The sequence below is a fragment of the Rhodanobacter sp. OR87 genome, assembly GCF_000473345.1.
Taxonomy (GTDB): Bacteria; Pseudomonadota; Gammaproteobacteria; order Xanthomonadales; family Rhodanobacteraceae; genus Rhodanobacter; species Rhodanobacter denitrificans.
The window spans coordinates 1-57671 of record NZ_AXBJ01000003.1 but is presented as its reverse complement, the minus strand read 5'-3'; the positions used below and the strand labels follow the sequence as shown (position 1 = coordinate 57671).

General features: G+C 67.0%; 50 protein-coding genes, 2 tRNA genes and 1 pseudogene (1 of these 53 running past the window's edge). 21 read left to right on the top strand and 32 right to left on the bottom strand.

The window, feature by feature from the left end; translation table 11 throughout:
• The 6 genes from RHOOR87_RS0103350 to RHOOR87_RS0103325 all read left to right on the top strand — a co-directional run.
• On the top strand, positions 1–779 hold the 3' portion of the coding sequence (locus RHOOR87_RS0103350) for an ABC-three component system protein (RefSeq protein ID WP_027484224.1). Its footprint begins 445 nt before the window's first position; the window shows 779 of its 1224 coding nt (coding positions 446–1224); its start codon lies off the left edge, out of view; the stop codon is at positions 777–779.
• Positions 776–1264, top strand: coding sequence for a three component ABC system middle component (locus RHOOR87_RS0103345; protein ID WP_027484223.1), 489 nt, complete (start codon positions 776–778; stop codon positions 1262–1264). The genes RHOOR87_RS0103350 and RHOOR87_RS0103345 overlap by 4 nt, the downstream gene beginning before the upstream one ends.
• Positions 1261–3201 (top strand): DUF3732 domain-containing protein, encoded by a 1941-nt coding sequence (locus RHOOR87_RS0103340; protein WP_027484222.1) that lies wholly within the window; start codon positions 1261–1263, stop codon positions 3199–3201. Before RHOOR87_RS0103345 ends, RHOOR87_RS0103340 begins: the two co-directional genes overlap by 4 nt.
• A 47-nt stretch (positions 3202–3248) precedes the next feature.
• On the top strand, positions 3249–4997 hold the full coding sequence (locus RHOOR87_RS0103335; RefSeq protein WP_027484221.1) for an ATP-dependent endonuclease: 1749 nt from the start codon (positions 3249–3251) through the stop codon (positions 4995–4997).
• Positions 4994–6730 carry an ATP-dependent helicase gene (locus tag RHOOR87_RS0103330; protein ID WP_027484220.1) on the top strand — a complete coding sequence of 579 codons (1737 nt, stop codon included), beginning with the start codon at positions 4994–4996 and terminating at the stop codon, positions 6728–6730. The genes RHOOR87_RS0103335 and RHOOR87_RS0103330 overlap by 4 nt, the downstream gene beginning before the upstream one ends.
• A gap of 125 nt (positions 6731–6855) precedes the next feature.
• The gene (locus tag RHOOR87_RS0103325) at positions 6856–7518 is read left to right on the top strand and encodes a hypothetical protein (RefSeq protein ID WP_027484219.1); all 663 of its coding nucleotides are present in this window, start codon (positions 6856–6858) and stop codon (positions 7516–7518) included.
• A gap of 90 nt (positions 7519–7608) precedes the next feature.
• Here RHOOR87_RS0103325 and RHOOR87_RS0103320 read toward each other — a convergent pair whose 3' ends face one another.
• From RHOOR87_RS0103320 to RHOOR87_RS0103300, 5 genes are all read right to left on the bottom strand, one after another.
• On the bottom strand, positions 7609–7929 hold the full coding sequence (locus tag RHOOR87_RS0103320; protein ID WP_027484218.1) for a helix-turn-helix transcriptional regulator: 321 nt from the start codon (positions 7927–7929) through the stop codon (positions 7609–7611).
• The gene (locus RHOOR87_RS0103315; protein WP_027484217.1) at positions 7929–8291 is read right to left on the bottom strand and encodes a type II toxin-antitoxin system RelE/ParE family toxin; all 363 of its coding nucleotides are present in this window, start codon (positions 8289–8291) and stop codon (positions 7929–7931) included. Before RHOOR87_RS0103315 ends, RHOOR87_RS0103320 begins: the two co-directional genes overlap by 1 nt.
• Positions 8292–8366: 75 nt before the next feature.
• Complete coding sequence (locus tag RHOOR87_RS0103310; protein WP_027484216.1) at positions 8367–9722, bottom strand: site-specific integrase; 1356 nt, start codon at positions 9720–9722, stop codon at positions 8367–8369.
• 349 nt (positions 9723–10071) lie between these two features.
• A complete protein-coding gene (locus RHOOR87_RS0103305) occupies positions 10072–10257 on the bottom strand; it encodes a hypothetical protein (RefSeq protein WP_155950905.1) in 186 nt (61 codons plus the stop codon).
• 293 nt (positions 10258–10550) lie between these two features.
• The gene (locus RHOOR87_RS0103300) at positions 10551–12485 is read right to left on the bottom strand and encodes a formylglycine-generating enzyme family protein (RefSeq protein ID WP_027484214.1); all 1935 of its coding nucleotides are present in this window, start codon (positions 12483–12485) and stop codon (positions 10551–10553) included.
• A gap of 100 nt (positions 12486–12585) precedes the next feature.
• Between RHOOR87_RS0103300 and rnd the strand changes: the two genes are divergently transcribed.
• Positions 12586–13701, top strand: a complete 1116-nt coding sequence (rnd, locus tag RHOOR87_RS0103295) for a ribonuclease D (RefSeq protein ID WP_007509108.1) — start codon at positions 12586–12588, stop codon at positions 13699–13701.
• A 60-nt stretch (positions 13702–13761) separates the two neighbouring features.
• Positions 13762–13837 (top strand) — tRNA-Ala (locus RHOOR87_RS0103290).
• Positions 13838–13894: 57 nt separating this feature from the next.
• Here RHOOR87_RS0103290 and RHOOR87_RS18955 read toward each other — a convergent pair.
• On the bottom strand, positions 13895–14263 hold the full coding sequence (locus RHOOR87_RS18955; RefSeq protein ID WP_007509110.1) for a hypothetical protein: 369 nt from the start codon (positions 14261–14263) through the stop codon (positions 13895–13897).
• A 7-nt stretch (positions 14264–14270) separates the two neighbouring features.
• On the bottom strand, positions 14271–16436 hold the full coding sequence (gene ppk1, locus RHOOR87_RS0103280) for a polyphosphate kinase 1 (protein ID WP_027484213.1): 2166 nt from the start codon (positions 16434–16436) through the stop codon (positions 14271–14273).
• A gap of 240 nt (positions 16437–16676) precedes the next feature.
• Here ppk1 and RHOOR87_RS0103275 point away from each other — a divergent pair, with 240 nt between their 5' ends.
• On the top strand, positions 16677–17927 hold the full coding sequence (locus RHOOR87_RS0103275; protein ID WP_027484212.1) for an MFS transporter: 1251 nt from the start codon (positions 16677–16679) through the stop codon (positions 17925–17927).
• A gap of 139 nt (positions 17928–18066) precedes the next feature.
• On the opposite strand, the gene murB is transcribed toward RHOOR87_RS0103275, so the two are convergent.
• The 6 genes from murB to RHOOR87_RS0103245 all read right to left on the bottom strand — a co-directional run bounded on the left by murB (position 18067) and on the right by RHOOR87_RS0103245 (position 23615).
• Positions 18067–19095 (bottom strand): UDP-N-acetylmuramate dehydrogenase, encoded by a 1029-nt coding sequence (gene murB, locus RHOOR87_RS0103270; RefSeq protein ID WP_027484211.1) that lies wholly within the window; start codon positions 19093–19095, stop codon positions 18067–18069.
• Positions 19096–19105: 10 nt separating this feature from the next.
• Entirely contained in the window at positions 19106–20143 is a 1038-nt protein-coding gene (locus tag RHOOR87_RS0103265) for a quinone-dependent dihydroorotate dehydrogenase (protein WP_027484210.1), read from the bottom strand.
• A gap of 3 nt (positions 20144–20146) precedes the next feature.
• Entirely contained in the window at positions 20147–20926 is a 780-nt protein-coding gene (locus RHOOR87_RS0103260; RefSeq protein WP_027484209.1) for a class I SAM-dependent methyltransferase, read from the bottom strand.
• Positions 20919–21680 carry an SDR family oxidoreductase gene (locus tag RHOOR87_RS0103255; RefSeq protein ID WP_027484208.1) on the bottom strand — a complete coding sequence of 254 codons (762 nt, stop codon included), beginning with the start codon at positions 21678–21680 and terminating at the stop codon, positions 20919–20921. The genes RHOOR87_RS0103260 and RHOOR87_RS0103255 overlap by 8 nt, the downstream gene beginning before the upstream one ends.
• Before the next feature lie 7 nt (positions 21681–21687).
• Positions 21688–21990 carry a DUF4190 domain-containing protein gene (locus RHOOR87_RS0103250; RefSeq protein WP_007509126.1) on the bottom strand — a complete coding sequence of 101 codons (303 nt, stop codon included), beginning with the start codon at positions 21988–21990 and terminating at the stop codon, positions 21688–21690.
• An 89-nt stretch (positions 21991–22079) separates the two neighbouring features.
• A complete protein-coding gene (locus RHOOR87_RS0103245) occupies positions 22080–23615 on the bottom strand; it encodes an aldehyde dehydrogenase family protein (protein ID WP_027484207.1) in 1536 nt (511 codons plus the stop codon).
• Positions 23616–23769: 154 nt separating this feature from the next.
• On the opposite strand from RHOOR87_RS0103245, the gene RHOOR87_RS0103240 reads away from it, so the two are divergent.
• Positions 23770–23846, top strand: a tRNA-Arg gene (locus RHOOR87_RS0103240).
• A gap of 47 nt (positions 23847–23893) precedes the next feature.
• Here RHOOR87_RS0103240 and RHOOR87_RS0103235 read toward each other — a convergent pair.
• Complete coding sequence (locus RHOOR87_RS0103235; protein WP_027484206.1) at positions 23894–25453, bottom strand: YdiU family protein; 1560 nt, start codon at positions 25451–25453, stop codon at positions 23894–23896.
• Between the two features lie 72 nt (positions 25454–25525).
• Positions 25526–26185 carry a transglycosylase SLT domain-containing protein gene (locus RHOOR87_RS0103230; RefSeq protein ID WP_231381709.1) on the bottom strand — a complete coding sequence of 220 codons (660 nt, stop codon included), beginning with the start codon at positions 26183–26185 and terminating at the stop codon, positions 25526–25528.
• Between the two features lie 758 nt (positions 26186–26943).
• Between RHOOR87_RS0103230 and RHOOR87_RS0103225 the strand changes: the two genes are divergently transcribed.
• A complete protein-coding gene (locus RHOOR87_RS0103225) occupies positions 26944–27534 on the top strand; it encodes a DUF1415 domain-containing protein (RefSeq protein ID WP_027484204.1) in 591 nt (196 codons plus the stop codon).
• A 57-nt stretch (positions 27535–27591) separates the two neighbouring features.
• On the top strand, positions 27592–27924 hold the full coding sequence (locus tag RHOOR87_RS0103220; RefSeq protein ID WP_027484203.1) for a YkgJ family cysteine cluster protein: 333 nt from the start codon (positions 27592–27594) through the stop codon (positions 27922–27924).
• A gap of 7 nt (positions 27925–27931) precedes the next feature.
• On the opposite strand, the gene RHOOR87_RS0103215 is transcribed toward RHOOR87_RS0103220, so the two are convergent.
• The 4 genes from RHOOR87_RS0103215 to RHOOR87_RS0103200 all read right to left on the bottom strand — a co-directional run bounded on the left by RHOOR87_RS0103215 (position 27932) and on the right by RHOOR87_RS0103200 (position 32918).
• On the bottom strand, positions 27932–28633 hold the full coding sequence (locus tag RHOOR87_RS0103215) for a pseudouridine synthase (protein WP_027484202.1): 702 nt from the start codon (positions 28631–28633) through the stop codon (positions 27932–27934).
• The gene (locus RHOOR87_RS0103210) at positions 28630–29703 is read right to left on the bottom strand and encodes a class I SAM-dependent methyltransferase (RefSeq protein WP_027484201.1); all 1074 of its coding nucleotides are present in this window, start codon (positions 29701–29703) and stop codon (positions 28630–28632) included. The genes RHOOR87_RS0103215 and RHOOR87_RS0103210 overlap by 4 nt, the downstream gene beginning before the upstream one ends.
• 233 nt (positions 29704–29936) lie before the next feature.
• Positions 29937–31940, bottom strand: a complete 2004-nt coding sequence (locus RHOOR87_RS0103205; RefSeq protein ID WP_027484200.1) for an oligopeptide transporter, OPT family — start codon at positions 31938–31940, stop codon at positions 29937–29939.
• Positions 31941–32030: 90 nt separating this feature from the next.
• Complete coding sequence (locus RHOOR87_RS0103200; protein WP_027484199.1) at positions 32031–32918, bottom strand: RluA family pseudouridine synthase; 888 nt, start codon at positions 32916–32918, stop codon at positions 32031–32033.
• Positions 32919–33019: 101 nt separating this feature from the next.
• Between RHOOR87_RS0103200 and RHOOR87_RS0103195 the strand changes: the two genes are divergently transcribed.
• The 3 genes from RHOOR87_RS0103195 (at position 33020) to RHOOR87_RS0103185 (ending at position 34709) form a co-directional block, all read left to right on the top strand.
• Entirely contained in the window at positions 33020–33577 is a 558-nt protein-coding gene (locus tag RHOOR87_RS0103195) for a YaeQ family protein (protein ID WP_027484198.1), read from the top strand.
• A gap of 6 nt (positions 33578–33583) precedes the next feature.
• The gene (locus tag RHOOR87_RS0103190) at positions 33584–34189 is read left to right on the top strand and encodes a cation transporter (protein ID WP_027484197.1); all 606 of its coding nucleotides are present in this window, start codon (positions 33584–33586) and stop codon (positions 34187–34189) included.
• Between the two features lie 85 nt (positions 34190–34274).
• Positions 34275–34709 carry an FKBP-type peptidyl-prolyl cis-trans isomerase gene (locus RHOOR87_RS0103185; protein WP_007509156.1) on the top strand — a complete coding sequence of 145 codons (435 nt, stop codon included), beginning with the start codon at positions 34275–34277 and terminating at the stop codon, positions 34707–34709.
• A 103-nt stretch (positions 34710–34812) separates the two neighbouring features.
• Here RHOOR87_RS0103185 and RHOOR87_RS0103180 read toward each other — a convergent pair whose 3' ends face one another.
• Positions 34813–35670 (bottom strand): PA4780 family RIO1-like protein kinase, encoded by an 858-nt coding sequence (locus RHOOR87_RS0103180; protein ID WP_007509158.1) that lies wholly within the window; start codon positions 35668–35670, stop codon positions 34813–34815.
• A gap of 83 nt (positions 35671–35753) precedes the next feature.
• Positions 35754–36752: pseudogene (locus RHOOR87_RS18950) on the bottom strand (LLM class flavin-dependent oxidoreductase).
• Positions 36753–36855: 103 nt separating this feature from the next.
• Between RHOOR87_RS18950 and RHOOR87_RS0103170 the strand changes: the two are divergent.
• Complete coding sequence (locus RHOOR87_RS0103170) at positions 36856–37578, top strand: rRNA pseudouridine synthase (protein ID WP_027484196.1); 723 nt, start codon at positions 36856–36858, stop codon at positions 37576–37578.
• A gap of 427 nt (positions 37579–38005) precedes the next feature.
• On the top strand, positions 38006–38914 hold the full coding sequence (locus RHOOR87_RS0103160; RefSeq protein WP_231381708.1) for an HDOD domain-containing protein: 909 nt from the start codon (positions 38006–38008) through the stop codon (positions 38912–38914).
• A gap of 24 nt (positions 38915–38938) precedes the next feature.
• Here the strand turns inward: RHOOR87_RS0103160 and RHOOR87_RS0103155 are convergent, their stop codons facing one another.
• The 5 genes from RHOOR87_RS0103155 to RHOOR87_RS0103135 all read right to left on the bottom strand — a co-directional run bounded on the left by RHOOR87_RS0103155 (position 38939) and on the right by RHOOR87_RS0103135 (position 42090).
• Positions 38939–39652, bottom strand: coding sequence for an ion channel (locus RHOOR87_RS0103155; RefSeq protein WP_015448100.1), 714 nt, complete (start codon positions 39650–39652; stop codon positions 38939–38941).
• A gap of 221 nt (positions 39653–39873) precedes the next feature.
• Positions 39874–40398 (bottom strand): Ig-like domain-containing protein, encoded by a 525-nt coding sequence (locus tag RHOOR87_RS18945; protein WP_007509171.1) that lies wholly within the window; start codon positions 40396–40398, stop codon positions 39874–39876.
• A 141-nt stretch (positions 40399–40539) separates the two neighbouring features.
• Positions 40540–41028, bottom strand: coding sequence for a GNAT family N-acetyltransferase (locus tag RHOOR87_RS0103140; protein ID WP_015448101.1), 489 nt, complete (start codon positions 41026–41028; stop codon positions 40540–40542).
• 3 nt (positions 41029–41031) lie between these two features.
• Positions 41032–41217, bottom strand: coding sequence for an oxidoreductase-like domain-containing protein (locus RHOOR87_RS19720; RefSeq protein ID WP_007509176.1), 186 nt, complete (start codon positions 41215–41217; stop codon positions 41032–41034).
• 99 nt (positions 41218–41316) lie between these two features.
• Positions 41317–42090 (bottom strand): class I SAM-dependent methyltransferase, encoded by a 774-nt coding sequence (locus RHOOR87_RS0103135; RefSeq protein ID WP_027484194.1) that lies wholly within the window; start codon positions 42088–42090, stop codon positions 41317–41319.
• Between the two features lie 222 nt (positions 42091–42312).
• Between RHOOR87_RS0103135 and RHOOR87_RS0103130 the strand changes: the two genes are divergently transcribed.
• From RHOOR87_RS0103130 to RHOOR87_RS0103115, 4 genes are all read left to right on the top strand, one after another.
• The gene (locus RHOOR87_RS0103130) at positions 42313–43722 is read left to right on the top strand and encodes a hypothetical protein (RefSeq protein ID WP_027484193.1); all 1410 of its coding nucleotides are present in this window, start codon (positions 42313–42315) and stop codon (positions 43720–43722) included.
• 4 nt (positions 43723–43726) lie between these two features.
• On the top strand, positions 43727–46030 hold the full coding sequence (locus RHOOR87_RS0103125) for a transferrin receptor-like dimerization domain-containing protein (protein WP_027484192.1): 2304 nt from the start codon (positions 43727–43729) through the stop codon (positions 46028–46030).
• 147 nt (positions 46031–46177) lie between these two features.
• Positions 46178–48184, top strand: coding sequence for an alpha/beta fold hydrolase (locus RHOOR87_RS0103120; protein ID WP_027484191.1), 2007 nt, complete (start codon positions 46178–46180; stop codon positions 48182–48184).
• Between the two features lie 209 nt (positions 48185–48393).
• Positions 48394–51141 carry a M14 family zinc carboxypeptidase gene (locus tag RHOOR87_RS0103115; protein WP_027484190.1) on the top strand — a complete coding sequence of 916 codons (2748 nt, stop codon included), beginning with the start codon at positions 48394–48396 and terminating at the stop codon, positions 51139–51141.
• Positions 51142–51159: 18 nt separating this feature from the next.
• Here RHOOR87_RS0103115 and RHOOR87_RS0103110 read toward each other — a convergent pair whose 3' ends face one another.
• The 6 genes from RHOOR87_RS0103110 to RHOOR87_RS18935 form a co-directional block, all read right to left on the bottom strand.
• Positions 51160–52839, bottom strand: coding sequence for a M28 family peptidase (locus RHOOR87_RS0103110; RefSeq protein WP_015448106.1), 1680 nt, complete (start codon positions 52837–52839; stop codon positions 51160–51162).
• Between the two features lie 128 nt (positions 52840–52967).
• A complete protein-coding gene (locus tag RHOOR87_RS0103105) occupies positions 52968–54692 on the bottom strand; it encodes a GGDEF domain-containing protein (RefSeq protein ID WP_027484189.1) in 1725 nt (574 codons plus the stop codon).
• 94 nt (positions 54693–54786) lie between these two features.
• The gene (locus RHOOR87_RS0103100) at positions 54787–55083 is read right to left on the bottom strand and encodes a hypothetical protein (RefSeq protein WP_015448108.1); all 297 of its coding nucleotides are present in this window, start codon (positions 55081–55083) and stop codon (positions 54787–54789) included.
• Positions 55084–55309: 226 nt separating this feature from the next.
• On the bottom strand, positions 55310–57094 hold the full coding sequence (locus tag RHOOR87_RS0103095) for a GGDEF domain-containing protein (protein WP_015448109.1): 1785 nt from the start codon (positions 57092–57094) through the stop codon (positions 55310–55312).
• Positions 57095–57125: 31 nt separating this feature from the next.
• Entirely contained in the window at positions 57126–57395 is a 270-nt protein-coding gene (locus RHOOR87_RS18940) for a hypothetical protein (RefSeq protein WP_051357922.1), read from the bottom strand.
• 25 nt (positions 57396–57420) lie between these two features.
• A partial coding sequence (locus tag RHOOR87_RS18935; RefSeq protein WP_027485772.1) for a transposase occupies positions 57421–57671 on the bottom strand: 251 nt, incomplete at its 5' end.

Below are 57671 nucleotides of genomic sequence, written 5' to 3'. Positions count from 1 at the left end.
TCGCCACGGAGTTCAACGAGCTGAGCGATTCCGAGAAGCAGGATTTTCTCGAACGCATCCTGATCCTCGGCGGCAGTCCGCGTATCAGCGACATCCCTGCAAGTATCAGGGACAAACACATGCGAAGCATCCGGCGCGAGCACCGCGAGTTCGTCTTCGAACGGCTGGAAGGCTGGTGGACTGATGCTGTGATCAAGCAGCTGACCGGTACCAGGGCGGAAGGAATCTTCGGTTACGAAGTCTCGGACAAGCTGTCCAACTTCGCCGAGGAATACAAGGCGGACAACCTCCCCATTACCTTCCGCGGAAAGGTGCCCGCCGGCGAGATCGACACCGAAGCCGACACGCGCCTGTTCGTGGCGCAATTGCGGGAGATCGGCATTTCCTCCAGCCGGATCAGGAGCGCGATCCTGGACTACTACCGGGCGTTCGAGCAAAGGTCGGCCTGGGCACGAGAAAGCCTGCTGGTGTCGGGAGAGGTTGAGGAATACGAAGACCGCCTAGCCGACGAGTGGAACCGCTACAAGGATGTCGCGTTCGAGAAAGTGAGGGAAGACAGCGCCGAGGACGCGCTTCGCGAAGCTGGTGCGACCCTCTACAACTGGGCAGAGTTCGAGACCGGGAAGATCGAATCCCTGCGCATCCGCGCACGGGTTACAGAGCCCTACGTCCTTCGCGGCAGCTTCCACATCTTGGCCGATGCCGCGCCCGAACCCAGGGTCTACTGGCACCCCAGATTCCTCGGCCATCTCGGCAAAGTGCTGGGAGTGGCTCCATGAAACGATGGGATCAGCGTCCCATCGAGATTCGGAACCTGTTCAACCCTGCCTTCTGCGGCTTGATCCTGTTCCGCGCCCTGCATGGCTACGAAGAAGAAGACGCCCGCGGCATGCCCTTCTCGCTGTCGCTGCTGGTGCTGCCCCTGTGCCTGCACAAGGATTCGCGTGAGGTGATCGCCGGCAGTCCACGCAGTTACCTGCTCAAGACCACGGAGAAAAACCAGCAGGTCATGGTGGGCTTCGCCGACCGGGTCACGCAGATGCTGCCCTATGCCTTCGAGGGGTTCGGTCTGCTGATGGAAAGAGGCTGCATCGCCGTCGCGGACGATGGCCGCATCCAGACCTTGCCCAAGAAGGTACGCAAGTCCATCGACGGAACCGAAGAGACCGTCGCCTGCCAGAAAGTGGCGCGCATCGTCGGAAAAGAATTCGCACGCATCGCCGACCGGGCGACCGTTTATACGACTTTCGGAATTCGTCCATGAAGATCAGATCCATCCACATCTACAGCCACGACGGCCAGCGCCGGGACCTCCGGTTCAAGGTGGACGGGCTCAACGTCATCACCGGTCGCTCATCCACCGGCAAGTCCGCGCTCTCCGACATCATCGAATACTGCATGGGGCGCTCCACGTTCAACGTCCCCGAAGGCGTCATCCGCGACAAGGTGGCCTGGTTCGCTGTGATCTACCAGTTCGAGAAAGAGCAGGTGCTGGTCGCCAAGCCGACGCCGCACGGCGGCGGCACCAGTTGCAGCACGGCAATGCTGCGGAGGGGTGCCCAATTGCAGGCTCCCGAGCTCAAAGACTTGGCGGTCAACACCGACGACGACAGCATCGGCGAACTGCTGTCGCGCTTGCTTGGCATTCCCGAGAATCGTACCGATGTCGCGCTCGAACACAGTCGCGGCAGCTATGATGCGAACGTCAAGCACACGTTCTATTACCTGTTCCAGAAGCAGGGGCTGGTCGCCAACAAGGACCAGCTTTTCTACCGCCAGAACGAGCAGTTCCAGCCGCAGGCGATCCGCGACACGCTGCCGATTCTGCTCGGCGTGTCCTCCCACGACCGCTACGAACTGGAATCCAGGCTACGCACGACGCAACGGGACCTGAGGGTCAGCAACAAGAAGCTGGAACAGGCACGCGATACCATCGATACGTCGCAAGAGCAGACTATCAGCCTCTACTCGGAAGCTCGGACGGTCGGTGTCATCGGCAACACCGACGGGAACCCGGGTGCCGACGGAGTCATCGACGCGTTGAGGTCAACGCTGTCGTGGAAGCCCGAAACGGTGCCCGACGACGACGGTAGCCGGATTTCGCTTCTGGAAGAAGAACTGAGCCGGCTGCGACAGGATCGCCGCGACACCCAGACCAGGATCGACGCGGCGCGACAGTTCGCCAAGCGGGCGGGTGGCTACGAAAGCGAGGCCGCCGAACAGATAGACCGACTGGCCTCGATCAAGGCGCTGCCGAAAAATCCTGACAGCGGCGAATGGCAGTGGCCATTCAGCGAACGGAACCTGGCGCTGGAGTCCCCGGTCGCCGTCGTTCTGCTCAACGAGCTGGCATCGCTCGACAAGGAATTGCGCATCGCCACCGGCCAGCGCCCGAAACTCGAAGCCTATCTGACCGAACTGACCGGCAAAGCGGACAAGATCGCGGGCAACATCAAGCAGAAGGAAGTAGAGCTGTCTGCGGCGATCTCGGCCAACGAGGTCATCGCCCAGATGGGCACCCGCAACAACGCGGCCGCGCGCGTGGTCGGCCGCATCAGCCTGTTCCTGGAAACCCTCCTCCCGAACGAGGATCTTGCCAAGCTGGAAGCGGAAAATCGCCGCCTCAGCAACAAGGTGAAGCAGTTGGAGGACCAGATCGGCGCCGACGACAGTAACGAACGCCTGACTTCGATCCTCAACAACATATCCTCACAGGTGTCGCGATACATCCAGAAGTTCAACGCCGAATTCGCCCCCTACCCTGCACGGCTCAACTTGCCGCAGTTGACGATCATCTTCGACCGACCCGAACGCCCAGTCCCGATGGGCCGGACCGGTGGCGGTGAAAATCACTTGGCCTACCACCTGTCGGCACTGCTCGCCCTGCACCAGTTCGCGGCGCAGAACAATCGCCCGATTCCGCGTTTCTTGCTGATAGATCAGCCGACCCAGGTCTACTTCCCGTCCGAGCAGCTCTATAAGGACGCCGATGGCTCGGTGCAGAACACTGAAGCCGACGCCGACCTCGATGCGGTGCGTCGGTTGTTCGAGCTGCTACTGAAGTTCACCCAGGAGGATGTCCCCGGCTTCCAGCTGATCGTCACCGAGCATGCGAACCTGCGCGAGCAGTGGTTCCAGGATGCGTTGGTGGAGCAGCCGTGGACCAAGCCACCCGCGCTGGTTCCCGAAGATTGGCCGTAGAGACGGCACCCGCTCATTCAGGGACGTAGCTGCAAAGGAGACCGGCGGTGTATCTGGCGCAATTGAAAATATCGAACTTCAGAAAGTTGCAGAAAGTCGATTTGAGCTTCCAGCCTGGATTGAACGTTCTGGTCGGATCCAACAACGTCGGCAAGACCGCCGTCATCGATGCGCTGCGCGCGCTGCTAGCAGGATACGACGAACCCTACCCTCGACTGGATGGCGAGGACATGTATCGACCCAAAGGTGGAGTGCCAACGGGTGACATCGAATTCCGGTACATCTTTCGTGACTTGGATGCGGATGATGAAGCCGATTTCCTCGCAGCACTGAAACCCGGCGACGCTGGCAAGCTCGAAGCCCACATCACCATCCGCTACTCGGAAGCCGACAAGACCGGCCGACTGCGCGCCAAGCGTTGGTGTGGCGATCACGAGGATCTGAGCCTGACTACCGACATAATGGAGAACCTGCGCGGCGTCTATCTACCACCATTGCGGGATGCCTCGCATGGACTCAAGCCCAGCCGCAGCAGTCAGTTGTCGCGCCTGTTCCAGCTCCTCGCCGACGACGCGGGACGAGAAGGTATCAACGACGCGCTGAAGAAGCTCGACGAGGAACTAAAAAAGCACGAGCCGGTCATCAACACCCACACGGCAATCAAGGGCCGCCACGACAGTATGCTCGGTCCGCAGCTTGCCCAAGTGCTCGACCTCGGCCTGAGCGGCAGCGACTTCCAACGGCTTGCTTCGCGCCTATCGCTGCTGGTGGATACGTTCGAGATCGAGCAGAACGGACTCGGCTTCAACAATCTGATCTTCATGGCCGTGGTGCTTAGCGAGTTGGCCAAGAACCCTGATGCGAGCTACCGCAGCCTGATCGTCGAGGAACCGGAAGCCCACCTGCACCCGCAGCTCCAAGCCGTGCTGCTCAGCTATCTAGAGATGATCAAGGCGGTCGAGGGCGAGAAGCCTGTCCAGTTGTTCGTCACTAGCCATTCCCCCAACTTCGCCAGCATCGCCGACCTCGACAGTCTGGCCTGCCTGGTCGACACGGGGAATTCCGTGGAGACATTCTTTCCACGTACGATCACCTTCGACAAGGGAAAGCGCGAGAAGCTGGAACGCTATCTCGACGTGACCCGTGCCGAACTGTTCTTCGCCCGGCGCGTCATCTTCGTCGAAGGTGCCGCCGAGTTAATGTTGGTGAGCGTGCTGGCGGAGAAGTGCGGCCACAAGCTGCGCGCGCATGGCGTCAGCCTGATCAGCGTCGAAGGACTGAACTTCGATTCATTCCTGCCGTTGTTCGGCGAAAAGGCATTGAAGATCCCAGTGGCAGTCATCACCGACGCGGATCCGATAGCTGAACCGGAAGGCGGCGGGGAAGCGCAAGCACTCTACCCAGCGCCTGGCGATGCGGTGAACGTATCGGACAACACCGCCAAGATGAAGGAGCGTGAGGACGCCTTCGTCAAGGTTTTCCACGGACTCAAAACGCTGGAATACGACTTGGCGCTACATGCCGACAACCGAACTGCCATGCTGGCCGCTCTCACGGAGCTACACCCGAAGATCAGCAAGGCGGTCTCGGCGGCGGTCGAAGCCGCCGAAGGCGACGCGGCCAAGGCACGCGCCCTGTTCAGCGGCATGTTCGAGCGCCCACAGAACAACGTGCAGAAAGGCCGCTTCGGCCAAACCCTGGCACAGGTGTTTGTCGATGGCGCCGCCTGCGTGGTACCGGACTACATAAGCAAGGCGATCGCCCATGCCTGCCAGGTTCAGCAGGCCGATCCATGACCCAGGTATCCGACGAGCAGGCGCAGATCATCGGCGCGCCACTTGCGCAGATGTCCGTGATCGCCTGCGCCGGCAGCGGCAAGACGTTCACCGCCGTACGCCGGCTCGCGCAGATGCGCCGGCAGCTCGGCGAGCACCGGGGCCGAGTTGCCCTCCTCTCGTTCTCCAATGTCGCGGTGGACACGTTCAGGCAGGAGTACCGGAATCTGGCGCAAGTGGCGTCCGGCGGATTTACCCATGATCGCGTCGAGATCGATACGTTGGACGGATTCATCACTAGCAACGTCCTGCATCCGCACGCCTATCGAACGATGGGCGCGCAGCAGGCCGCATTTCTGGTGACAGGCGGAGAAGCGTTCCTCAACGGCTTCAAGTTCCAGACTGGCACGTATCCGCGCGAAATCACGAAGATGCAGGTCGGTATCGACGGCGGCACTGTCTACTTCTGCTATTCGGACAACGACAGGACGCAAAGACTGGACACCGCGTATGCGACAGGTCTCGTCCGCCGCCTCGGGCAGGTGGGTGCCTACACTCACAACCTCGGGCGTTACTGGTGTCACCGCACGCTGGACGACCAGCCCAGCATCCTGCGCGCCCTGGTCCGCCGCTACCCCCATATCCTGATCGACGAGGCGCAGGATATCGGTACGGTGCATCAGGCCATCATCGAGCAGTTCATCAGCGCGGGCTGCCAGATCTCGCTGATCGGCGACCCGAATCAGGGCATCTACGAGTTCGCCGGCGCGAACGGGGCTTTCCTGACGCAGTACGGGAAACGACAAGGCGTCAGCACTCTCGGCCTGACCAAGAATTACCGCTCCGTGCCGGCGATACTGGACCTTGCCAACAGGCTCTCGACGCGCGCCGACACCGCTGACCGGGATGCGCCCGAGACGACGCACGGCACGTACTTCGTGCCCTACCGCAATGCCGAACGCGAAAACCTTATCGCCGCGTTCCAGGCTGCGGTGTTGGCCGCCGGCCTGAATCTCAAATGCTCGGCGGTGCTCTGTCGGGGTCGCGACATGGCCAACCGGCTCGCCGGCAATGAAGGCGCGCCGGGTCAGGGGACCGTCAAGGCTCTAGCACAGGCCGCAATCCTGCGGGATCGGCATCATGACTATCTCGGCGCGTTCAAGCTGGTGGCCGCCTGCATCGTCGGCCTGCTGGCCAACCCGCCGCAGGGACTCGTCGCGCAGATCACGCAGCCTGCGCGCTACCCGGATGATCGGTTACTGCGTCGGCTCGTATGGACGTTCACCCGCGACCTGGATTTGGGACTGCCTGCCGCTACATTGACCGGGGACACGCAGTGGCACCCGCAGTTGCTGGAAAGGACAAGGGCACTGTTGGCGACGATCGAGCAGGAGCACGGACTGGCGAGTGCGAACAACTTGGGCAACAAGCTTGCACGCAGAGGCTTACCCAACACTCCACTGATCGCCGCAGTCGATCTGGTGGCCAACGACGACGTGCCGCGAATCCGCGTGGACACGGTTCATCAGGCGAAGGGCGAAAGCCTCGATGCGGTGCTGTACCTGGCGAACCGGGAACATGCCAACGCGCTGTTGGCCGGCGTAGATACCGAGGTCGGGCGCATCGGCTATGTCGCAGTAACCCGCGCCCGCAACCTCCTATGGCTCGGCGTACCGGCCAACGCACTGGAGGAATTGCGACCCGCACTGCTCGCCCGGGGGTTTCAGGAAGCAGGCGCTGCGGCACCGGCGTGAGGGCTGGGGCAGTTGGCCCTGATGGTCAGAGGACGGCCTGCGCCCCTTATCAGCGATGACGACATCAAGCGCCTGCCCGGCCGGGTTTGGTGAACGTTTGGGCTGATTGACGACAACGAGACGCCATGACAACGATATTTCGCTTTGCCATCCAAACGACGGAAAGCCGCTGCTCTGAGGTCTGGTCCTTCTTCTGCAACAGGAATGACGGATGCCTCTATGCCACACGCACGTCGATGCAGAAAACCATGAAGGTCAGCTTTCATCAGTCTGGCGCGTGCCACATCAAACGATATGCGAACGGAGTCGACCTCGGCATCAAAGATCACGTGTGGCGTTATGCGCCCTCGGGTGTCGGTGAGCCGACCCACATCATGAGAGTCGTTTACGATCTCAGAGCCCAGCGCGGCGATTTTGAGTTGAGTAAAAAGGTCGGATTTTTGTTCGAAGACCTGACCGCTCCGGCCAGCATTTACTTGGATGTGTTTTTCACACACTCTGACCGCGAGGTTGAGCTGGGTAATGAAACGGGTATCTACGGGTCTCATTACATGGGTAGACGCAAATGGGTCTATTTTTCGATCAGCATAGGACCACTCACGGACGGGCTTCCCGATGACATTTCGGAGATGGTCTTTCATATGGGCGATCGTGAAGCGATCGAGAACAAATCGGCCAATGTGCTTAAGAACGTCACGGCCGTCTTCTATCAGGTGCCTAAACCATCCGGCGCATTAGTGGTCTTCGAGGCCTCCGCCGCCAAGTTCTCACTGGCGGTTCCTGCTTGATGGGATCCCCACATGAAGTGCAGAGCCCGGGCGATGGCCCTACAGCGCAGTGCTATAGCGTCGCCTTCCATGCCGACGCTCCGCGACGATTCAGGCCGCAACGGTGATGCCCGGCGCATGGGCACGTCGCGCCGGCTGCACCACGATTTCGACCTGCTGATCCATTGACACCAGAGCCTGCATCAGCCGCTCCAGCGAAATGTTCTGGAGCTTGTAGCGGCGCACCTGCGACACCTTCGGTTGGGTCATGCCGGTAATCGTCGCAGCCGCCATCTGGCTCAAACCGCGCTGGTCGATCAGTTCGTTGAGCTTGAACGCGAGCGCAGCCTTCGCCGACAGCTCCTTGGCGTCATCGAAACCGAGGTCGAGCAGCACGTTGTCGGTGCCTTGGGGATGGTCGATACGGGTCATCACGTTCTCCCGCTCGCCCCGTAGCGGGCGAGCACTGCTTTCAGCCGCTTCTCGATCAACGCCACGTCCGGCTGCGGCGTGGCGATGCCGGATTTGGATTTCTTCTGGAACGCATGGAGCACATGCACCGCGTCGCCGACCCGCACGGTATAGACCGAGCGGAAGGTGTCGCCCCGGTGATCTTCCATCAGTTCGTACACGCCCGAACCCAACCCCTTCCAGGGCTTGGCCGAATCCGGCGTGCCGCCCAACTGGACGACGAACAGCGCCACACCCATGTCCTTCTGCACGTCGATGGGGAACTCCTTGAAGTCCTTTTTCGACGAGCCCTCCCAATACAGGAGCTTGCGTTTCTCGGTCATGATTATACCTGTTCGGATATAGAAGACAAGCCCCCGGATTGTCGTGACAGCGATACGACAATTCGGGGGCGTGATTTAGGGGATGGCCGTTTCCAGCGCTTCTGGCGCGGGCTTGGCCTTGGCCCGCTTCGTACCGGGCGGCACGGCGCGCGCCTGGTGCTTGCGGTGCCGATACGGGCGATAGTTGCCTTGGCTGGTAAAGGTCTTGTCGCCATCCTCGACGGCGGGGGCCGCCAGCGGCGGCGCAGCCGGCGCACAGCTCTCGATGGTCTCCCGCCGCAAGTTGGCTACCTTCTCCGCAGCCGCCCGAACCGGGTCGTCCTCCGTATGCACATACGTCATAAACATGGTGACGGTCTTGTGCGCGGTCAGTGTCATGCCGACCTTGATGGGAACGCCAGAATTGGCGATATCGGTGGCCGCACGATGGCGGATGCCATGCGTTCCGACGTGCGGCACTTTCGCGCGTCCCAGGATGCGCTTCCAGGCGTTGTAGTAGGTACCTTCGGGCAGTGGCTTCTTGCTGTCGAAGATGGCCGGGCACACGTAGGGCGAATCGCTGATATGAGGAGCGTTCGACAGCAGTTGATACACCACTTCGGTCATCGGCTTGGAAATGTCCCCGGTCTTGCTGTCCGGCCAGACGACGCGGCGGTTCTTGAAATCGACCCAGACCCATTCAAGCGTGCGGATTTCCGACATGCGCGCGGAAAACTCGAATTGTAAGCGGACCGCCAGCGTCAAGGTCGGATGCTCCAGACCCTCGGCATCCGCACGGTCGAGATAGGCGTAAAGGCGCCCCAGTTCCTCATCGGTGATGTACCGCGTTTCGCCATCCTCCCGGTACTTGGGGACATGGCGGCACGGGTTGGAACCATCCGGTCGGTAGCCCCACACCTCGGCCATGTTGAACATCTTGCGCAGGCAGGCTAGAACCCGATTGGCTGTGACGGCGATATGCGCCTTGTTTCGCATCAGCATCGTGATGTCGGCGCGCGTCACGTCGGGCACCTTCATCCTGCCCAACGCGGGCACGATGTGGCGGTCGATGTAGCCTTGGTAGGTATCGACCGTCCGGGGCTTGTTACGTGGCTTGGAGTATTCGTCGATGAACTGCTCGCACAGTTCCTTGACCGTGGGAGCCATGCGGGCGGCCAGCTTGGCGGCACTGGGGTCGTTGCCCCTGCGCACGTCGGCCAGCCAGTTCTGCGCGATCGAACGGGCCTGCTCGACGGTCAATTCGCCGAACTGGCCGATCTTCGGTTTGCGGCGCTCGCCCCAGTTCGTGCGGTACTGGAGCATGAAGACCTTGCGGCCGTGGCCGGTGACTTTGCAGAGGAAGCCGGGGACAATGGTGTCCCGCAGCTCGTAGTCTTTGCCGGTGATTTCAGCCGCATCGACAGCGGATTTGGTGAGCTTGATCTTAGCCATGACGCCTCCTAGTTCGGGATCGAACGCAGGAACCAACCAGGAGCCACGGCATCGGAAAGTCTGCCGCAATCGGTCTGGTCAGGACGTAAGGCTAGACGGGACTAGCCTCTTGGAAAACCAAGCACAGCAAGACTCTGCGGGTTCCAGCGTAGTCCCATCCTATTCTCGGGAATCAATCTCAAAATCCGCTTGTGGTGACACAGTGGAGGTTCGAGTCCTCTCACCGGTACCAATGACCAAGGCCCCTTTCGGGGCCTTTGTTTTGTTTCGCGAATCCTGTTCTCCGGCGCTGAACCGGCCCGGGTTCAGCCGCGACCCGGCCGGGGCTGCGCGTCGCACACCCGCGCGATCACGCCGGCGTTGTCTCCGCCACCAGCTGAGCCACGTAATGCTCATCCTCGTCGAACAGGATATTGCGTGCCACCATCTGCTCGCGGGTGGCGCCCCAATGCAGCGCCATTTCCGACGCACTCGTCACTGACACGATGAAGCCGCGCAGACTGACGTTCGCGTCATCGACACGTTCTGACGACATGTCGAAGGCGTCGACATTAGCCCATAAAACGTCGAAAAAAAAACCATTTATCGACACATTTTGCCTATATGTCGATGGAATGGCCTGTCCAGCTTCAAACCAGGCTCCAGCGCACCCGGAAGGGGGGAGACGCTGCGGCTGTGCTGGTTGAGCCGGCGCTCCGGTGCGGCGATCAGGGCATCCCGCTTGGCCTCGATCGCGTCTTCGACGTCGAAGATCTCCCGCCGCTGGTGACATCCGTGGTCTCGATCATCCCTACCCGCTCCATCACGAATCAGTCCGGTTTTTCGTACCTACAGTTCGCGCACCACGCGAAAACCCACGCGGCCGCTGCGCAGCTCGCCGTCGGCGCCCTGGCGGTAGGTCGAATCCACCTGCTCCGGGGAGCTGCCCCACGAGCCGCCGCGCAGCACGTGGGAGCGGCAACCCGGGTTGATCCAGGCGCTGCCGTCGTCCGGTGCGCGGATGTAGTTGTCGTGCCAGCAGTCCAGCGCCCACTCGGAGACGTTGCCGTTGATGTCGTACAGGCCGAACGGGTTGGCGGCGAAGCTCATCACCGGCGCCGGCCCCCAGTAGCCGTCGCGGTAGTTGCGGAAGGCGTGGCTCCAGCGGCGACCGCTGCGCGAGCGGTCGCCGGAGCCGGTCAGGTTCTCCACCGTGTGCTTCGGCGCATCGTCGCCCCACCAGTAGCGGCTGCGGGTACCGCCGCGCAGCGCGTATTCGAACTCCGCCTCGCTGGGCAGCCGATAAGTCTTGCCGGTACGCTGGCTGAGCCAGTCGGCATACGCCTTGGCATCGTTCCAGGAGACGTTCACCACCGGCAGGTCGTCGTCGGCCTTGCGGCCGGCGTAGTCGTCCTGCCAGCTGGCCGCGCTGTCCTCGCGCAGCGCGCCGCTGCGCTCGTCGTACACGCTGGCGCCGCCCAGCCGGATCGAATCGGGCACGTAGTTGCTGGCGCGCACGAATTCGCGGAACTGCGCCACGGTCACCGCGCTGCGCGCCATCGCGAAGCCCTTGCCGATGGTGACCGTATGCTGCGGCTGCGCGGTAGCGCTGCGGTCGTCGTCGGCGGAGGCGCCCATGCGGAAACTGCCGGTGGGGATCACCACCATCGCCGGCGTCTTGCCCGGCAGGTCGACGTAGCGATCAGTGAACACCTGGCCGGGCTTGAAGCTGGCGTACAGGCGCGCGTTGGTCAGCTGCTCGTCGAACGCCGCCAGCGCCGCCAAGCCCGGGGCGATCGCGCGCACCTGCGCGGCCAGCCTGGTCGCCAGTTCGACGTTGCCGGCGTCCAGTGCCGAGTGCGCCTGCGCCAGCATGCCGTTCGCACGCTGCTCGCGCATGTCGTCCACGCGTTTGTGCACGTCGATCATCTGCTGCGAACCGGGGCGGATCGCCTGCGCCGCGGCCAGTTCGCGATCGGCTCCGGCAAAATCGTTCTGCGCCACCGCCGCCAGCGCGCGATCGAGCACCGCCCGCTGCACCTGGAAGATGCCCTGCTCGGCCACCGCGTTCTGCGGGTCGAGCTTCTGCACCTCGCGGTACAGCTCCAGCGCGCTGCCGCCGGCAGGCCGATCGGCCTTGCCCTGCTGCAGCAGGCCGGCGGCCTTGGCCAGCATCGGCCGCACCTGCTCCAGGACCTTCAGGCTCGCCTCCAGTTGCGTCACTTCGGTCTCGGCGTTGGGCAGCGTGCGCAGCGCACCGAGCAGATCCTGCGCCGCGTCGGCGTCGCCCACCGCGATGTCCTGGTCGATCTCCGCCACCAGCCGCGCACGCACGTCGAACAGGCCCTGCACCGCGCGGCGGCTGTCCGGCTTGGTCTTCAGCGCCTGCTGGAACAACGCGGCGGCGCTGTCCTCGGCACCGACCAGCCGGCCGGCATGCAGCGCGCGGGTGGCCTGCTCCAGCAAGGCCCGCACCTCCGGCGGGTCCGCACTCAGCTGCTCGGGCAGGTTCGCGTTGTGGCTGCCGCGCGCGGCAATCACCGCCGCCGGCGCCAGCGTCAGTGGCGGCCCGGCATTCAGCTCGCCGATCGCCGACAGCCGCTCCGGCTGCAGGCCGCTGGCCGGCGCCACGGTTCCCATCGACATCGAACGGCGCGGTGCCTGCGCCGGATCGACGTGGAACACCCGCGGGAAGAAGTGATACAGCAGCGCGAACCCCAGCACGAGCACCCCGAGCCCTCCGCCGAGAGCGCGTTGACGGCGCAGGATTGCGTTGTTCGGCATGGATGGGCGTCCTTGATGCGGCCTGTTATCGTGCGCTGTCCACCATAGGCAGAAACCGCCGACAGGGCAATCCGCGCCCGCGCCCTTCCAAGGAGTACCGATGTCACCACCCGAAACCGCTGCCGCCGACTGGATCAACCGCCCCGATGCGCTGCAGGCATGGCTGGCCGCGATACCCGCCGATGCTGCCGTCGGCCTGGATACCGAGTTCATGCGTCGCAACACGTTCTATCCGCAACTGGCGCTGCTGCAGCTGGGCTGGAACGGCCGCCACGCGCTGATCGACCCGCTCGCGTTCGACATCGGCGCGGCGCTGCAGCCGCTGCTTGGCGCCGACGGCGCGATGACCATCATGCACAGCGCGGGCGAAGACCTGGAGACGCTCGCGCCGCTGCTGCCCGAGGGGCCGGGCCGGCTGTTCGACACGCAGATCGCCGCTGCTTTCGCCGGCATGGGCCTGGGGCTGAGCTACCGCGCGCTGGTCGCCGAACTGACCGGGGTGGATCTGGACAAGGGCGAGACCCGTTCGGACTGGCTGCAACGCCCGCTCACCGAGTCGCAGCGCGCCTACGCCGCGCTGGACGTGGTGTACCTGAAAACCCTCCACGAACGCCTGGCCGAACGCCTGCAGCGGCGTGACCGCAGCGCCTGGCACGCCGAGGACTGCGCACGCCTGAAGCAACGCGCCAGCCGCCGCGACGGCGACCCGCAGCCACAGCGTGCGCTGCGCGGCGCCGCCGACTGGCCGGTCGCGCAACAGGCCCTGCTGCGCCGACTGCTGTTGTGGCGCGAGCGCAGCGCGCGCCGCCTCGACGTGCCGCGTCCGTGGTTGCTCGACGATGCGCTGGCGCTCAACCTGGCGCAGCAGCCACCGCGCAGCCTCGGCGACCTCGAGCAGCGTGGCCGCGGCCAGCGTGCGCTGCGTTCGGCCCAGCGCGGCGAGCTGTTCGAGCTGCTCGCCGCCGCCGTCGGCGACGAGGAAATCGCCGCCACCGCGCGCATCCCCGGTCACCCGCAGGGCGAGGCGAAGAAGGCGCTGGCGGCGATGAAGACGCTGATCGACCACCGCGCCGACGAACTCGACCTGCCGCCCGGCCTGCTGTGCCCGCGCAAGGTGCTGGAGGAATACGTGGTCACCGCCGAATGGCCCGACTTCCTCGACGGCTGGCGCCGCGAGGTGCTGCATGACCGCTTGCCCGGCCTGTTGCCCGGCTGAGCCCGGTACATCAGGTCTTGGCGAACCCCCTCGCACACTGCTAACATTCGCGACTTCCGTGGGGCGGTAGCTCAGCTGGGAGAGCGCCACGTTCGCATCGTGGAGGTCGTGGGTTCGATCCCCATCCGCTCCACCACGGATTTACAAAAAAGCCCTCGGTCTCCGAGGGCTTTTTGTTGCTCCCGCGCCGGCGCTACCGGCCGTCGAAGGTGCCCGCCACGTCGTGGCCGAGACTGCGCAGGAACGCTTCGACCTCGGTGGTGTAGTCGCCGGGAGCACCCAGCTGCTCGTTGATCTGTTCGTGCGAGAGGTCCTCGGGCAGCAGCTGCGCGCGCGTGCCCAGTGCGACTGCCTTGTCCACGAAAGCCTGCGCCTGCGGGCAGGCGTCCGCGCGGCGGCTGGAGCACACCTCGAGGAACGGCGCGGCCGGCGCCTGCAGCTGCTGCAGCGGCGAGGCCGCGAGCCAGCCGGCGCGGTCGTCGCCGAAGGCACGGTCGTACAGCCGCAGGTGGCGCGATTGCATGATCTGCACCACGTCCAGCGCGGCGCTGTCCAGCGCCACGCGGTCTTCACTGCGCGCCGCCGGCCCCCGCCCCGCACAGCTTCTCCATCAGCTCGGCCTGCACATCGCGGACGGGTTCGCCGGCGGCCGGCGAGGGGCGCAGGTACTCGCCATCGGACTGCAGCAGCGAGGCGCTGGCGTTGTCGGTGAGGTACAGCTCCAGCGCGTTGCGCACGCGGTGCTGCAGTTTCTTGCCCTCGACCGGGAAGGCGGTCTCGACGCGGCGATCGAGATTGCGTTCCATCAGGTCGGCGCTGGCCAGGTACAGCTGCGGCTCGCCGGCGTTGGCGAACCAGTAGGCGCGGCTGTGTTCAAGGAAACGGCCGATGATCGAGCGCACCCGGATGTTGTCCGACACGCCGGGCACGCCCGGACGCAGGCTGCAGATACCGCGCACGATCAGGTCCACCTGCACCCCGGCGATGCTGGCCTTGTACAGCGCGCGGATGATCTTCGGCTCGGTCAGCGCATTGATCTTGAGGATGATCTGCGCCGGCCTGCCCGCTTCGGCATGGGCCGTTTCCTGCGCGATCAGTTCGAGCAGGGTCTTCTTCAGCGTGAACGGCGCATGCAGCAGCTTCTTCATGTGCAGCACCTTGCCCATGCCGGTGAGTTGGCTGAACAGCTTGTGCACGTCCTCGCACAGCGCCTCGTCGGAGGTGAGCAGACTGTAATCGGTGTACAGCCGGGCGTTGCCGGTGTGGTAGTTGCCGGTACCCAGGTGCGCATAACGCACCAGCTCGCTGCCTTCACGGCGCTGGATCAACATCAGCTTGGCGTGCGTCTTGATGCCGACCACGCCATAGATCACCATCGCCCCGGCCTGCTGCAGGCGCGAGGCGAGGCTGAGGTTGGATTCCTCGTCGAAGCGCGCGCGCAACTCGACCACCGCGGTCACTTCCTTGCCGGCACGGGCGGCGTCGACCAGCGCGTCGACGATCTCGGAGTTCGCGTTGGTGCGGTACAGCGTCTGCTTGATCGCCAGCACTTTCGGATCCGTCGACGCCTGGCGCAGCAGGTCGACCACCGGCGCGAACGACTCGTACGGATGCAGCAACAGCACATCCTGCTTGCCGACGACCTCGAACAGGTCCTCGGCGTGCTGCAACGCCTTCGGCAGCGCCGGCGTGAACGGCGGGTACTGCAGCTTCGGGTAGCTGACGTTGTTGGCGATGCGAAACAGCCGCGCCAGGTTCACCGGGCCGTTCACCTCGTACAGTTCCGACTCGGTGAGGCCGAACTGCTTGAGCAGGTAGTCGGTCAGCTCCTTCGGACAGTTGTCGGCTACCTCCAGCCGCACCGCATCGCCGAAGCGGCGCGAATACAGCTCGCCGCGCAGCGCCAGCGCCAGGTCCTCGACGTCTTCCGGGTCGAGCGTGAGGTCGGCGTTGCGGGTCAACCGGAACTGGTAGCAGCCGAGCACGTCCATGCCCGGGAACAGTTCCTCCGCATGCGCGTGCAGGATCGAGGACAGCAGCACGTAGTTGTCGCCGTCCTCGCAGATCTCCAGCGGCAGGCGGATCAGCCGCGGCAGCACGCGCGGCGCCGGCACGATCGCCAGGCCCGAATCGCGGCCGAACGCGTCCACGCCGTCCAGCCGCACGATGAAGTTGAGGCTCTTGTTGACCAGCAGCGGGAACGGATGGGTCGGATCGAGCCCGATCGGGGTGACCAGCGGCGCCACCTCCTCGCGGAAATAACGCCGCACCCACAGCTTCTGCTTGTGCGTCCATTGCGTGCGCCGCACGATGCGGATGCCGTGCGTGGCCAGCTCCGGCAGGATGCGCTCGTTGAGGATCGTGTATTGCCGCGCAATCTGCCGGTGCGCGATCTCGGCAATCTCGGCCAGCGCGCGTTTGGGCGCCATGCCGTCCGGACCGATCATCTCGTGGTCCAGCGCGATCTGCCCTTTCAGCCCGGCCACGCGGATCTCGAAGAACTCGTCCATGTTCGCGGAGAAGATCAGCAGGAACTTCAGCCGTTCCAGCAGCGGCGTGCGCTCGTCCAGCGCCTGGTCCAGCACGCGGATGTTGAACTTGAGCTGCGACAGCTCGCGGTGGATGTACAGACGGCTGTCACCGAGGTCCGGGCCGGGCATCGACGACGCGGCATCGTTGGCGGCCGGCGCGGCGGCGTCGGTCGGCAAAGTCTCGCGAATCAGGCGGCTGGTCATCGGTACACCGGGTCCGGCAAGGGGGAGGCGGCCTCCCATGGTAGCCCGCCGCGGACGGGGCCGGTCGAACGTGGCATTCGCGGCTCAGGCGGGGCTCAGCCTGCGGCATTTTCCTGACTGCCGGATGACATCGGCCGCCGACCGAACGGGTGGCACATGCTGGCCGGCGGCGGTTTGCCCTATCGTTGCCGCTCCCCACCGGCCTTCCTGGCCGAGCCCACCCCACCGAACGAACGCCCCATGCAGACTCGCGTCGAGACCGCTCCGCTGTCCCATGTCGCCCTCACGCCGCCGACCGATGTCGCACCGGCCGGGGAACGCACCCAGTTCACGGTGCTCGGCGGGATCAGCTTCGCGCACATGCTCAACGACATGATCCAGTCGCTGATCCTGGCGATCTATCCGATCCTCAAGCACGACTTCCAGCTCAGTTTCGCCCAGGTCGGCCTGATCACGCTGACCTTCCAGCTCACTGCCTCGCTGCTGCAGCCATTGGTGGGCATGGTGACGGATCGGCGCCCGATGCCGTATTCGCTGCCGGTGGGCATGGGTTTCACCCTGTGCGGCCTGTTGCTGCTGGCGACGGCGCCGAACTTTCCGGTGCTGCTGCTCGCCGCGGCGCTGGTCGGCACCGGCTCGTCGGTGTTTCATCCCGAGTCCTCGCGCGTGGCGCGGATGGCCTCCGGCGGTCGTCACGGCCTGGCGCAGTCGCTGTTCCAGGTCGGCGGCAACACCGGCTCGTCGCTGGGGCCGCTGCTGGCGGCGTGGATCATCGTGCCGCACGGGCGCGGCAGCGTGGCGTGGTTCTCGCTGGCCGCGCTGCTGGCGATCGTGGTGCTGCTGCAGGTCGGCCGCTGGTACAGCCATCACCACGCGGTCCGTCGCAAGGCGGCGGCGGGGCATTTTGCGATACTCGCGCTGTCGCCCCGGCAGATCATCGGCGCGCTGGCGATCCTCGGCCTGCTGATCTTCTCCAAGTATTTCTACCTGGCCAGCCTCAGCAGCTATTACACCTTCTACCTGATCCACAAGTTCGGCGTGTCGGTGCAGAGCGCGCAGGTGCACCTGTTCGTGTTCCTGTTCGCGGTGGCCGCCGGCTCGCTCGTCGGCGGTCCGGTCGGCGACCGGATCGGGCGCAAGTGGGTGATCTGGGTGTCGATCCTCGGCGTGGCGCCGTTCACCCTGCTGTTGCCGCACGTGGGCCTGATGTGGACCGGCGTGCTGACGGTGCTCATCGGCCTGGTGCTGGCGTCGGCGTTCTCGGCGATCCTGGTCTACGCGCAGGAGCTGATTCCCGGCCGTGTCGGCATGATCTCGGGCCTGTTCTTCGGCCTGGCCTTCGGCATGGGCGGCATCGGCGCCGCCGTGCTTGGCGGGCTGGCCGACACCCACGGCATCGACTACGTCTACCGGCTGTGCGCGTACCTGCCGCTGATGGGGCTGATCACGGTGTTTTTGCCGGATATCGAGAAGCGAGCGCCCGCGGCGTAGCTTTGCTGCAGTTTTTGTTGTTCCAAGGGCAGGAGCTTTCGTGCGCCTATGGCAGACGAAAGCTCTTGCCTCTGATGCTTTTCGCTCTGAAGGCAGCGAGAGCAAGAGCATCGCCCACAGAGCGTGCTCCCGCAAAAATTCAGCGTGCGCCGATCACCACCGGCTCCGGCTCCAGCTGCACGCCAAACCTCTCGCGCACGCCGTGCATCACCTGCTGCGCCAGCGCCCACAACTGCGGGCCGGTGGCGTGGCCGTGGTTGACCAGCACCAGCGCATGCCGGTTGGAGATGCCGGCATCGCCTTCGCGCAGGCCCTTGAAGCCGGCTTTCTCGATCAGCCACGCGGCGGACAGCTTGCTGCGGCCGTCGGGTTGCGGCCAGGCAGCGAGGCCGGGGTGTTCGCGCTGCAGCGCGTTGGCCAGCGCGGCATCGACGATCGGGTTCTTGAAGAAGCTGCCGGCGTTGCCGATCACCGCCGGATCGGGCAGCTTGCGCAAGCGCAGGCGCATCACCGCCTCGGCAACGTGGAACGGCGCGGGCCGGTCCACGCCCATCCTCGCCAGTTCCTCGTCGATGCCGGCGTAGTCGGTGCGCAGTGGGCGGCTGCGCGGCAGCACAAAGCGCACCGCGGTAACCACGTAGCGGCCGGGCTCGTGCTTGAACAGCGAATCGCGGTAGGCGAACGCGCAGGCAGCACGGTCCAGCGTGGCCACTTGCCGCTCGTGGGTATCCCAGGCCTCGACGCTGTCGATGAACTCGGCCACCTCGCAGCCGTAGGCGCCGATGTTCTGGATCGGCGCGGCACCGACCGTGCCGGGGATCAGGATCAGGTTCTCCAGGCCGGCATAGCCCTGGCCCAGGGTCCAGCGCACGAAATCGTCCCAGCGCTCGCCGGCGGCCACCGCGATACGCGCGCCGTCGCCATCGCTTTCCACCTGCACGCCGCGGGTGGCCATCGCCAGCACGGTGCCGTCGAAGTCGCCGGTGAACAGCACGTTGCTGCCCTCGCCCAGCACCAGCAGGCGACCGCTGCGCACGGCGGGGAAGTCCAGCAGCTCGGGCAGTTTCACGGCGTCGCGGATCTCCGCCAGCAGCCGCGCACGCGCGTCCACGCGCAGCGTGTTGCGCGCGGCCAGCGAGGCGTTTTCGATGAGCGCGTAGCCGCCCATGTCGACACGTTCAGACGACATTGGCGGCCTCGCGCTGGCGGCGGATCTCGTCGACGCATTCGGCGACCAGCGGCGGCCCGCGGTAGATCAGGCCGGAATACAACTGCACCAGCGAGGCGCCCAGTTCCATCTTCTCGGCGGCATCGCTGCCGTCCAGGATGCCGCCCACGCCGATCAGCGGAATGCGCCCCTGCAGCCGCTTGTGCATGCCGGCCAGCACCGCGGTGGAGCGGTCGAACAGCGGCTTGCCGGACAGCCCGCCGGCTTCGTTGCCGCGCAGGTCATCGGCCACCGCCGCATGGTCGATCGTGGTGTTGGTGCAGATCACGCCGTCGATGCCGGTGCGCAGCAGCACCTCGGCGATCGAATCCAGCTCCGCCTCGGAAAGGTCCGGTGCGATCTTCAGCAGCATCGGCTTGCGCCGGCCCTGCTGCGAACCGAGCCGTTCCTGCGCCTCGCGCAGCACCGAGATGAAACGGCGCAGCGTGGCCTCCTGCTGCAGGTCGCGCAGGCCCTGGGTGTTCGGCGAGGAGATGTTCACCGTGACGTAGCTGGCCAGCTCGTACACGCGGGTGAGGCACAGCAGGTAGTCGCTGACCGCCTTCTCGTTCGGGGTGTCCTTGTTCTTGCCGATGTTGATGCCGAGCACGCCGTGGTAGGCGGAGCGCTGCACGTTGCGCACCAGCGCGTCGACGCCGGCGTTGTTGAAGCCCATGCGGTTGATGATCGCCTCGTGCCGCGGCAGACGGAACAGGCGCGGACGGTCGTTGCCCGGCTGCGGCTTCGGCGTCACCGTGCCCACTTCGATGAAGCCGAAACCCAGCGCATCGAGCGCGTCCAGGTGCTCGGCGTTCTTGTCCAGACCCGCAGCCAGCCCGACCGGGTTCGGGAAGGTGATGCCGAACACCTTCGTCGGCAGGTCCGCCGGCGGCCGGGCGATCCAGCGGGAAAAGCCGCTGCGCTGGGCCACGCCCAGTGCGTACAGGGTGGCGCGATGCGCGGTCTCGGCATCGAGCTTGAACAGCAGCGGGCGCAGCAGGTCGTACATGGGTCAGGCCGGTTGGCCCGCGAAGATGCGGGTGTGGTAATCGAAGCTTACCGCGCCGTCCTCGGCGCAGTCGTGGAACAGTTCGCGCAGTGCGCGCAGCATCGGTTCATGCCGGGGGTGGCCCGGCTTCGGCGCGTACGAGGACGACATCAGGCGTCCGCGCAAGGCCTCGAAATCCAGCCGCTGCGCATGCTCGAAACGGGCTGCGCCGCGAAAGCCGGTGCCGAACCAGGCGCGCATGTGCGCATCGTCGGCATAGCGCTCGACCACCTTGGCGTAATCCGTGCCGTAGGTGTTGAGCAGCGCCTCGTAGCCCTCCAGGAACGGCGTGCCGGCGAGCCGGCGCGAATTCCACCAGATCGCCACCAGCCCGCGCGGGCGCAGGATGCGGGCGAACTCGCGCCGCACCGCCTCCTCGTCGAACCAGTGGAAGGCCTGCGCCACGGCGATCAGGTCCACACTGGCGTCGGGCAGGCCGCTGGCGTCGGCGCTGCCGTCGAGCGCATCGAAGCCCGGGTACGCCTGCAGCCAGTGTTCGGCGGCGGCGCGCATCGGCGCATTCGGTTCCACCGCGGTCACCCGATGACCGGCGTCGAGCAACAGCTTCGAGGAGATGCCGGTGCCGGCGCCCATGTCCGCCACCCGCCAGCTGTTGTCCACACCCTGCTCGCGCTGCAGCCAGTCCAGCAACGCCGGCGGATAATCCGGCCGGTAGCGCACGTAGTCGTCGACGCGGTCGCCGAAGCGCGCGGTGGACTGCAAGGAAGCCTTCTCGTCAGCCATTGAGCATCTGTCCGCCATCGACGACCAGGGTGTGGCCGGTGATCCAGCCCGCCCACGGCGAGGCCAGGAACAACGCGGCATGCGCGATTTCCTCCGGCTTGCCGAAGCGGCCGAACGGGATCTTTGCCAGGGTGGCGCGGTAGAGTTCCGGCTGTCCCACCCGACGGCGATCCCACAGGCCATCGGCGAACGCGATCGAACCGGGCGCGATCGCATTGACGCGGATGCGCTGCGGCGCCAGCGCCAGCGCCTGCGAGGTGGTGTACTGGCTCAGCGCCGCCTTCACCGCCGCATACGCCGCGCCGCTGGCGCGCGGGCGGAACGCGGCGATCGAGCTGGTGTGCAGGATGCAGCCGTGCGGCGACGACGCCAGATGCGGCAGCGCCGCGCGCGAGGCGCGTACCGCCGCCATCAGGTCCACGTTGAAGCCGGCCAGCCAGCCTTCGTCGCTGTCGTCGAAGCCGTAGCCGCTGGCGTTGTTGACCAGCACGTCGATGCCGCCGAGCGCCGCCGCCGCGTCCGCCATGTAGGCGTCGATGGCGCTGGTGTCGGCCAGGTCACAGCGCTGCGCATGCGTCGGCGCGCCATGCGCCGCCAGCGCCTGGCGGGTTTCCTCCAGCGCCGCGGCGCCGCGGGCGCAGATCGAGACGGCTGCACCGGCCTCGGCGAAGCCCAGCGCGATGCTGCGGCCGATGCCGCGGCTGCCGCCGGCGACGACGACGCGATACCCGGAGAAGTCGAAGGCCGCCGTCATGCGGGCGTCAGTGCCAGCCCGCAAACGCGAAGCCGAACACCAGCACCGCAATCAACAGGAACACGCCCAGCACGCACAGGGCCAGCTGCACGTAGCCGAGCACCAACCCGGCCACGGCCATGCCGTCGCCCTCGGTGCGATTGTCGAGCGGGCTGCGGCGGATCTCGCCGCGCGCCAGGTGGCCGCAGATGATCGCCACGATGGCGCCGATGAACGGCAGCACGCACCAGGCCAGAATGCCGAAAACCAGGCTCACCACGGCCAGCGAGCTGGTCGTGGTGCCCGGACGGTAGGACGGTTGGTAGCTCATCGGATCGCTCGCTCAGGCAGGAGGTGGAGGCGCCGTCGTGCACTGCCGCCGGTCGCGGGCGGCAAGCCGCCCGCGACCGGCGCATTCCGTCAGAGGTCGAACTTGATGCCCTGCGCCAGCGGCAATGCGTTCGAGTAATTGATGGTGTTGGTCTGCCGGCGCATGTAGACCTTCCATGCATCGGAACCGGATTCGCGGCCGCCGCCGGTTTCCTTCTCACCGCCGAACGCGCCACCGATTTCCGCGCCGGAGGTGCCGATGTTGACGTTGGCGATGCCGCAGTCGGAACCGGCCGCCGACAGGAACTGTTCGGCCGCGCGCAGGTTGTTGGTGAAGATCGACGAGGACAAGCCCTGCGGCACGTCGTTCTGCATCTCGATCGCCTCGTCGATGGTCTTGAACGGCATCACGTAGAGGATCGGCGCGAACGTTTCGGCCTGCACCACCTCGTCCGAGTTCTTCAGCCCGGTGATGATGGTCGGCAGCACGAAGTTGCCCTTGCGCTCGGTCAGCGCCTTGCCGCCGGTGCGCACCGTACCGCCCGCGGCCTTGGCCTTCTCGATCGCGGCCAGGTAACCCTGCACCGCCTCGGCGCTGTTCAGCGGCCCCATCAGCGTGGTGGCCAGGGTGGGATCACCGATCTTGCCCTCGACCTGCCGGTACGCCTTGACCAAGGTGTCGAGCACGCCGTCGAAGATCGACTCGTGCACGAACAACCGGCGCGTGGTGGTGCAGCGCTGGCCGGCGGTACCGACGGCGCCGAACACGATGCCGGGAATCGCCAGCTTCAGGTCGGCCGTCTCGTCCAGGATGATCGCGTTGTTGCCGCCCAGCTCCAGCAGCGAGCGGCCCATGCGCTGCGCCACGCGCTCGCCGACCATGCGGCCGACCCTGGTCGAGCCGGTGAAGCTGATCAGGGCGACGCGCTTGTCGTCGACGAAGGCTTGCGCCAGGTCGCTGCCGGCGTCGTTGAACAGGAAGAACAGGTCGGGGAAGCCGCCGGCCTTCATCGCCTCGTTGCAAATGCGGATGGTGGCGATCGCCGACAGCGGGGTCTTCGGCGACGGCTTCCAGATGCAGATGTCGCCGGCGATGGTAGCCAGCATGGCGTTCCACGCCCACACCGCGACCGGGAAGTTGAACGCGCTGATGATGCCGACCAGGCCGAGCGGGTGGTACTGGTCGTACATGCGATGGCCCGGGCGCTCCGAGTGCATGGTGGCGCCGTACATCATGCGGCTCTGGCCCACGGCGAAGTCGGCAATGTCGATCATCTCCTGCACCTCGCCGTCGCCCTCGGGCTTGATCTTGCCCATCTCCAGGGCGACCAGCGAACCCAGTGCGTCCTTGTGCCTGCGCAGCGCCTCGCCGCACAGCCGCACCGCCTCGCCGCGGCGCGGCGCCGGCGTGGTGCGCCACACTTTGAACGCTTCCTGCGCGCGCTTGACGATCACCTCGTAGTCGGCCGCGCTGGACGCGTGCACGGTGCCGATCACCTCGCCGGTGGCCGGGTTCACCGGCTGCAGCGCGCCGGCGTCGGCGGTCTTCGACCACTCGCCCTGGCCGAGGTAGCTGCCGGACTGCTCGCCGGAAAGGCCGAGCGCGCTGAGGATTGCATGGGACATGGGTGTCTCCTGGACGTGCGGCGCCCGCGGGCGCCGTGAAGGGAAAGCGGCAATTGCTCATTCTAACAGGCCGGCCGCCCCGCTCCCGCCCCACCTGCGCCAAGTGGCCGACCTGATCGCACCGCCATGCGATCCATGCGAAAATCCCGCCGCTGCCCTCGTAGCTCAGTTGGATAGAGCGGCCCCCTCCTAAGGGGCAGGTCGGACGTTCGAATCGTCTCGAGGGCACCAGTTACCGCAAGCGAGGGCCGGTCATGCCGGCCTTCGTGCTATCCGGTTCAGGAACTGCACGACAGCATCGAGCAACCGGCCTTGTGCCGTGCCCAGTCCGGGCGCTTCTGTGCAAATGCCTCGCGGCCGGGCTGGTCGTCATAGGGACGGCGCAGCACGTCGAGCAGCTCGTGGATGCCGGCGACATCGCCCTGCCCGGCGCGGTCGATCGCCTGCTGCGCCAGGTAGTTGCGCAGCACGTAGCGCGGGTTGGCCAGGCGCATGCGTTCGCGGCGCTGCTCCGGCGCCAGCGGATCGTCGGCCAGCCGTGCCGCATAGCGGGCCAGCCAGTCGACAAGCTCCGGTTCGGCCGCGCGCCGCTTCGCCTCGTCGTAGAACGCCCCTTCGAACGGCGCCAGCGTGGGCGCCTGCACGTCGACGTCGCCCAGCGCGCGGAACCACAGCGTCATGTCGATCTCGGCCTGCTGCAGCAACGCCTGCAGCGACTGCATCAGCGCCACGTCGTCGTCGCGGCACTCGGCCAGGCCCAGCTTGGCGGCGACGTTCGCGCGGTCGGCGGCGGCATAGGCGGCGGCGTAATGCTGCAGCCCGGCTTCCAGCGGTCCGACGCCGTCGAACAGCGGCGCCAGCGCGCCGGCCAGACAGCTCAGGTTCCACCACGCCACGTTCGGCTGCTGGCCGTAGCGGTAGCAGCGGCGCTGCGCGTCGGTGGTGTTCGGGGTCCAGTCCGGGTCGTAGTCGTCGACCCAGCCGTACGGGCCGTAGTCGAGGGTGAGGCCGAGGATCGACATGTTGTCGGTGTTCATCACCCCGTGCACGAAGCCCACCCGCATCCAGTGCGCCACCATCGTGGCGGTGCGCTCGCACACCTGCCGGAACCATGCCGCGTAGCGCGCCTCGCCCTCGCCCTCCAGTTCCGGGAAGTCACGGCGGAGGGTGAACTCGACCAGTTGCCGCAGCAACGCGACGTCACCGCGCGAGGTGGGCAGCTCGAAGTTGCCGAAGCGGATGAACGAGGGCGCCGCGCGGCAGACGATCGCGCCGGGTTCCGGTGCGGCGTGGCCGTCGTAGAACATGTCGCGCAGCACCGCCTCGCCGGTGCCGACCAGGCTCAGCGCGCGCGTGGTGGGCACGCCCAGGTGGTGCATCGCTTCGCTGCACAGGAACTCGCGCACCGAGGAACGCAGCACTGCGCGGCCGTCCGCGCCACGCGAATACGGCGTCAAGCCGGCGCCCTTCAGCTGCAGTTCCCAACGCTCGCCGGCTTCGTTGACGACTTCGCCCAGCGAGATCGCGCGGCCGTCGCCAAGCTGCCCGGCCCAGTGGCCGAACTGGTGACCGCCGTAGTTCGCCGCGTACGGCTGCATGCCCTCGATCAGCGCATTGCCGCCGAACACCTGCGCGAACTGCGGCGTGGCGACGTCCACCGCGCTGAAGCCCAGCGCAGCCGCCATCTCCGCCGAATGCGCCAGCAGGCGCGGCGCCGCCACCGGCGTGGGCTCGACCCGCGAGTACAGCGCACCCTCGACCTGGCGCCGCCGCGCGCCCTGCTCCGCGTCGCTGGCCAGCTCGCGCACGAACGCATTGTCGAAACGAAGATCGAACATCCGGCCACCTCAGGGGCTATAGCCACAGCCTATATCCGGGCGCCAACGGTTCGATGCAAGGCCGCGCCGCGGCTAGCGCGCCACGGCCTGCCCGCGGTGGGCCGGGCGATGGATCGCCCGCAGCCGCTGGTAGACGGTCAGCACCGCCGTGCCGTAATTCCTGGCCAGAGCCGGCGTGTGGCTGTGGTAGTAGCCCACGCCGAGCACCCGGTCGCGGGTCTGGCGCATGCCGTCGCGCAGGATCTTCGCGGCCACGGTGATGTTGGTGCGCGGATTGAGCAGGGTCAGCGGATCGCGCACCGCGTCGCGATGCATCGGGTAGTAGACCTGCATGATGCCGACGTCCTGCACGGCCGAACCGAACTGGCTCGCCGCCGCCATCGCCAGCTGCACGTCATGGCGCTCGCCGCGCACCAGATGGTCGTCGACGCGGAACAGCCACGGCGTGGGCGCGACCTTGCCGTCCGGGTACAGCGCCTTCGATTCCACCAGGGCGACGCTGTACAGCAGCAGCGGATCGACACCGGAGGCCCTGCCGACCTGCGACCACAGGCTGTCCCGCGACGCGATGTCCAGGTCGGGCTCCTCGATCGGCATCATCAGGTCCATCGTGCTGACGTCGGACAGCAGCTTGCTGCCGGTTTCGGCCGGCCCGGAGCGGACTGCCGACGAAACGGTCGATGCGCTAGCCGGCGCCGCGGCGGCAAGCGACAGCACCGGCGTAAGCGGCACGGACGAGGCATGCGTGGCAGATGCCGGTGCCGGAGCCATCGCCCTGGCCGGTGTCGATCCCGCGTCGGGATGAGGCGCGCCGAGGCGAAGCAACACTAGGGCAGCACCCGCGATGGCGCCCATGGCAATGCCTGCCGCAAGCCTGTGCCGATGCGCCCTCGCCCATCCCGAGCACCACAGCATGCATGCCCGCGCCCACGGCACGATGCGCGCGCCGACGAGCCGGCGCAAACCGGCGACTGCGCTCACATGCCATCCATCCAGCGGCCATGTGGGCGGCAGCAACCAGCGTTCCGCCGCCGGACGCCGCGCGGGCAACCGGCTGGGCACGCACCGCGAGCGGACCCATTGCGCCGGCGCCGGCATCACGACCGGCGGGGCGACGGGACGGCGTGCCGACGAAGCCCCGGATTTCCAGCGCACCGGCGCCATCAGATACACGCGACCCGGTTTCCGCGGGATGCTGCGCACCGTCATGGGGTTCGCGGCCGGATGCCTGCCATCGACCCCCGCGTACCTGCGGCTTTCGCCGTGCGAGGTATCTGCGGTCGTCGGGGTGGAACCATCCACGTGGGAATCCTGTTCAAGGGCGCGGTCGCGGCCAGTTTGCCGGTGCCGGGGTCGCCATTAAATCAGGTTTGCGGAACCAGTTCCCGTATCCGGCCACAGCACGTTTGCGTGCGGCCATCAGCACGGCATACCCGGACCGGTGCGCCAGCCAGCCGCTATAGTCGGCTGCCGCCACCCGCGAAAACCGCATGAACCCGACGCCTGCCAACGACCTCAACGCCGACGCGCGACCCGAGGACGCGCCCTACCTCGCCGCCACCACGCGCTGGCTGGAGCGCGCGGTGATCGGGCTGAACCTGTGCCCGTTCGCCCGCGCCCCGCACGTGCAGGGCAAGCTGCGCCTGCGGGTGAGCCACGCGCGCGACACCGACGCGCTGCTCGACGACCTCTGCGGCGAACTGCAGTCGCTCAACGCGCTGACGCCGGACGAGTGCGAGACCGGCCTATTGATCCACCCGTTCGTGCTCGGCGACTTCCTCGACTACAACGACTTCCTCGACGTGGCCGACGCCGCCGTGCAGGCGCTGGGGCTGGATGGGGAATGGCAGGTGGCGAGCTTCCACCCCGACTACCAGTTCGCCGACAGCGCGCCGGACGACGTCGAGAACCTCAGCAACCGCTCGCCGTATCCCACGCTGCATCTGCTGCGCGAATCCAGCGTCGAAAGCGCGATAGAGACGATGAGCGACACCGACAGTATCTACCGGCGCAACATCGAGACACTGCAACGGCTGGGCGCCGACGGCTGGCAGGCACTGTGGCGCGACGACACGGATTGAACACGGCAACCCACCCGGAGTTCACATTCGCGCCGGGCGAAGCTGTCACACTGACGGGTGAAAAATATCCCCGACCCCTACGCCGAAAGCGTCGACCCCAGCGTGCAATGCACGACTTGCGAAGCCGTGTGCTGCCGCCTCACCGTGGTGTTGATGCCGGAAGACCGCGTACCCGCCTGGCTGGTCGATCACGACGAACACGGCATGGCGACCCTGGCCAAGGGCGAGGACGGCTGGTGCGCCGCGCTGGATCCGAACACCTTCCGCTGCACCATCTACGAGAACCGCCCCACCATCTGCCGCAAGTTCGCGATGGGTAGCCCCAGCTGCCGCGACGAGCGGCACAAGTGGTTCGGCAACACCATTCCCACCGCGGTGCATGTGATGTAGGAGCGCGCTACGGCGCGAAGATCAGCGCAACCTCGGCGGCATCGAGCGCGCGCCATTCGCCTGGCGGCAAGCCGTCCAGCGTGAGGGCGCCGATCGACACCCGCTGCAGCGTCTCCACGTGATTGCCGGCGGCGGCAAACATGCGACGCACCTGGTGGTAGCGGCCTTCGTTGACGCCGAGCCGGACATGCCGCGAACCCAGCAGTTCCAGCGCGGCCGGTGCCAGCGGCGTGGTTTCCCCTTCCAGCAGCAGCGTGCCGCTGGCGAACAGCTCGCCTTCGTCGCCGCGCAGGTCCTGCGCCAGGGTGGCCTCGTAGACCTTGGTCACCTGCGCCTTCGGCGAGATGATCCGGTGCAGCAACGCGCCGTCGTCGGTGAACAGCAGCAGGCCCGAGGTGTCGCGGTCGAGCCGGCCCACCGTGGACAGCGCCGGCGAGCGCACGTTGTAGCGCGGCGGCAGCAGGTCGTAGACCACCCGGCCCGGGTCCTTGCGTGAGCAGGTGACGCCGAGCGGCTTGTGCATCATCAGCGTGAGCCCCGGCGGCGGATCGAGCGGCTCGTCGTCGACGCGGATGGTCTCGTACGGCACCACGTCGTCCGCGTACAGCACCTCGCCGTCCGCATCCGTGATGCGCCCGGAGCGGAACAGCTGGGCCACGTCCTTGCGGCTGCCGTAGCCCAGGCTTGCAATCAGCTTGACCAGTTTCATCCGCGCACTCCTGTCGCTTCGATCACCTTGAATCCTTCCTGCACGACCAGCGTGCGCACGTCGTGGAAACGCGAGGCCAGCACGGCCTCGTACGGCAGGTGCCGGTTCGCCACGATCAGCAGCCGGCCATCCGGCAGCAGCGCCTCGGCCGCGCTGAGGATGAACGCGCGGCCCAGTTCGGGCAGGTCGGCGCGCCCCTGGTGGAACGGCGGGTTGCTGACGATGGCGTCGTAGCGTTGCGTCAGGCCGCGGGTCACGTCGTGCCAGTGCACCGCCACGGCCACCTCGCGCCCGCATTCGCGCCGCGCCCGCGCCAAGTTGATCCGTGCCGGTTCCAGCGCTCGCGCCTCGGCTTCGTACAGGTCGATCGCCTCGACTCGCGGGCAACGTGCGATCAGTTGCGTGGACAAGTAACCGTAGCCGGCGCCCAGATCGGCCACGCGGCCGTGCAGGTCTGCCGGCAAGTGTTCCGCCAGCAGCGCCGAGGCCCGGTCGACGCGATCCCAGGCGAACAGGCCGGGGCGGCTGACGTAGCCATCGGCAATGTCGCGTGGCGCATCCAGCGCCAGCCAATCGGCCAGCAGCGACCGATCATCAAGGACACTGGTATCCGGCGAGCTCCAGAACACCCGGCACTTGTGCTTGGACTGGTGCTGCACGGCGCCGGCCAGTTTCGCCAGGTCCGCCTCGCCCGACTTCGCGCCTTCGGCATTCGGCATCGCGGCCAGCAGCGTGCCGCCCGGCGCCACGTGTGTCAGCGCGCGGGCGAACAGCGCGCGTGCCTCGTCGCGCTGGCGCGGCGGCAGCAGCAACACCAGCGGAAATTTTTCATCGGCCGCCGCTTCGCCCACGCGCAGGCCGTTGCGACCCAGTTCGTCGGCGAACGGCAGGAAACCCTGCTCGCACAGCCAGCCGGGCTGCGCCATCTCGCGCAGGCCTACGCCGGCGCGCGCACGCAGGAACAGCACGCGGCCGTCCGCCGGCAGGCGCAACTCACCCGACTCGAACGGCACGAACAGGGCCGCCAGCGCCGCATCCGGCGCAGCCGCGAAAAACCCACCAGCAGTCACGTCATCCCTTCCACCTTGAAACAGTGGCGGCATTGTACGTGGCCGCCGGCGGAATCCGTGCCGGGCGAACTCAGCCGCCGCCGTGCTGGCTCACCGCGTCCATCGCGCGGGCGGAAGACATCAGCGCCGCACCGGCATTGCAGCCAATCCAGCATGAAAGCATCCACCGCCGGTTTCCCGGCGGCAGGAAAAGCGGCGGAGCTTCCGCAACCTGCCCCGGGAACATCACCCGGTCACGCCGCAGCCGATGTCCGTCCCAGCCTGGCCACCCAGCGGTACAGCGCCACATTGACCGCGACGAAGGCGATGCCGCCGATCCAGATCGCCGCCGTGCCGAAACCGTCGCCGACCAGCGCCAGCGGCGCGCCCTTGCCGGAGAACACCACGATCGCCGCGATGATCACGCCGATGATGCTTTCGCCCACGATCATGCCGGAGGCCAGCAGTACGCCGAGCTGCTTGGTCGACTCGGGTTTGGGGCCGCGCTCGGCGCGCTTGTCGAAATACCAGCCGACGATCGCGCCGACCACGATCATCAACGTGGTCGAGGTCGGCAGGTAGATGCCCAGACCCACCGCCAGCGGCGGCAGCGCGGCCGATCTGGTGGTGCGGCCAAGGACGGCGTCCAGCACGATCAGCGCCACACCGATCGCACCGCCCAGAATGATCAGGCTCCAGTCGATATTGCCCTGGATCACGCCCTGCGCCAGCGCCGAGATCAGCCCCGCCTGCGGTGCGGCCAGTGCACGCGCCGGGTCGACCCCGGGCATGCCGGCGAAGCCGTACGCCTCGTTCAACAGGTCCAGCACCGGCGGGATCACCGCGGCGCCGACCAGCACGCCGACCACCAGCGCCACCTGCTGCTTCCACGGCGTGGCGTCGACCAGCTGGCCGGTCTTCAGGTCCTGCAGGTTGTTGTTGGCGATGGTCGCCACTGCAAACACTACCGAGGTGGCGAACAGCGCGAACGCCACCAGCCCCTTGCCGGCATCGCCGGACAGCTCCGACTTCACGCCCGCCATCAGCAGCAGCAACGCCGCGATGATCACCACCAGGATGCCCACGCCCGACAGCGGACTGTTCGATGAGCCGATCAGACCGGCCATGTAGCCGCACACCGCCGAAACCAGGAAGCCCATGATCACCACGAAGACCAGGCCGCCGCCCACCAGCAGCCACAGGTGCGAACCGAGCCCGGTGACGATGCTGAAATCACCCAGCAGCCAGCCGATCGGCAGCAGGCACAACAGGCTGATCAGGCCGACGATGCCGATCGGCATGTCGTGCTCGGTGCGCGGCAGCGTGCTGCCCTGCCCCGCCTTGCGCGCCCGCGACGACGCCATCGCCGAGGAAAGCCCGCTGATCACCGGCTTGACCAGCTTGGCCAGCGTCCAGATCGCCGCCACGCCGATCGTGCCGGCGCCGATGAAGCGCACCTTGCTGCCCCAGGCCGCCTGCGCCATGTCCGCGGCGGCGCCGGTGGCTGCCGCCAGCATCGTGTAGTGCGGCACCGCCCAGCCCCAGGCGATCAGCGCGCCGAGCAGCATCGCCAGGCCGACCCACAGGCCGACCAGGTGGCCCACCGCCAGCAGTGCGAACGACAGACTGAAGTCGTAACCGCTGGCCCCGCCGCGGTCGCCGACATGGAAGTACTGCGCCACGCTGCCGGCGAATACCTTGGTGGCGACCACCACCGCGAACACCGCCGAGACGATGGTGCCGGCGGCGACGGCGAACAGGCCCGACTTGCCGCTCTCGGCCGACGCCGCGACCGCGTCGTCGCCACCGCCCACCTTCAACACCTCGGCACAGGCCACGCCTTCCGGGTACGGCAGGTCGGAATCGGTCACCAGCGCGCGGCGCAACGGGATCGTGTACATCACGCCGAGGATGCCGCCGGTGGCGCAGATGCCGAACGTCACCCAGAACGGGAAACCGGTCCACCAGCCGATCATCACCAGGCCGGGCAACACGAAGATGATCGCCGACAGCGTGCCGGCCGACGAGGCGACCGTCTGCACGATGTTGTTCTCCTGCATCGTGGAGTCCTTGAACCCGCGCAGGATCGCCATCGAGATCACCGCCGCCGGGATCGAGGTGGCGAAGGTCAGGCCGGCCTTGAGGCCGAAGAACACGTTTGCCGCGGTGAACACCAGGGTGATCACGACGCCGATGATCAGGCCGCGTACGGTCAACTCGGTGCGCGGCGTGACGCTGGACAAAGGTTTTGCACTCACGAATGGCTCTCCCCCGGATGGATGCTGCGGTGGAAGATAGCGTGGAATGGCCGCGGAGGGTTATCCCTCCGGTCGAACGGCGCCGTCATGTCACAGCGCCAGCCGGCTCTCGAAATGCCGCCGCTCGCCGGACAGCGGATCGACGAAGGTCAGGCTGCGCGCCAGCAGCTTCAAGGGGTATCGGTAATCGTCGACGGATTTTTCGGCCAGCGCCGGATACAACGGGTCGCCCACGATCGGCGCGCCCAGCGCGGCCATGTGTACGCGCAACTGGTGCTTCTTTCCGCTGACCGGCCGAAGCGCGTAGCGCCACAATTCCGCGCCACGCTCGATCACGTCGATCCGCGTCTCGCTGTTCGGCTCGCCGTCGACCTCGCGCATGCGGAAGAACGGTTCCCCGGCCACGATGCGCGAACTCCTCGACAGCGGGAACACTTGGGACGGCAACGGCGGCGCCAGCGCCTCGTAGCGCTTGTCGATCCGCCGCTCGCGGAACAGCGCCTGGTACGCCGCGCGGCTGGCCGGGTTCGCCGAGAACAGCACCAGCCCGGCGGTGGCGCGGTCGATCCGGTGCAGCGGCACCAGCTCGGGATTGCCCAGCCGGTGCATCAGCCGGCGCAGCAGGGTCTGCTCGACGAAGCCGCCGGCCGGGGTCACCGGCAGGAAATGCGGCTTGTCCGCCACCACCAGATGCGCGTCCGCATGCAGCACGGCTTCGACGAACGGAATCGGCCGCTCGTCCGCCACCTCGCGGTAATAATGGATGCGCATGCCCGGGCGATACGGCGTCTGCGGCGCGATCGCGATGCCCTGCCCGTCCAGCACGCGCCCGCGCGCGATGCGGTCCAGCCATTGCGCGCGATCGATCGCGCCGAATAGCGCGCACAGCCCGTCGAGCACGGTGGCCCAGGCACCCGGCGGCAGGTGCACGGTGCTGGCACGGGGATCGCGGCTGAAGGATGGCGTCGAGGGGTCCATGCTGATCGCCAGTGTAAGGCGTCCGGTGAGCCCTCCTTCGGTCGGAGCAGCGGCGCGGCACGTGCGCGTAGAATGGTCGGCTGTTGTCTCAAGGCACCCCCATGGCACTCAACTCCACCATCTACAAGGTCGAACTGCAGGTCAGCGACATGGACCGGCATTACTACGCCACCCACGCGCTGACCCTGGCGCGGCACCCGTCCGAGACCGAGGAACGCCTGATGGTGCGCCTGCTCGCGTTCGCGCTGCATGCCGACGAGCGGCTCGAGTTCGGCAAGGGCATCAGCGACGAGGACGAACCGGCGCTATGGCGCAAGGCGTACACCGACGAGATCGAGCTGTGGATCGAAGTCGGCCAGCCCGACGAGACGCGCATCCGCAAGGCCTGCGGCCGCTCGCGCCAGGTGGTGGTGATCAGCTACGGCGGCAACGCCGCGGAGATCTGGTGGAACAAGAACGCCAGCGCACTGGCCCGCAACAAGAACCTCACCGTGCTCGACATCCCCACCGCCACCGTGGCCGAACTGGTCGCCCTGCTGCAGCGTGGCATGCGCCTGCAGGCGCTGATCCAGGACGGCCAGCTGCAACTGATGAACGAGGCCGACGCGGTCGCCATCGATCCGCTGCGGCGCATGGCGCCCACCGAAACAGTGAACTGAATGATCATGCCGGCGAACGCCGCGGACAGATCGCTGCGCCGCGTCGTGGGCATCGTGGCACTGCTCAATCTGGGCTACTTCGGCGTCGAGTTCGCGGTGGCGCTGGCGATCGGCTCGGTCTCACTGTTCGCGGACAGCGTCGATTTCCTGGAAGACGCCTCGGTCAACCTGCTCATCCTGATCGCGCTCGGCTGGAGCCTGAAAGCGCGGGCGCGTGTGGGCATGGGGCTGGCCGCCATCCTGCTGGTGCCCGCGCTCGCCACGCTATGGGCGTTGTGGAGCAAGTTCCAACTGCCTGCCCCGCCGGCGCCGCTGCCGCTGACGGCCACCGGCCTTGGCGCGATGCTGGTCAACTTCAGCTGCGCGATGCTGCTCGTGCGGTTCCGCCACCATAGCGGCAGCCTGACCCGCGCCGCCTTCCTGTCGGCGCGCAACGACGTACTCGCGAACATCGCCATCATCATCGCCGGGGCAGCCACCGCGATGACGCATGCCGCGTGGCCCGACATGGTCGTCGGCGCAGGCATCATGCTGATGAACGCCGACGCGGCGCGCGAGGTCTGGCAGGCCGCACGCAGCGAGCATCGCGCGGCGACCGGCCCGCGCGCGTGAACCTTGCCGGTTCATGGCGCACGACGCCGCGCCCGGTTTGCCCGATAATCGCCGATTCGGCCACATCACCCCACGGAGTCGTCTCATGCGCTGGTTGCTGCCCTTGTTCGCCGTCTTCGCCCTCGCCGCCTGCAGCACGCCGCCACCGGCGCACGCCAGCGGACAGGTAGACAAGCTCACCGTGATCGACCAGAAGGTCGGCAGCGGTGCCGAGGCGAAGGCCGGCATGGACGTGCTGGTGCACTACACCGGCTGGCTCTATGACGAGAACGCGAAGGACAAGCACGGCGCCAAGTTCGACAGCTCGTACGACCACGGTGCGCCGTTCAACTTCACGCTGGGCGCCGGCCGCGTGATCGACGGCTGGGATCAGGGCGTGGCCGGCATGAAAGTCGGCGGCAAGCGCACCTTGCTGATCCCCGCCGCGCTCGGCTACGGCGCCCGCGGCGCCGGCGCCGACATTCCGCCGAACGCCTCACTGGTATTCGACGTGGAACTGGTCGACGTCAGCACGCCCTGATTTTCTGCAGGGAGGGCGGGCACTGCCCACCCGCTTCTGCCTTGTGCCTCGCCCCGGAGCGGCGGGCCGCGCCCGCCCTACGAAGAGCCGAGGCTGTCGGCGCTCAGTCGCCCCGCGCCGCCGCCTCGCGCCCCTGCTGGCGGATGATCGCTTCTTCGCGCGCATCGATGATCGACTGCATCACGCTGTCCACGTCGGCGATGCTTTCGTCGAACTCGAAATGGCCGGTGAGCTCGCTGTCCGGGTGCAGTTCGCCCAGCTCGTACAGCGCCCACATCTCCTCGCCGTAGTGGGTGTCCAGCAGCTCCGGCGCGAAGCGCGACAGGCTGATCGTGATGTTGCCCACGTCACGGCGCAGCATCATGCGCGCATTGTTGTTGCCCGAGGCGCTGACCGCCTGCGGCAGGTCGATGATCACCGGGCCGTGCGGCCCCACCAGTACGTTGTATTCGGACAGGTCGCCGTGGATCAGCCCCACGCACAGCATGCGCGCCACCTGCTGCATCAGGAAACGGTGATAGTCGCGGGCGGTGTCGGCCGACAGCTCCACCTCGCCCAGTCGCGGCGCCGAATGGCCGTCCATATCGGTGACCAGCTCCATCACCAGCACGCCGTTGAAGTAGCCGTAGGGTTTCGGCACCCGCACGCCGGCGGCGGTGAGCTGGTACAGCGCGTCGACCTCGGCATTCTTCCAGGCAGCCTCGGCCTCCTTGCGGCCGAATTTGGTGGCCTTGCCCATCGCGCGCGCCTGCCGGCTGCCGCGCACCTTGCGGCCTTCCTGGTACTGCACGCGCGCCTGGAAGCTGCGTTGCGCCATGTCCTTGTAGACCTTGGCGCAGCGGACGTCCTCGCCCGAACGCACGATGTAGACGGACGCTTCCTTGCCGCTCTTCAGCGGCCGCAGGACCTGATCGATCACGCCTTCGTCGATCAGGTCCTGCAGGCCCTTGGGGGTTTTCATGCGTGGGGAGCTTCAAGGTTTCGTGGAATAACGCCCATTATGGCCGATCGGCGGCCTCGCCCGGGCTTTCGCGGCAACCACGCTCAGTTCGCGGCCGACAGCCGGTCGCGCACCGCCGCGGCGATCTCGAATGATTGCCGCCGCGCCGCGTGCTCGAACACGTTGGCGGTGAGCAGCAATTCGTCCGGCCGGTGCCGCGCGACGAACGCTTCGATGCCATCCTTCACCGTATCGGCAGCGCCGACCACGGCGCAGGCCAGCGCCCGCTCCACCATCAGCTTCTCCGGCGGCGTCCAGTACGACTCGATGTCGTCGATCGGCGGCGGAATCAGTCCGGGCCGGCCGCGGCGCAGATTGATGAAACTCTGCTGCTGGGTGGTGAACAGGCGCCGCGCCTCGGCATCGCTGGCGGCGGCGACCACGTTCAGGCCGAGCATCGCGTACGGTTGCTGCAACCGTGCCGACGGGCGGAAATCGCGCCGGTACAGCGCCAGCGCCTCGTCCATCGCGTCCGGTGCGAAGTGCGAGGCGAACGCGTACGGCAGGCCGAGCCGCGCGGCCAGCTGCGCGCCGAACAGGCTGGAGCCAAGCAGCCACACCGGCACCTCGATGCCGGCGCCGGGCACGGCGCGCACCGGCTGGCCGGGCTGGGCCGGCTCGAAGTAGCCGAGCAGTTCCAGCACGTCGTGCGGGAACGCGTCGGCGCTGTCGAAGTAGCGGCGCAACGCCTTCGCGGTCGGCTGGTCGGTGCCGGGCGCGCGGCCCAAGCCGAGGTCGATCCGCCCCGGATACAGCGCGGCCAGCGTGCCGAACGCCTCGGCCACCTACAGCGGCGTGTGGTTCGGCAGCATGATGCCGCCGGCGCCGACGCGGATGCTCGAGGTGCCGCCGGCCACGTGGCCGATCAGCACCGCGGTCGCCGCGCTGGCGATGCCGGGCATGTTGTGATGCTCGGCCAGCCAGTAGCGCCGGTAGCCCAGCCGCTCGGCGAGCTGGGCCAGGTCGAGCGTATTGCGGAACGCCTGGCTCGCATCACTGCCTTCGGTGACCGGCGCCAGGTCGAGGATGGAAAACGGGATCATGTCGGACTCTCGCCAAATGAATGGCCACGATGTGGGGGCTGCCGAACGGATTGCCACCGGCGCCTGCGCCTACAATGGCCCACCTCCCTCCCACGGTAGCCCGATGAGCGAACCCGTCCGCCTCGCCAAACGCGTCGTCGCGCTGACCCGGTGCTCGCGGCGCGAGGCCGAGCAATACATCGAGGGCGGCTGGGTGCGGGTGGACGGCGTCGTGGTGGAAGAGCCGCAGTTCATGGTCGGCGCGCAGCACGTCGAACTCGACCCGCAGGCCGAACTGGCACCCGCCGAACCGGCCACCCTGGTGCTGCACAAGCCCGCCGGCTACGACGCCGGCAACGGCCCGAACCCGGCCCGCGCCCTGGTCACGCCGCAGACCCGCTGGGCGGAAGACGCGTCAGGCGTGCGCCCGCTGAAGCGCCACCTGCACCGGCTCGCCACGCCGCTGACGCTGCCGACCAAGGCCAGCGGCCTGCTGATCTTCACCCAGGACTGGCGCGTCGCCCGCAAGCTCACCGAGGACATCGAGCGGATCGAACAGGAGTTCGTGGTCGAGGTCGGCGGTGCATTGATCCCGAACGGACTGGCCCTGCTCAACCACGGCCTGCGCTTCAACAACTACGCGATGCCGCCGATCAAGGTCAGCTGGCAGAGCGAGCAACGCCTGCGCTTCGCGTTCAAGGTCTTGCAGCCGAGCCAGATCGAACCGATGTGCCACGCGGTCGGCCTGCAGGTGCTGGCGATGAAATGCCTGCGTGTGGGCCGCATCCCGCTGGCGAAACTGCCGCCGGGGCAATGGCGCTATCTGGCACCGCACGAACGCATCTGAACGCACGTCCCGCCGGGTTGCCCCATCATCGTCGGAACCGCTTAGACTTGCCCGCGTAACCGGTGTCGACACCGGCCAACCACAGCGCGGAGAACAGCATGAGCAAGGGCATGGATTCGAAGAAGAGCGAGAAGAAAAAGCCGGCCAAGACCATGAAGGAAAAGAAGGCCGCCAAGCAGGAAAAGAAGAAGAACAAGTAGGCCCGGATCGGTCGCCGCGCCCTCCCGGCTAAACTTTCCTCGCCGGGCGCCGATAGCCCGGGACGGGTTGCCCGGGAGTCGGCACGCGGGGATGAGGGACGAGGAACATGGGGAACATGTGGCGGCGCATTTTTCGCAGCCGACAGCCCGCGGCACGGCCAAGCCGCCCGCAGCCAGCCACTGCGCCACTCGCGCGGGCAGCCCCGGCCACGCCGGCGGCCCGCCCGGTGGCGCCGCTGGCGGACATCCGGGATCGCTTCCACCGCTTCGTGCTCGGCCTTGCTGACAGCCACGCCAGCGAAGCCGATGCGGCCGAACTCGCCACGCTCAAGCAGCTCGAACTGCTCGGCTCCCGCTTCGACATGCATAGCTTGCCGCGCCTGCCGACGGTGTTGCCGCAGCTGTTGCGCGCGCTGAAGAACGACAACGCCGGCGGCGGCGAATTGGCCCGGCTGATCGGCCGCGATCCGCTGATGGTCGGCGAGGTCATGCGTGTCACCGGCAGCGTGCATTACCGTGCGGCGCAGCCGATCACCAGCCTGCAGCAGGCGGTGGTGCTGCTGGGCCAGGACGGGCTGCGGCGGGTACTCACCCAGCACGTGATGAAACCCATCCTGCAAGCCCACGCCGGCGCGTTCGGCCATGCCGCCGGCGAACGTCTGTGGCATCACGCCGAACGTTGCGCCCACGCCTGTGCCTGGCTCGGCCGCAACAACCGCTGCGATGCGTTCGAGGCCTACCTGGCAGGCATCGTCTGCCACGCCGGCGACGGCGCCGTGATACGCCTGCTGGACCGGATCGGTCCGGCCGCCGACGCCGAGCCACCATCGCCCGGCTTCCTCGCCGGTTGCGACGCCCTCGCCGCGCGGCTCTCGCTGGAGGTCGCGCAGCACTGGGAGCTGCCGCTGCGCGTGGTCGACGCGCTGGCGGAACGGCAGGCGGCGCCGAGGTCGGCGGCTTCGCCGCTGGGCAACGCACTGGCGGTGGCCGACCTGCTGGCGATGGCCCAGCTACTGGCCGAACACGAGCTACTCGCCGACGACCCGGACCTCAGCCAGGGCTGGCCCGAGGTCTTTGCGCCGAACCTGGTGGCACGCTGCCGGCAGGACCTGCAGCGCCATTTCCCGGACGCCTGAGCGATCCGCGGCCCGCCGCCACGGTCACTCGCCGCGACGCAGCAGGGTCAACCCGATCAGCCGCGACACCACCAGCGCGATGTACATCACTCCGGCGAACATCTCCAGGCTGGCCGCCGCGCGGGCGTGCACGGTGATCGGGATGACGTCGCCGATGCCGGTGCTGGAAAGCAGCGCGAAGCTGAGGAACAGCAGCTCGGTCCAACTGCGCGGTGCCTGCGGGTTTACCGCGGCGGCGAAGCAGCCTGGCTGCAGCGTCTGGCACAGCACGAACACATAGGTGAACGCCCACACCAGCAGGGTGAAGGTGGCACCGGCGGCAAACAGCTCGTCGGTGGTGGCGCGGCGATCGCCCAGCATGTAGGCGATCAGGCAGCCGGCCGCATAGAAATAGAACACGGCTTCCAGCGCTGCCCACCACGGCCGCAGCGGCGGCATGTCCAGGGTCAGGTCGAGCACGTTGAGCAGCACCGCCGGCAGCGCGATGCCGGCGCTGATCCAGGCGCGCCCGCGCGTGCGCCGCACCATCGAGATCGCCAGCCCCAGCACCAGCACGCCGAACGCGCCGAACAACGCCCGCGCCGGACGGGTGTGCTCGATGAACGGGTACAGCAGCAGGCCGCTCAGCTGTACCAGCAGCAGGATCGCCGAAGGGTGCCGGATGATCCGCACCAGCCAGCGCAAGCGGGTGAAGCGGGGCATCCCGCCGGCGGATGCCCTCGCATCGATATCGTTCATGCCTCGCTCCTTGCACGCATCGGCACATGGCCGCTGCAGTGTAGACCGCGAGGCCGTCGCGGCGGGAGGCGATGACGCGCCTCCCGCCGCCGGTTTCACTGTGCCGTGACGCTGACGTCGTCGAGCACGAACGAGGTCTGCAGGCTGGCGTCTTCCACGCCGTAGAAATTGACCTGCACGGCCTGCCCCTTGTACGCGTCCAGGCTGATCGTGTGGCCCTGCTAGCCGCTGGCGGCGTCCGTATTGGAGAAGCTGGCCAGGGTGACGTACTTGCCGCTGGAGTCGATCACCTGCACTTGCAGCTTGTCGTAGGCCGTGCTGCCGGACTCGGCGGTGTCGACGTGCAGTTGGAAGCCCAGCGTGGCATGGGACGCGCCGGCCGGGATGCTGATCGACTGGCGCACGTAGTCGCTATGCGCGCTGCCGTAGCCGTCCAGCCATGCCTTCCAGCTGCCGGCGTGGGCAGGCTCGCTGCTGTCGCTGGTGATCACGCCGCTGGTCTGCGTCCAGTTGGCCGTGCCGCTCTCGAAGCCGCCGTTGAGGATCAGCTGCACCGGCGCGCTGGCGTTGGAGACGCTGAATGCGACCGCGCTGCTGCTGCCGACGTTGCCGGCCGCGTCGTAGGCCTTGGCGACCAGGCTGTGGCTGCCGTCGGCCAGCGTGGTCGAATCCAGCGCGAGGCTGTACGGCGCGCTGGCGTCGCTGCCCTTGAGCGCGCCATCGACGTAGAACTCCACGCGGGTCACGCCGATGTCGTCGCTGGCCGTGGCAGCGAGCGTGATGCTGCCGCTGCTGCCGCTCTCGCTAGGCGACCGGTAATGGCAACGGTATGACCAAAGTTCTTAGAAGCCGCCGCGCGGGCGCGGGCGCCGGCGCGGGACTGCCGGTCAGTGCCGCTCCAACTGCATCGGCTGGGTGACCAGGCCGCTCTGGCTTACCGTCGGCAGCCCGCTGTCCACGAAGCCGAAGCACCGGTACACCGGCACGGCCATGGCTGAGGCATTCAGGGTGAAGCGCCGCGTGCCGGCACGCCGCACCGCATCACGCATCGCCCGCCGCCACAGCTGGCGCGCGATGCCGCGCCCGTGCATGCGGGTGCTGACGAAGAACTGGAACAGATGGCAGTCGTCGCGCATCGCCGCCACGCCGGCCAGGCGTCCGTCCTCCTGCCACGCCAGGTGGAAACGCTGACCGGCCAGGATCTTCTTGCGGATCACCCGTGCGCTCATGCCGTAAAGCAGGGCCGCCGCCGCGCTGGCCGGCTGCTCCGGCAGGATCCAGCGTCGCGTCACCCGGCGCGCCAGCCGGCCGATCGCGAGCGCATCGTCCGGGCTGGCGAGGCGGTAGTGGATGGCCGTGGCGTGGCGGGGAGACACGCTTCAGGGATGGCCGGCGCGCCACGCTGCCAGGGCTGTCTGGTAACGCTCGAGCGCCTCTTCGTAGGCGTCGTAAACACAGCGTACGCAGCCCTCGCCGCAGCAATCGGCGGCGTCCGGCTCGCTTGGCGGCTGCGGCGGCGGATCGGCTGGATCGGGGCTTGGCGGGGCGGGCGGTACGGGATTCACGGCACTCCGGGCACCATCGTGTTCCGGGCGGCAACCCCGCCTGGAGCACGATGGTGCCGCCGATCGCCGCCGCGACTCAAGCGGCGGCGGCGCGGCGGATCACTTCGCCGGCTTGCGGAAGCGGTAGATGAACTGGTCGGTATGGCCGCGTATCGACTTGTCGAACACCTTGATGTCGAGCGGATCGGCCGGGTTGCGCAGCGCGTCGCTTTCGCCGTCGAAGACGAAGCCGGCGGCTTCCACTTCCTGCTTCACCACGGCCGGGTCGATGCGGTGCAGGGTGTCGGTGTCGGCGAGGCCGGAGCCGGCCGGAGCCGCGTGGTCGATCACCACGAACAGGCCGCCCGGCTTGAGCGCATCGTAGACCTGCTTGTCGAAGCCGGCCATGTCCACCGGACCCATGAACGGGTCGTGGTAGTCGTGGTAGTTCTGCGCGGTGAACACCAGGTCCACCGGCTCCGGCGCGCTCAGCAGCGCCGCCGGCTGCTGCAACAGGGTGACGTTGGCGTAGTGCGGCGTGGCGGCCAGCTTCTGCCATTGCGCAAGGCTCTTGCTGGCGTACTTCGCCATCTCGCCCGGCCACACCGTGTAGACGTGCCCCTGCGGGCCGACGACGGCGCTGAACACGCGCGTCCAGTAGCCGCTGCCCGGCACCAGCTCCAGCACCTTCTGGCCCGGTTTCACTTCGGCGAAGGCCATCACCTGGGCCACCTTGCGGCGTGCGTCCTCGGCGCGGTCGGTCTGGCGGGCGGGATCGGCGAGCGCTTTCTGCACCGCAGCGGAAACCGCTGCCTGGTGGGGTTTCGCCGTCTGGGCCAAGGCCACGGCGGGAAGGCTGGCGGCAAGCAACACGGCAAGGATGGCGGGACGCATGGTCGTACTCCTTCAGTGAGCCAAGGGTTTCCCGATTGTGCGCCCGATTCGCGCCGATGACCCCGTGCCGCTTGGCACGGGGCACCGCGGCGGTTCATGCTGCATGCTCGACCCGTGGCCACGCCCCGGGCCCGCCCATTGCACGCACATCCGGCACGCGGCAGTCTGCGCGTGCCCCGAGACCGCCAGACGACCTCCCGAACACCGTATCCGGAGAACCCGATGCCAAGGCGCCCCTTCCTCCCCGCACTCGGCCTGGCGATGGGGCTGTGCCTCTCCGGCCAGCCGGGCCATGCGCAGTCGGCCTCGCAATGGCAGGCGGCACAGGTTGCCGCCGCGCAGAAGTCCGAGCAGATCATGCAGGAAGCGAGCAAGCACAAGAGCCTGCTGGCCCAGTACCGGGTAATGCGCTATCCGTACGCCACCAACCCGGACCCGGCGTTCCACATCATCTTCGGCCAGTACCTGAGCTGGTACCAGACGTTCGTCGGCAATTACCCGGATGCCGCAGTCAGCTTTTCGATCAAGCAGCCGGCGCTGCCGGACGACCGCCCCTCGCCGCTGGGCAACCCCGACTACCGCGCCCGGCCCGCGCTGGACGCGATTCCCGAGCTGGCCAGGAACTACCGTGCGGTGTTCCTCAATGAAGCGCACAACATACCGCTCACCCGCACGCTGACCGTGCAGTTGCTGGGCAAGCTGCGCGCGGAGGGCTTCAACTATTTTGCCGCCGAGACGCTCTACCAGACCGACACCGGACTGCAGGCGCGCGGTTATCCGGTCGCCAACAGCGGCTTCTATACCGAGGAGCCGATCTACGCCGAGATGGTGCGCACCGCCCTGAAGCTCGGCTTCAAGGTGGTCGCCTACGAGGCGCTCTCCGCGGCCACCGGCGACGCCCGCGAAGCCGAGCAGGCGCGCAACCTCTACCGCGAGGTGTTCAAGAACGACCCGCAGGCGCGACTGGTGGTCAACGCCGGCTACGCGCACATCCAGGAATCGGGCGTCTACCTGGGCGGCTCCTCGATGGCCGAGCACCTGCGCAAGCTCAGCGGCATCGACCCGCTCACGGTGGAGCAGACCATGCTGTACCCCCACCCGTCGGCCAGCGACGACCACCCCGACTACGCCCCGGTGATGCAGCAACTGCGGCCCAGCGCGCCGATCGTGTTCGTCGACAAGAAAGGCCAGCCGTGGTCGCTGCGCCAGGGCTACGACGTCAGCGTGTTCTTCCCGCCCGAGCGGCTCAGGCGCGGCCGCCCCACCTGGCTCGATCTCGGCGGCAGCCGCAAGCCGTACCTGGCCAGCGGCGAACGCTGCAACCATGTCTACCCCTGCATGGTCGAGGCGCGCTACGCCGGCGAAGGCAGCGACGCGATACCCGCCGACCGCCTGGTGCTCGACCCGCTGCCGTTGAACGCCACCACCAGCGACCGCATCAGCAACGGGCTGATCGAACCCCACAGCCTGCTCTACCTGCGTCCCGGCAAGTACAGGCTGACCTATACCGATGCGGACACCCACCAGCTCTTCGCCAGCGACATCACCATCCGCGACGGCGATGCGGCCCCGTCATCCGGCCCCGTCGACCCGCCGCCGGCAGAATCCACCACCACCATCCAGGGGGAATGACCCTATGACCCGATCCGCGATACGGCCTCTGCTGAGCCTGGGCTGCCTGCTGGCGACTTTCGCCGCCGCTGCCGCCAACGCCCCCGGCCACGCCGATGAGGGCACCCTGTTCGGTTTCAGCACCAGCGCGGCAACGGCCCAACAGGATCTCGAGCGGCGCTTCGACGCCCAGCTCGATCCCGCCGAACTGCGCAGCTGGCTCAAGCAGATGGCGTCGCAGCCCAACCAGGTCGGCTCGCCGCACGACAAGGCCAATGCCGAGTTCATGCTGGCGAAGTTCCGCGAATGGGGCTGGAACGCGCACATCGAGACCTTCAGCGTGCTCTACCCCACGCCGAAGAAGGTGGCGCTGGAGCTGCTGGGGCCCAAGCCCTATGTTGCGGCACTGCATGAGCCGGCCATCGAAGGCGACGCCACCTCCAGTCTCGCCGGCGTGCTGCCGCCCTACAACGTCTACGGCGCCGACGGCGACGTCAGCGCGCCGCTGGTCTACGCCAACTACGGCATGCCCGACGACTACAAGGAACTGGCCCGGCGCGGCATCGACGTGCGCGGCAAGATCGTGCTCACCCGCTACGGCGGCGGCTGGCGCGGACTGAAACCGAAGCTCGCGCAGCAGCACGGCGCGATCGGCTGCCTGATCTACTCCGACCCGCACGACGACGGCTACGCCAAGGGCGACGCCTACCCGCAGGGCGGCTGGCGTCCGGCGCAGGGCGTGCAGCGCGGCTCGGTGGCCGACATGCAGGTCTATCCCGGCGATCCGCTGACCCCCGGCACCGGCTCCACGCCAGGCGCCAAGCGGCTGGCGTTGAAAGACGCCAGCACGATCCTGAAGATCCCGGTGCTGCCGATCTCCTACGCCGACGCCACCCCGCTGCTGCAGGCGCTGACCGGCCCGCTGGCGCCGGCCGGCTGGCGCGGCGCCCTGCCGCTGACCTACCACGTCGGCCCGAGTACGGCGAACGTGCACCTGACCGTGCAGTCGGACTGGAAGCAGCAGCCGGTCTACGACGTGATCGCCACGATCAAGGGCTCGACCGAGCCGGATCAATGGATCGTGCGCGGCAACCACCATGACGGCTGGGTATTCGGCGCCTGGGACCCGCTGGCCGGCAACATCGCCATGATGGCCGAGGCCAAGGCCATCGGCGGCCTGCTCAAGCAGGGCTGGCGGCCACAGCGCACCCTGGTCTACGCCAGTTGGGACGGGGAGGAACCGGGCCTGCTCGGTTCCACCGAATGGGCCGAGACGCACGCCGCCGAACTGCAGCGCAAGGCCGTGCTGTACGTCAATTCCGACACCAACGGCCGCGGCTTCCTTGGCGCCGGCGGCAGCCACTCGTTGCAGCACCTGGTCAACCAGGTGGCCGCCGGCGTGGCCGATCCGGAAACCCACGTCAGCGTGCGCGAACGCCTGCGCGCGCACATGCGGGTGGCCGGCAGCGACAAGGACGCCAAGCCGGAGGCCAAGGCCATCGCCACGCTGGCGGCGGCCGGCGGCGACCTGCCGATCGCGGCGCTCGGCTCGGGCTCCGACTACAGCGCGTTCCTGGAACACCTCGGCATCGCCTCGCTGGACCTCGGCTTCGGCGGCGAAGACGACAACGGCGGCATCTACCACTCGCGCTACGACTCGTTCGACCATTACGTGCGCTTCGGCGATCCGACGTTCGAGTACGGCGTGGCACTGGCCAAGGTCGCCGGCCACGTCGTGCTGCGCAGCGCCGACGCCAATGTGCTGCCGCTGCGCTTCGGCGACTTCAGCGACACACTCGGCCGCTATGTCGGGGAGCTGCACAAGCTGGTGGACGATACCCGCAAGGCCACCACCCAGCAGCACCAGTTGCTGGACAGCCAGGCATTCGCGCTCGACGCCGATCCGACCCGGTCGGTCGCTCCGCCGGCGCGCGACTCCGACATGCCGGCGATCGAGCTCGCCCCGCTCGACCGGGCGGCGAAACAGCTCGCGCAAAGCGCCAAGGCCTACCAGGCCGCCTATGACCAGCGTGCCGCCACCGGCTTCGACCTGACCGCCGCACAGCGCCAGCAACTGGATCGCCTGATCGGCAACATGGAGCAGCGTCTCACCGACCCGTCCGGCCTGCCCGGCCGTGCCTGGTTCAAGCACATGATCTACGCCCCCGGCATGCTCACCGGCTACGAGGTGAAAACCGTACCCGGCGTGCGCGAGGCGCTGGAGTCGCGTCGATGGGACGAAGCGAACCGCTATGCCGCGGACACCGCCAAGGTACTGGATCGCTACCGCGCGCAACTCGACCGGCTGACCGCCTTGTTGAAGGGGTAACCGCCGGCGGCCGCGCCATGCGTCGAGGGTGGCCTGTTCCGGGCCACCCCCGCCGGATTGCCCCCGCTGCTCCGGGTCGCTATAACTGCTGCCGGGGAACGGGGCGGCACGCAAGCGGCAGCCCGACGATCACGACAGGGGAATCCAATGATGAAGGTGCGACGCTGGTTCGTTGCGGTCTTGCTCTTGCCGCTTGCCGCCGCGCTGCATGCGCAGCCGGTCTCGTTCGCCGAACTGGCGCGGCACGCCCAGTACGAGACGGTCAAGATCTCCCCGGACGGGGAATACCTGGCGGCCACCGCCGTGGTGAAGGGGCAGACCGTGCTGGCGCTGATCCGCCTGTCCGACATGAACGGCAAGCTGGTTCGTCCGCGCGAGGACGACGACGTCACCGACTTCTGGTGGGCGTCGCCCAAGCGCGTGCTGTACTCGGTCGGCACCCGCGTCGGCGGCTACGCGAGGCCGCTGGCGACCGGCGAACTGTTCGCGGTCAACGCCGACGGCAACGGCGTCGGCATGCTGTACGGCTTCCGCCGGCCCGGCATGAGCACCGGCTCGCACATCCAGCGCGCCACCGCGGAATACGGTAGCGCCCAGTTCATCAGCGCCATCGCCGACGATCCCAACCACGTGCTGGTGGCGATCAACTCCTGGGCGGGCGACGGCAACGAGCTGAGTCTGCCGGCGGTCTACCGCATGGACGTGCGCGACGGCAGCAAGCACCAGCTCATCGTCGCGCCCATGCGCGGCGCGCAGTTCGTCGCCGACCATCGCGGCCGGGTGCGCTTTGCCTTCGGCTGGGACAACGACGGCAACCTCAAGGTCTACCAGCACCCGGTCGACGGCGACGGCTGGCAGCTGCTGGCCGCGGAAAGCAAGAACCGCTCGATCCCGATCGCGTTCAACCGCGACGACACGGCGGCCTACTTCACCTGCCCCGCCCAGGGCGCTTTCGGCATCTGCCGGTGGGACCCGGCGAGCCAGGCGCAGACGGTGGTGTGGAGCAACCCCACCGTGGAGCCGGACTACCTGCTGCGGGGCCTGGCCGAGGACAGCGTCCTCGGCGTGGGCTTCATGGACGGGCGTACCGGCACCGCGCTGTTCGACGGCCAGTCGACCGACGCCCAGACGCTGCTCGCCCTGATGAAGCAATTCCCCGGCGAGAGCGTGCGCTTCGTCTCCGGCAGCCACGACGGCAGCCGCAGCGTGGTGCAGGTGGAGGCCGACGTCGACCCGGGAACCTTCCTGCTGTACGACGCGAAAACGCACAAGCTGACGCCCCTGCTCGCGCGCATGTCGTGGATCAACCCGGAGCGGATGGCCGCCAAGGAACCCTTCGACTTCGCCGCGCGCGACGGCATGAAGCTGCACGGCTACCTGAGCCTGCCGCCCGGCCACGAAAGCGCGAAACACCTGCCGATGGTGGTGCTGGTCCACGGCGGGCCTTTCGGCATACGCGACCGCTGGGAATACGACACCCTGGTGCAACCGCTGGCCACCCGCGGCTACGCCGTGCTGCAGGTGAACTATCGCGGCTCCGGCGGTTATGGCTACGACTACGAGCATGCCGGCTGGCGCCAGTGGGGCGGCACGATGCAGGACGACGTCACCGACGCCACCCGCTGGGCCATCGCGCAAGGCATCGCCGACCCGCAGCGTATCTGCATCTACGGCGCCAGCTACGGCGGCTACGCCGCACTCGAGGGCGTCGTGAAGGAACCGGACCTGTACAAGTGCGCGATCGGCTACGTGGGCGTCTACGACCTGCCGCTGATGTACCGCCGCGGCGACATCCCGCAATCCAGCTATGGCGAGGGCTACCTCAAGCGGCAACTGGGCGACGACCCGGCCGCGCTGGCCCGGCACTCGCCGATCAACCAGCTTGATGCCCTGAAGGCCCATGTGATGCTGGTGGTCGGCGGCAGGGACAAGCGCGTACCGCCGGTCCAGGGACTGGACCTGCACGAGGCGTTGACGAAACGGCAGGTGGCGCACGAATGGCTGTACCGGGCCGACGAGATGCACGGGTTCTACGACGAGGCGCACACTGCCGAGCTGTACGCGAAGGTGGCGCAGTTCCTCGGCACCAACATCGGCCCGGGCGTGACCGTGACGGGCACCGCCGACGCTGGCCACACTGCAGCCGTGCACTGAGCCGCAACCCGAGCGGCCCGTGCCCGCCCGGTTCCGGCGCGGGCACGTCGGCGGGAATCGTCCAGGCGGCGGCACATCGCCGCGGCGTGCCGCGGTCGCGCGGTCGATGCCGCGGCGATCCCTACCCAACTGATGGGCTACACGCAATCGCCGCCGTTCTGGCAGAGTGCGGCGATCGGCTGCCTCGCATCTCCAGGGGAAAACTCACCATGCACCCGTCCATCCGGCTCTCGCTTGCCTTCCTGCTGGCGTCAGGCACCCTTGGTGCGTTTGCGGCGGACGCGCCCGGCGGTGCAAAACCGTACGCCCGCAGCCCGGCCCAGCCGGTCGACCAGGCGTATACGGCGCAGATCCTCAAGTTCACCACCGACCCCTCGTTCAACTCGCCGCTGACCGACTACCTGCCCGCCTCCGCCAGCGTGCCCGCGCCGGACAAGGTGCTCGGCCACATCGCCGGTGCGCCGGACTACCTGCCCCACGTGGCCGACGTCCACCGCTACTTCCGCGCCCTGGCCGCGGCCAGCCCGCGGGTGAAGGTGTTCTCGATCGGCAAGAGCGAGGAAGGCCGCGAGATGATCGCAGTGGCGATCGCCGACGAAAGCCTGCTGGCCGACCTCGACGCGAACAAGGCACGCCTGGCCAGGCTGGCCGACCCGCGCCGCATCGGCATGGACGACGCCGTCGCCGACCAGTTGGTCGCGCAATCCACGCCGATCTACTACATCACCGGCTCCATCCACTCCACCGAGACCGGCTCGCCCACCGCGCTGATGGAACTGGCCTACCGCCTGGCGGTGGACGAGGCGCCGTACATCCAGCGCATCCGCTCGCACGTGGTCACCCTGATCACGCCGGTGGTCGAGGTGGATGGCCGCGACCGCATGGTCGACCTGTACAACTGGCACCTGGCGCACCCCGGCCAGGACTACCCGCGGCTGCTGTACTGGGGCCACTACGTGGCGCACGACAACAACCGCGACGCGATGGGCATGTCGCTGAACCTCACCCGCCACGTGGCCGACACCTTCGTCGGCTGGCACGCGCAGGTGCTGCACGACCTGCACGAGTCGGTGCCGTTCCTGTACGACAACACCGTGGGCGACGGACCGTACAACGCGTGGATCGATCCCATCCTCGCCGGCGAGTGGCAGCAGCTGGGCTGGGACAACGTGCAGCAGATGACCCGGCTCGGCATGCCCGGCGTGTTCGCCCACGGCGACTTCGACACCTGGAGCCCCGGCTACCTGATGTTCATCGCCGCCATGCACAACGGCATCAGCCGCCTGTACGAGACCTATGGCAACGCCGGCGCCGACACCGTGCAGCGCATCCTCGACCCGGAGGAATACCAGCGCACCTGGTACCGGCCGAACCCGCCGCTGCCGACCGTCCAGTGGTCGCAGCGCAACAACAACAATTACCAGCAGACCGGCCTGCTCACCGCGCTGAATTATTTCGCCGGCAACGGCCAGCAGTTCCTGAAGAACTTCTACCTGAAGGCCAAACGCTCGATCGAGAAGCCGCAGCTGGCCGGTCCGGCCGCCTACGTGTTCCCGGCCGACGACAATCGCTCCGGCTCGCGCGCCCAGCTGCTGCGCATCCTGCAGCTGCAACATGCGGAGATCAGCCGCACCAGCGCGCCGGTCACGGTGACCGTGCCGAAACAGGGCGACGACAAGAAGAAGACCGAAACGCGGACCTTCCCCGCCGGCAGCTACGTGGTGCGCATGGACCAGCCGTATTCGCGCATCGCCGACACCCTGCTCGACCGCCAGTACTGGTCGCCTAAGGACCCGCAACAGCACCCCTACGACGACACCGGCTGGTCGATGGGCGACCTGTTCGACGTGCAGGTGGTGCGCGTCACCGACAGCGCGATCCTCAAGGCGCCGATGCGCCTGCTCGACGCGCCGGTCGCCGTGCCGCAGGGCCTGGCCGCAGTCGACATGCCGCAGGCGAAACTGCCGCGCATCGCGCTGATGCACACCTGGCTGAGTACCCAGACCGAAGGCTGGTGGCGCATGGCGCTGGACAAGCTCGGGGTGCCGTACGACTACATCAGCACCCAGGACGTGGCCAAGGCCGGCGACCTGCGCGCGAAGTACGACGTGATCCTGTTCGGTCCCGTCGGCGACGCCAGCACGCAGCAGATCGTCGACGGCCTGCCGATGTGGGGCAAGCCGCTGCCGTGGAAAACCACCGCGCTGACGCCGAACCTGGGCCGCATCGACGCGACCGACGACGTCCGCCCCGGTCTCGGCGAGAGCGGCGTCGCCAAGCTCAAGCGCTTCGTGCAGGCCGGCGGCCTGCTGATCACCGCCGAGGACACGGCGAAATTCGCCATCGACGTGGGCCTGGCACCGGGCGCGTTCGTCACCAAGACCGACAAGCTGAAAGTGGTCGGCAGCGTGCTGCAGGCGAAATTCGCCGACCGCGGCAGCCCGATCGCCGCCGGCTACGGCCGCGACGACCTGGCGCTTTACAGCGCGGCCGGGCAGTCGTTTACCGTGTCCAACCTGGTCACCGGCGACAAGGGACTGCCGACCGCGAAGGATTTCCAGCGCCCGACCGGACGCGGCGGCCCGCACGACACGGACATGCCCGAAGGCCGCGCCTCGCTCACCCCGGCCGCGCTGCCCGACGTCAAGCCGTGGCAACCGCTGCCGCTGAACGCCGAGCAGATGCGCAACAACCCATGGGTAATTCCCGCCGACCAGCGCCCGCGGGTGATCCTGCGCTACGCCGACGCCAAGAACCTGTTGATCTCCGGCCTGCTCGACGGCGGCGACGAGATGGCCGAGCGCGCCGCCGTGGTCGATGCCCGCTACGGCAAGGGCCACGTGCTGCTGTTCGCCAGCAACCCGATCTGGCGCGGCGAGACCATCGGCAGCTACCCGCTGGTGCTCAACGCGATCGTGAACTTCAACAGGCTGGACACGCCGCCGGCGAAACCCTGAAGCCGGCGACCAACCCGGTCACTTCGACGGTGGCGCGGCCGGCTTCATCATGGCGTCGCGCGCGGCCTTGAACGGATTGCCGGCATACCACTGCGGCCACACGCCCGCATGGCTGAGGTATTGCCCCAATTCGTACAGTGCCTGGGTGTCCTGGAGGATGCCTTCCAGGTTCCAGTGCGGATCGAACACGTCGTTCGTCGTGTGATAGCGATGCGCCGTATAGTCGTCGGCCGCCTTCTGGCCGGCGGCCCTGCCGCCATCGAGCAGGTCGAGGCCCGAGCTGGCCAGCATCGCCGGCACGCCGGCCCTGGCGAAGTTGAAATGATCGGAGCGGAAGTAGAAGCCGTTCTCCGGGGTAACCTCCGGCGAGATCACCCGACCCTGCTTGCGCAGCACGCCGGCGAGCATGTCCTCCAGCTCGGACTGGCCCTTGCCGATCACCGTCATGTCGCGCGCAGGGCCGATGACCGGCAACGCGTCGACGGCGATGTCGGCCACCGTGCGGTTCAGCGGAAACACCGGCTTCGCCGCGTAATACTGCGAACCGAGCAGGCCCGATTCCTCCAGCGTCGGCATGAAGAACAGCACGCTGCGCTCGGGCGGCTGCGCCTGGTGCGCGAACGCGCCGGCGATCTGCAGCAGCATGCTCAGGCCGGTGCCGTTGTCGATCGCGCCGGCATAGACCTGATGGCCCTGGCGGGTCGGGTCGCTGCCCAGGTGATCCCAGTGCGCGGTGTAGACCACCACCTCGTCGGGCTTGTGGCTGCCCTCGACCATCGCCACCACGTTCTTCGATTCGATGTGGCCGATCTGGTTGTGTAGGGCGATCGAGGCCGTCGCGCGCAACGGCACCGGCTCGAAGCCCGGCTTCGCCGCGGCCCGTTCGAGTTCGGCGAAATCGAGGCCGGCGGCGGCGAACAGCCGGGTGGCCGCATCGCGTGTCAGCCAGCCGGCCACCGGCAGCCGCGGCGACGGATCGACGCTGGCCGGCAGGCTCAGCTGCGGCCCGACCGCGCCGTTCTGCAGCACGCTCCACGGATAGCCGGCCGCGGCGTCGCTGGTGTGCACGATGAAGCACGCCGCGGCGCCCTGCAGCGCGGCCTGCGCGTACTTGTACGGCCAGCGGCCGTACCAGGTCATCGCGCGGCCGTTGAACAGCTTCGGATCGCGGCTGGCGAAGCCGGGATCGTTGACCAGCACGATCACCGTCTTGCCCTTCACGTCGACATTCCGGTAGTCGTTCCAGTGCCAGGCCGGCGCATCCGCGCCGTAACCGAGGAACACCACCGGCGAGTCCTTCAGCGCGACCTCCGCTTTCGCCTGCAGGGTCTGCGCCACCATGTCGGTGCGGTAGGCCAGCTTCAGCGGCTCGCCTCGGGCAGTGACGTCCAGGGTGACGTCGGTATTCAGCAGCAAGGTGGAATCGGCCGGCACGGTCTGGTACCAGGAGCCGTGGTTGCCCGGCCGCAGGCCCATCCGCTTGAACTCGGCCACCAGGAAATCGGTGGTGCGCTGCGCACCGAGCGTGCCGGGTTTGCGCCCGCCGAACGCATCGGAGCTGAGCGTCTGGTCGAAGCGCGCGAAATCGGCGGCGTTGATCGACGGCGACCGCGCCATGTCCGCGTCGCCCGCTGCCGCCTGCAGCGGCAACATGGCCAGGCCCAGCGCCGCCAGCAGGACGAAACTCCTCACACGCATCGAAACACTCCCGGCAATGGCATCGGCGTCCTTTGTAGCGCGCGCCTGCGCGGCTGTCCACGCGAGCGGCCGCGCCCGCGATCGCCAGCGGCGGCTAACGTGCAAATGCCATTGCAACCACAGGACAATCAGCCGCGCATGCCGGCGTCGAACAGCCTGATCCGGTTGCGTCCCTCGCGCTTGGCCTGGTACAGGGCCCGGTCCGCATCGATCATCAGCTGCCGCAGCGCATAGCCGCTGCTGGCTGCGGCGGCGACGCCAAAGCTTGCCGAGATCGGGATGCCGGGCGCGTCCCCGGCGATCGAGGCGGCGGCGATTGCCGCGCGCATCTGCTCGACGCTCGGCAGCACGCTGTCCAGCGTGCACTCGGGCAACAGCACGCCAAACTCCTCCCCGCCCAGGCGGCCGAACACGTCGGTGGAGCGCAGATGCGCCTGGCAGGCATCGACCGCGCGCTTCAGCACCCGGTCGCCCACCGCGTGACCATGCGTGTCGTTGACCAGCTTGAAGTGGTCCAGGTCGATCAGCACCAGGCAGGCGTCGCGCGCCGATTTGCGGCAATAACGCAACTCCCGCTCGGCCTCGTTGACGAAGTGCTGCCGATTGAAGATGCCGGTAAGGCCGTCGCGCCGCGCCAGCCGCATGAAGCGCAATTGCGAGCGCTTGACCCGATAGGCCCACACGATGATCGACGCCAGCACCATCAGCAGCAGCGCGACGTACAGCCGGCTGGTTTCCGCCGCCTTGCGATCCAACTCGCCCTGCAGGGCGAGAATCCTGTTCTTCTTGTCGAGCCCGTCGATCTGCAGCTTCTTCGCCAGCACCTGCTGCTTGGCGATCTGATAGGCGAGTGCTTTCGCGCTGAGCCGGCTCTGGTAGCCATCGTGGGCAACCACGTATTTTTCGAGGTATGCCAGCGAGCCCTTGCTGTCGCCCCGTTCCTTGGCGACTTCGTAAAGCACCCGATAGGCACTGGCCGTGGATTTCGAATACGACCGGTTGGCATCCGTCATCAGGGCGCTATTGGCAAACTTCACGGCCGAAGCAAGATCGCCGATCTGCCGGTAAGCCGCGGCCAACGTAGCCTCGAACTGGGTAACCTGGGGCGGAAAGCCCGCTTGCAACACCTTGGGATAATTTGCCTGCAGTACACGGATGGCTGACTCGGGGCGACCCCGCCGCATGTCGAAACCCGCCAGCAGATGCCGGAAACTGAGTGAAAACAGGGTATCGCCCGCCTTTGCACACGCCTCCGCGCCATCGTGAAGCTGATCGGCAGGCAACTGTGCGCTGCCGCTTTCAAATAGCGCATCGGACTTGTAGAACCAGCCCTTGCATGCACTCTGGGTGTCGGGGCTTTCCCTGATCATCTGATCGGCATAATGAGTAGATACATCGTATTGCCCTGCCTCGATGTACAACTGTGCCGCGACACCAAGCCCCTGTATGCGGACGCCGGGTTCTTTGATTTTTGGCAGTTGCTCCAACAAGGGGTTGAGCTTGGCAAAGGCTTCCTCATAGCGGGATTCGGCCACCATGAGATCTATCACCGTGGCAATGGCACGAAACGCCAGGACGGGATCCTCCGTTTGGTCCGAGATCGCCGTCAACGAAGGCAACGCCGCGGCGTAGTTGCCCGCAAAGGCGATCCGCCGAGCCTCAAGGTAGCGCAGATGCAGCTTTTGTTGCGGTGAGAGCCTCGCCGCAACCGCGTCGAGTTGCCTCATCAGCTCATTGAACTTGGCGTGATTGGAGGACTCGACGCTTTCGGCTTGCCTCAACAACTGCGCAGGATCGTCGGATACCGGCGCAGTCGCAGCAACCGCGCCCGCTTCAAACAAAAGCAGAAGCATGCAGCACGCAAATACCAATCTGTACCGGCCCGTCCGGCCCATGAGCTAGTCAGCGGTCGCAAGCACAGGAGCGGCAAGTCGTGAAGCCTGGTTCTCAATCTCCATCGCTTTTCTTCTCCTTGTCCTCGTCGTCCTTCTTCTCTTCACCCTCTTCGCAGCTGCCGTCACACTCCTCCTGCTCCTCGCCCGGTTTGGCGGGATTGATCAGACAGCAGTACGGACCCTGCCCCAGTAACGTCCGCAACTCCTGTCCATCCCTGGCAAGGATCGCCACGCGCAACTCCGGATCAATCTCGGCATTGGACAGCGCCGACCCTACTTCATCCCGAGATGCATGACGCAATTGCGCGTCCTGCCCCACCCTTTCCAGAAAATCGATCACATCGAACATCGATCATCCCCCTGTCAGGATGAGTAATGGCTGGCGGTCCGGTAATGACCGCGTCAAATCCGTCTGCTGATCTTTTCCCCATTTCCCACGCATTGCGCGCCGCAAGCAGCAAGCTCCGGCCGCCCGCCGGGCCCAAAGTACACCCTTCCTTCGATGTCGTGCCATCGCATTGGTGCGGTCGGCGTTGCCCTGAGGCGGCAGGCGGACGGCAGCCATCTGGCCCGGTTTACTGCACGCCTTCGGCCGTCACGGCAACGGCATTCAGCTGCGGCTCCGCCCGGCCGTCGCTCACGCTGACGCGGTTGCGGCCCTCGCGCTTGGCCCGATACAAGGCGTCATCGGCGTGGATCAGCAACTGGCGAAGCTCATGCCCGGAGTACCGGGTGCTGGCCACGCCAAAGCTGGCCGAGACGCAGATTTCCTCGGCAGCGTCGCCGCGGACCACCGCCACGAGCGCCTGCCGGATCCGTTCGGTCCGGCTTAGCACCTGCTCGAGCGTGCAGTCCGGCAACACGATGCCGAACTCCTCGCCGCCCAGGCGGCCGAAGATATCGGTGGAGCGCAGATGCGCCTGACAGGCGGCCACGGCACGTTTCAGCACGCGATCGCCCACCGCATGTCCGTAGGTATCGTTGACGGCCTTGAAGTGATCCAGGTCGATCAGCACCAGGCAGGCCTCCCGCCCCGACTTGCGGCAGTACTGCAATTGCTGTTCGGCCTCGTTGACGAAATGCTGCCGGTTGAAGATGTCGGTGAGCCCGTCACGCCGCGCCAGCCGCATGAAACGCAACTGCGAGCGCTTGACGCGGTAAGCCCAAAAACCGATAAAAGCCAGCACCGTAAGCAACAGCAATATGTACAGACGACTCGTCTCGGAAGCTTTTTTGTCGAGGTTTCGCTGGAGCTGCAGGATTTGGTTCTGCTTGCTCAATGTGTCTAGCTGCAGTTTTTTGGCGAGCAGTTGTTGCTGGACGATCTGGAAGGCGAGTGCCCTGGCCCCCACTTCATCCAGCCAACCGTTATTTGACGCCATATAACGTTCATGATGGTCAAGAGCGGCCCGCAGATCCCCCTGGCTCTTCGCAATAAGATAGAGAACGCGCTCGGCGACACTCAAGGATTCCGAATATTTGTTCCCTTCACTTCGAGCAACAACCTGGAGTGCCGATTGCTTCGATAAAGCAATCTGGCTGGTACCCAAATATGCCTCGGCCAATAACGCATCAACCTGAGAGAGTAACCACGAGTAACCACTCCTCTGCACTGCATCGTAATTACTCCTCAAAAGCATGATTGCCTTCTCGGAATGCCCCCGTTGCAATGCAACTCTCGCCAAATACAGGCGAATGCCATTGGCATAAAGGTCGTCGCCCACCTTCTGGCAAAGATCTATGCCCTGCTGAAGCTTTTCGTTAATTCCGTCCAGCTTGCCCGCCTTGTAAAGCGCCGCTAGTCTCGCGTAGCCCGTTTTGCACATCCAATCGTTTGGCTGCCGGGTTTCATTGGCAAGCTGGTCAGCATAATTCCAGGCAAGATCGTACTGCCCAGACTCCTCGTAGAGGAGCACGGCGACGGTGATCGCCAAGGCACGCGCATCCGGGTCAGAAACCGTATGCAGCCGCGATAGCACCAAATTCAAGCGTCGGAACGCATCCTCGTAACGGGAACGCTCTGCGAGAGAGTTCACCATGAAGGAGTCCGTTTTGAAGCGCAGAACCGAGTCCCGCGAATGGGTCAACACCGTATCGGCCAACCGATCCGATGTCGCATAATCGCCGACGTAAGCCGCCTGCCATGCTTGAAGGTAATGCAGATATTCCTGTTGCTCGGGCGACAACTTCGCAGCCTGTTTGTCGAGACGCTGCAAGAGCTCCAGGAATCTGTCGTGGTTCTGTGTTCTGCTGCTATCAGCCTCCTTGAGCAGGGAGGCGCTTTGGTCAACGACCGGGAGCACAGCCGCATAGGCAATACTCCCGGATAGTCCGAGCAATATCCACCCCGCGATCACCATCCGACGATTCACTACGGATGCGGGCATTGATTTAGCCGATCAACTCCACGGCACTCAACGCGGCGCGGCTGGTTTCGCCCTCGCGCTCAGGAGTTTCGTTGCCGCCTTCATCCTCCTGCTCTTCCTGCTCCTCGGCGGGCGCGAGCATCGCGCAATGTGTCGCAATGCCCAGCAATGCCTTCAATGTCGATGAATCCTCAGAGAGGATCGCATCCTGCAAAATCAAATCCAGCCCTGCGCTTGCCGCTACCTGCTCAAGCTTATTGCCCGATGCTCGGCTCAGCTGCGCGTCCTTCCCCATCCTTTCACCTGATTAGCGACGACGCTCAGCCATGAAAATTGTCGACGGCGCGCAATTTCGTCTCTGGCCAAGGCTTGCACAGGGTCATGGCGCGCGCCAGTCGCGGCAGCAGCTCGGCAAGTCGGAAACGGCGGTTGAAGCGGTAGGCGGCTTCGGCCAGATAGCGCCGCGCGTACTTGGCCTGGCGCATGGCGTGGTAGCAACCGCTGATCGCTCGTTTGACGTTGCCGAGCACCACGTTCACCCAGCGCGCTCCCTTGACCTCGGTCGCGGCGC

Bases quoted from the DNA above. Each gene is read 5' to 3' on its own strand.
- RHOOR87_RS0103345 (WP_027484223.1), top strand. From the start codon at position 776: ATGAAACGATGGGATCAGCGTCCCATCGAGATTCGGAACCTGTTCAAC.
- RHOOR87_RS0103340 (WP_027484222.1), top strand. From the start codon at position 1,261: ATGAAGATCAGATCCATCCACATCTACAGCCACGACGGCCAGCGCCGG.
- RHOOR87_RS0103330 (WP_027484220.1), top strand. From the start codon at position 4,994: ATGACCCAGGTATCCGACGAGCAGGCGCAGATCATCGGCGCGCCACTT.
- RHOOR87_RS0103325 (WP_027484219.1), top strand. From the start codon at position 6,856: ATGACAACGATATTTCGCTTTGCCATCCAAACGACGGAAAGCCGCTGC.
- RHOOR87_RS0103320 (WP_027484218.1), bottom strand. From the start codon at position 7,929: ATGACCCGTATCGACCATCCCCAAGGCACCGACAACGTGCTGCTCGAC.
- RHOOR87_RS0103315 (WP_027484217.1), bottom strand. From the start codon at position 8,291: ATGACCGAGAAACGCAAGCTCCTGTATTGGGAGGGCTCGTCGAAAAAG.
- RHOOR87_RS0103310 (WP_027484216.1), bottom strand. From the start codon at position 9,722: ATGGCTAAGATCAAGCTCACCAAATCCGCTGTCGATGCGGCTGAAATC.
- RHOOR87_RS0103305 (WP_155950905.1), bottom strand. From the start codon at position 10,257: ATGTCGTCAGAACGTGTCGATGACGCGAACGTCAGTCTGCGCGGCTTC.
- RHOOR87_RS0103300 (WP_027484214.1), bottom strand. From the start codon at position 12,485: ATGCCGAACAACGCAATCCTGCGCCGTCAACGCGCTCTCGGCGGAGGG.
- rnd (WP_007509108.1), top strand. From the start codon at position 12,586: ATGTCACCACCCGAAACCGCTGCCGCCGACTGGATCAACCGCCCCGAT.
- ppk1 (WP_027484213.1), bottom strand. From the start codon at position 16,436: ATGACCAGCCGCCTGATTCGCGAGACTTTGCCGACCGACGCCGCCGCG.
- RHOOR87_RS0103275 (WP_027484212.1), top strand. From the start codon at position 16,677: ATGCAGACTCGCGTCGAGACCGCTCCGCTGTCCCATGTCGCCCTCACG.
- murB (WP_027484211.1), bottom strand. From the start codon at position 19,095: ATGGGCGGCTACGCGCTCATCGAAAACGCCTCGCTGGCCGCGCGCAAC.
- RHOOR87_RS0103265 (WP_027484210.1), bottom strand. From the start codon at position 20,143: ATGTACGACCTGCTGCGCCCGCTGCTGTTCAAGCTCGATGCCGAGACC.
- RHOOR87_RS0103260 (WP_027484209.1), bottom strand. From the start codon at position 20,926: ATGGCTGACGAGAAGGCTTCCTTGCAGTCCACCGCGCGCTTCGGCGAC.
- RHOOR87_RS0103255 (WP_027484208.1), bottom strand. From the start codon at position 21,680: ATGACGGCGGCCTTCGACTTCTCCGGGTATCGCGTCGTCGTCGCCGGC.
- RHOOR87_RS0103250 (WP_007509126.1), bottom strand. From the start codon at position 21,990: ATGAGCTACCAACCGTCCTACCGTCCGGGCACCACGACCAGCTCGCTG.
- RHOOR87_RS0103245 (WP_027484207.1), bottom strand. From the start codon at position 23,615: ATGTCCCATGCAATCCTCAGCGCGCTCGGCCTTTCCGGCGAGCAGTCC.
- RHOOR87_RS0103235 (WP_027484206.1), bottom strand. From the start codon at position 25,453: ATGTTCGATCTTCGTTTCGACAATGCGTTCGTGCGCGAGCTGGCCAGC.
- RHOOR87_RS0103225 (WP_027484204.1), top strand. From the start codon at position 26,944: ATGAACCCGACGCCTGCCAACGACCTCAACGCCGACGCGCGACCCGAG.
- RHOOR87_RS0103215 (WP_027484202.1), bottom strand. From the start codon at position 28,633: ATGAAACTGGTCAAGCTGATTGCAAGCCTGGGCTACGGCAGCCGCAAG.
- RHOOR87_RS0103200 (WP_027484199.1), bottom strand. From the start codon at position 32,918: ATGGACCCCTCGACGCCATCCTTCAGCCGCGATCCCCGTGCCAGCACC.
- RHOOR87_RS0103195 (WP_027484198.1), top strand. From the start codon at position 33,020: ATGGCACTCAACTCCACCATCTACAAGGTCGAACTGCAGGTCAGCGAC.
- RHOOR87_RS0103190 (WP_027484197.1), top strand. From the start codon at position 33,584: ATGCCGGCGAACGCCGCGGACAGATCGCTGCGCCGCGTCGTGGGCATC.
- RHOOR87_RS0103185 (WP_007509156.1), top strand. From the start codon at position 34,275: ATGCGCTGGTTGCTGCCCTTGTTCGCCGTCTTCGCCCTCGCCGCCTGC.
- RHOOR87_RS0103180 (WP_007509158.1), bottom strand. From the start codon at position 35,670: ATGAAAACCCCCAAGGGCCTGCAGGACCTGATCGACGAAGGCGTGATC.
- RHOOR87_RS0103170 (WP_027484196.1), top strand. From the start codon at position 36,856: ATGAGCGAACCCGTCCGCCTCGCCAAACGCGTCGTCGCGCTGACCCGG.
- RHOOR87_RS0103155 (WP_015448100.1), bottom strand. From the start codon at position 39,652: ATGAACGATATCGATGCGAGGGCATCCGCCGGCGGGATGCCCCGCTTC.
- RHOOR87_RS0103135 (WP_027484194.1), bottom strand. From the start codon at position 42,090: ATGCGTCCCGCCATCCTTGCCGTGTTGCTTGCCGCCAGCCTTCCCGCC.
- RHOOR87_RS0103130 (WP_027484193.1), top strand. From the start codon at position 42,313: ATGCCAAGGCGCCCCTTCCTCCCCGCACTCGGCCTGGCGATGGGGCTG.
- RHOOR87_RS0103125 (WP_027484192.1), top strand. From the start codon at position 43,727: ATGACCCGATCCGCGATACGGCCTCTGCTGAGCCTGGGCTGCCTGCTG.
- RHOOR87_RS0103120 (WP_027484191.1), top strand. From the start codon at position 46,178: ATGATGAAGGTGCGACGCTGGTTCGTTGCGGTCTTGCTCTTGCCGCTT.
- RHOOR87_RS0103115 (WP_027484190.1), top strand. From the start codon at position 48,394: ATGCACCCGTCCATCCGGCTCTCGCTTGCCTTCCTGCTGGCGTCAGGC.
- RHOOR87_RS0103110 (WP_015448106.1), bottom strand. From the start codon at position 52,839: ATGCGTGTGAGGAGTTTCGTCCTGCTGGCGGCGCTGGGCCTGGCCATG.
- RHOOR87_RS0103105 (WP_027484189.1), bottom strand. From the start codon at position 54,692: ATGCTTCTGCTTTTGTTTGAAGCGGGCGCGGTTGCTGCGACTGCGCCG.
- RHOOR87_RS0103100 (WP_015448108.1), bottom strand. From the start codon at position 55,083: ATGTTCGATGTGATCGATTTTCTGGAAAGGGTGGGGCAGGACGCGCAA.
- RHOOR87_RS0103095 (WP_015448109.1), bottom strand. From the start codon at position 57,094: ATGGTGATCGCGGGGTGGATATTGCTCGGACTATCCGGGAGTATTGCC.
- RHOOR87_RS18940 (WP_051357922.1), bottom strand. From the start codon at position 57,395: ATGGGGAAGGACGCGCAGCTGAGCCGAGCATCGGGCAATAAGCTTGAG.